This window comes from Psychrosphaera sp. 1_MG-2023 (assembly GCF_030548245.1).
GTDB classification, from domain to species: domain Bacteria; phylum Pseudomonadota; class Gammaproteobacteria; order Enterobacterales; family Alteromonadaceae; genus Psychrosphaera; species Psychrosphaera algicola.
The window spans coordinates 57,672-115,342 of sequence record NZ_JAUORW010000008.1; the positions used below are offsets into that span (position 1 = coordinate 57,672).

Below are 57,671 nucleotides of genomic sequence, written 5' to 3' on the forward strand. Positions count from 1 at the left end.
CAGTTGGTCAGCTTTATTTAGAAGGCGCTGAGCCTGCAGAAGCGGCTGATACAGGCCCAAAAACAGCGGAACAAGTTTACAACACATCTTGTACTGCTTGTCATGGTTCTGGCGTTATGGGTGCACCAAAAATGGGTGATGCTGGCGCTTGGGGTCCTCGCGTTGCACAAGGCTTAGAGGTATTAACAAAGCACGCACTTAACGGATTCAACGCAATGCCGCCTAAAGGTGGTTGTATGGCGTGTTCAGACGACGAAATTAAATCGGCGGTTGAATATATGGTAGACGGATCTAAGTAAGATCTTCGCCAAAAAAAGCGAGCAATTGAGTGTCCTCACAATGCTCGCTTTTTTATTCACAATTTTTGTGCCGCTACTCATATTCGACTGCGGATAACACTTTCAGCTTTGTTTTAGCCTATGTTGCTATTTTTTTAACATCGCTCTCAAATTTGCAATATTCGCTTTATTTTTCTCTTTTCTGTGTTCTTCAGAAACCTGCTGCCCTGACTTTTCCCAGCGTAAATCTTTTTGATCAAGCTCATCCAAAAAGCGAGATGGTTCGGTTGTGATCGTTTCACCGTATTGACGACGCTCTTTAGCGTAAGTTAAAAACAGTTGAGTTTGTGCTCTGGTGATACCAACATAAGCTAATCGACGTTCTTCCTCTATGTTTTCTTCGTCAATGCTCGATTGGTGAGGCAACAATCCCTCTTCCATCCCAACCATAAACACATACGGAAATTCGAGCCCCTTAGACGCGTGCATTGTCATCAACTGGACTTGGTTATCAGCTTCGTCTTCTTCGTTACGCTCCATCATGTCTCGTAGAGTCAGTTTTGTAACCACCTCTGCTAAAGATAATGGTTCATGTTCATCATCACCGTCCAACATCTGATTTACCCAGCTATAAAGCTCGCTGACATTTTTCATACGCATCTCTGCGGCTTTCGGGCTGGCACTGGTTTCAAACAACCAGTCTTCGTAATGAATCCCTTTTAACATGTCTTTAACGGCTTCTTTAGGCTCGCTTCGCAATACCTGATCGCTTAGCTCCACAATCCAACGGGTAAAATACTGAATAGCGGATTTAGCCGGTCCGGATATCATTCCCATAAAAGCATTATCAAATGCCGCTTCAAATAAACTGATATGTTTGTCATTGGCTAAATGACCAAGTTTTTGCAATGTTACAGGACCAATTTGACGTCGTGGCGTATTGATAATCCGTAAAAATGCATTATCGTCATCTTGATTCACCAATAAGCGTAAATACGCCATGATGTCTTTAATCTCTGGTCGAGAGAAAAACGATGTACCGCCGCTAATTTTGTATGGAATACGGTTAGACATAAGCAATTTTTCAAAGATACGAGACTGATGATTGCCTCGATATAAAATCGCATAGTCACCATAATGGGTTTTATTGGTAAATCGGTGAGCTATGATCTCAGCGATAACTCGCTCAGCTTCATGTTCTTCATTTTTAGTTTGGATAACCCGAATTGGATCACCATATTCTGCATGCGCTTTGAGCTTTTTATCAAATACATGTGGGTTTTTATCAATTAGCACATTTGCAGCATGCAAAATACATCCAACCGACCGATAATTCATTTCAAGTTTAATTAGCCGCAATGCCGGAAAATCTTTGCTAAGTAAAACTAAATTTTGTGGTCTCGCACCTCGCCAGGAGTATATCGATTGGTCATCGTCACCGACCACCGTAAACCGAGCATTGTCGCCGACAAGTAGCTTAACTAATTCATATTGGCTGGTATTGGTATCTTGATATTCGTCCACCAGCAAATAACGTATTTTCTTTTGCCACCGCTCTCGTACCTCATCATAATTTTTAAATAATAACGTAGGGATCAAAATTAGATCGTCAAAATCCAACGCGTTGTAGGCACGCATTTGTGATTGATAACGATGGTAAAGTTCAGCGTAAAGGGCATTTTCAGAGTCTGTTGCTTCATCAAGCGCCTGCTGTGGCAAAATTAAGTCATTTTTCCATGACGAAATCCGATTGATCAGTTGGTAAATGCTTTCTTTATCTTCTTTTAGCTCAGGTTCGGTCAGTTCCTTTAACAACGAGAAGCAATCTTGGTCATCAAATAAGGAAAAATTGGATTTGTAACCCAGAGTTTTTATTTCTTTTTTTATGATATCTAGGCCAAGCGTATGAAAGGTTGATATTTTTAAACCTTTGATCCGTGAACGATCCATCGACTGCTTAATTCGCTCGCGCATTTCCCGCGCCGCTTTGTTAGTAAATGTTACCGCTGCAATTTGATTTGCGGGTAACCCACAACGTTCAATTAGATGAGAAATTTTATTAATAATAACTCGAGTTTTACCGGAACCTGCACCGGCTAGCACAAGACAAGGTCCATCAACAAACGTGACGGCAGCTTCTTGTTCGGGGTTTAAACGCATGGAAATATCCTTGAACTTTGGGAGCCGAATATTACCAATAATTTGCCTTAGTTGGTACTTATACCAATCTGTAAAATTAATTGCGGCCTTGGCACTAGCCTTTTTATTATGAACTTATACAATAGCCAACTTAATGATTAAGGACCCGACTATGTTAGACGCAAAAAAAATTGAGCAAATCGCTGAGCAGATCACCAATGTAATTCCACCAGGCGTAAAAACATTAGCCGATAATGTCGAAGAAAAGATTAAAACGGTATTGCAGGCAAAGCTGAGTCAGCTTGACGTCGTTAGCCGCGAAGAGTTTGATGTGCAAACTCAAGTATTGGCTCGAACGCGTCAAAAATTGGATTTACTTGAAAAAGAATTTGAACAAATTAAACAACAATTTGCTGATACTCCGGCAGAGTAACCGTGAGTTAATTTTACGTCACGGCGCGGTTAATAAGAAAGTTAACTTAGACGTGACGTAGAGGACGGCCTAAATTACTCTCGATGCCAACACACCCTACCTTTTCCTTCAGATTTAGCGGCATACATAGCGTGATCTGCGTTTAGAATAACCATATCTAGTTGCTCTTTTGTTTCGGCACGGGCGACTCCAATACTTGCACCTATTGTGAGTTTTTGGTCTTCGAACATATAATCACGGCTGATTTCAGTGATAATTCGCTCACCTATGTTTTCGACCAATTCATCGCTGTCTACCAGTTCTAAGACCACAACAAATTCATCACCACCAATACGCGCAACTATGTCATAACCCCGCATTAACTTAGTCAGTCTATTGCTCACTTCAATCAACACGGCGTCGCCAGCTGCGTGACCATAATTGTCGTTGATGTGCTTAAAACCGTCCAAGTCGATAAATAACAAATAAATCGTAAACTTGCCCCGGGCCATTTTTGCCCCACACCGGGCTAAATATCCGTTTAAATACTGCCGGTTGGCTAAGTCAGTCAGATAATCGTGAGTTGCCTGATGCTCTAACTTATTACCCAACTCTTTATTTTTTATGATTTCCTGCTCTAGGTCTAAAACGTTTAACTCAAGCTCTTTTTGCAATTTTTTGCGTTCAGTCACTTCCATTTCGAGGTTTAACGTTTTTTGCTCTAGCGTTTCAGTTTTTATTTCAATCAAATTTTCAAGATTCGATTGGTACGCTTTCAGTGATTTGTTGGCGTAAAACAACTGCTCTTGATATGAAAAAACATTCAACGAATTTGAAATCACGTGGCTAATCATAACCAGCAACTCTATATCATGGTCCGAATACGTTATATCCGGGTCATAGGTTTGCAGAATTATCGCGCCTAATGAGTGTTCGTCTGCAACCAACGGAAAACTAAGCCATTGTTCTGGTATCTTAGACTCAACCTTAACTAAGGATTCAGCTTGAAGGTGCTCAATCATTTCTTTTGAATAGTTGCACACGATATTGCTTGTGAGCGCATAAAAAATTAGATTCGAATGAATATCATCGACTGTCAGGTGATCTAAGCTTTGTAGGTCGACTCTGTTTTCAGTATCCGCAACATAGGGAAATCGCAGATAACCGTCGTCACCTAACAGCACTACACAGAAATTTTCCGCATAAGTGATTTTCCGCAGAATAGCATGAACCCTTTCAAGAAGTTCTTTGGTGTTTTGGCATTTGGTAAGGCAGGCGACAATTTCACTGGTGTGTAAAATAAATTCGCGATCGTCTATGTGCATATCGCTATTACATTTTCCATAATTTAAATGCCTTTAATTAGGGCGCAGTATTTAGTTTAGTTCAGTATCTAATATAAATACAAAAGTCAGCTACTTTATCCAAGTCTAAATGTTTAACCCTATGATGAAAATAGCATTATGAAAAATAATAAATATTTTGAACCGCTAATACCACCAATAACGCAATAGAGAGTGATTTCCAAAATGCCATAGGGTTTCTTTCCAACAGGGGAGCTGCGTCTAAACGACTCAACATCTGTGAGTTAGGCGTTTTAATATCTTGTAAGAATTCAGACATCGCTTGATATCGATGCGTAATATTAGGTTGGGTTGCTTTTTGAAGCGCCAAATCAATCCAAACTGGAATGTCTTGTCGGTGTTTTTGAATACTACGGTATCGCCAAAAGTCCAAATTATTAACTTCATTCTTCTGTATAAATGGCTTTTTGTATGGCAACTCACCGGTCAACATTTCATAAACCATAATACCGAGTGAAAATATGTCTGAGCGATGAACTCCTTTTTGGCCTAACAAATACTCCGGAGCGATATAACCTACCGCACCGACCAGTTCATCATTGTTAAATGGCGATCGGATCTCCTCAAGCCCTGCAACTTGTACCGTGCCAAAGTCAATGATCTTAACTTTGTTATTGTCGTTTATGATGATGTTTTCAGGCTTGAGATCTCTATGTACCATACTGTGTCGCTGCAATACTCGAATTGCCGCCATAATCTCAGCAGTTATCTCTCGGACTAACGTCAAACTCGGTTGTGGATTGTCATACATCCACTGCCGCAGTGTTTTGCCTTTTGCGTATTCACAAACATGGTATAAAAAAGGGCTACTGCTCTGCATCTCATTTCGAGGGTAAATTTTCATTACTCCACGACTGTTAATACGACTGCCTATCCACTGTTCCCGAATAAAGCCCTCTAAATAATTTAAGTCGTCACTGTAATTTTCAGTTGGGAACTTTAAAACAAACTCATTATCGGTTGGTAAATGTTTTGCTAAATAGACGTGGCTTCGAGTACCGCTATGCAGAACCTGCTCTATTAAAAAATCGTCTAACTTTGCCCCTTTAGACAATACAGGCGGTATTTTTAATGCCGTTAGTTCACGGGAGACTTCATGGATATCTTGCGTGGGTAATTGCTTAATTTCGGCAATAAAACAACTTAGATTGTCGACACTCCCTTGGTTTTTAGCCAGCAAGCACATGTCTTGTGCTATTTGTTCTAAAGATAGTGTTGTTGTTGCGAGTAACGATTTCATCTGCACACTTGATAACGACTCATGTACGCCATCTGTAGTGAACACAAAACGGTCTCCAAGCTGCAATTCATGTTGGCAGAAATCCACTTCTAAATGGCTGTCCATGCCAAGCGCTCGTGTGAGAAAACTGTTGTCTTTGGAGGTGAATTGGGAATGATCTTTTGTTAAAAGTTGGATAGCGCCGTCACGATACAAATACACACGGCTATCACCAATATGAAATATATTCGCAGTGTTTGACTTAAAAATCACGCCGCTGAATGTCGTCACTAGCTGGTTTTGACGGTAGTCAGCTTGTTTACCGTGATGAAATAACCAAGAGTTCAGGGATGATAGAACTCGAGCGACGGATTCTTTTACCGTCCAGGAGTCGGGAGTTGAATAATAATCACTGATAAAGGTTGTGACACTAAGCTGGCTCGCTTCTTTTGCGTTGTCACTGCAACTGACACCATCGGCGATACAGACAACACTTCCCTTGTTCTTTCGAGTCGACATCTCAGGTTGCTGAGCCGCAAACGCGTCTTGGTTTTCAGATTTAACTCCTTTGTCAGAAAACCCGCCAAAAGCAACATCAAGCGCTTGAGTAGATGGCTTCTTAACATTTTCAACTGACACGTTTTTCCCCAATTAAAACGCGTTTCTCATATAATAAGAAACGCATTACTTAATTCAATTACATAGAGGTTAGTAAATATTTACTAACCAACCGAGATAAGTTCAACCGTACCATCTTCTTGTACTTCGGCAATGTGGCCCTGAGGCTCTTCCATTAATAATAAGGTGATTAAACCGACCAGTGCGGTACCGGCGATAACAAAGAAGAAAGTAGAGTAATCAACTAATGATAGTACAGTAAGATAAACCACTGCCCCTACGTTACCGTAAGCCCCTGTCATACCGGCAATCTGGCCAGTCATACGACGTTTAATCAATGGTACAGCGGCAAAGACCGCGCCCTCACCAGCCTGAACAAAAAACGAACATGCCATGGCAGCTATAACCGCAAGCGCTACGGGCCATGTGCTGTCGACAAGTCCCATAACAAAATAACCTACTGCTAATCCCGCAGTTAAAATAAGTAATACCGGTTTTCGACCAAAACGGTCAGACAACCAGCCTCCCCCAGGACGAGACATTAAATTCATAAAGGCATAAGCAGATGCGACCATTCCCGCCATCACTGGAGTCAATTCAAACGTTTCTGAGAAAAACAGCGGCAACATAGAGATCACGGCAAGCTCAGAACCAAAAGTAGCAAAGTAAAGTATATTTAATACCGCAACCTGCTTGAATTTATATCGATGAATTTCAGGCACTTCTTCTTTAAAAACTTGTTTATTCACTTTCCAAACTTTAGAACAATCAAATATATACAACGCAACAAGGCTTGCATATATGGCCATCTCTGCGAATTCTGAAATCATATTTACGCCATTTGGCGATAATTTCCATGCAAGTAATGCCAGCGCAGCGTACATTGGGATCTTCATCACTAAAAGCAGAAAGAAATCACCAGTTGACGTGATTTCCATCGCGCCAACATTTTTAGGACGATAGTAAGTTGCCCCTTTTGGCGTATCGGTAACATTGCGATAAAAAATAACAGAATATAGCAAGCTCATGAGTCCGGTAATCCCCATGGCATAACGCCAGCCATCTTCTCCACCAAACATAACTGCTACAGTAGGTAAGGTGAACGCCGCGGCCGCTGAGCCAAAGTTGCCCCAACCGCCATAAATCCCTTCAGCTGTCCCTAATTCATTATGCGGGAACCATTCTGAAACCAAACGAATACCAACAACAAACCCGGCTCCAATCAGCCCCAATGCAAAACGAGCAATCGCCGCTTGAGTAAAGGTGTCAGCTAGCGCAAAAGCAAAACACGGAATAGAACAAACAGCTAATAATCCGGAGTAGACGATTCGAGGGCCAAATTTGTCGGTTAACATTCCTATGATGACTCGGGCTGGGATTGTAAATGCCACATTTAATATCAGTAACGTTTTAATTTCAGACGTTGTTAATCCAAGCGACTCTTTAACCGCTTGTAACAATGGAGCAAAGTTAAACCAGACAACAAATGTAATAAAAAACGCAATCCAACTTAAATGTAAGACTTTCATTTTGCCGTCAAAATTAAATAAATTAAATTTTGGAGATTCTTGAGTTGTTGCCATTATCATTTCCACCAATGATTTTTAACCAAAAAAAAGGCCACGGGCAAACATCAACTTTATTGACATTTTCCAGTGGCCTCTTCGCCTAATCTCTTAACGCCGACAACCTAGTTGGCGATAGAGTATTAATATGTAACTGTTCGTTTTAAAACTGTTATTGAAAAGGATTGTTTGCACCTTTAATGCCAATGAACTTTTATTCTATAAAAACAGTTAGTTAAAATAAATTAACCCATGAGTTTAGACTATTTACTTCATTGTTTGCACAGTTTTGATCCACAGACGCACAATCAACGAGCATCTAAGAATTTGTTGTTTGCCTCGCTCTCAACTGTTCAATTAGGACGTCTCAACTTGACAGACAAGTCAATAATGTTCGGTATAACAAACCTTTAAACACATAACGAAATGTAATCCGATTTAATCAAATTTAATTGTTAATACCGAGCTCTGAACCATGTGTATTGGCAGTCCACATGCGTAAAAAAGCGCTGTTTTTTTTTCGATTAGTGGCGAACGCTAAAAAACTCTAGTTTTATCGATTGACCTAGACGGTAATTGTCGACGACAGAGGGGCATCAAATGCAACGAAAAAGCGCAACCGCTGTTATATAAGTCTATGTTTTAAAAAATAATTGGTACGTAATTAATGGGATACATTTTAAATTGATATTAGTTGCCTTAATGTTAGGAGTTGTCACAATTATTCGTTAAAATGCCGCACCAGCTTTCGACTGGATGGCGATGGCTGATTCGACACTTTTCAGCATTAACAATTTAAAATTGAAAAATAGGATTTCTAATGAAAAAACTGACTTTACTTCTCGCAACAGTTTTGGCTTCTAACGCATACGCTAACCAAGGTTCACTAGATGCAACAGTTGCATTCCAGGGTGATTATTCAGGTATCGCATTAAACTATGAAACCGCAGCACCAAATTACATTGAAAACACCAAAAATGGTTATTACGAAGGAACGTTAGTTTACCTATCTGGTGACGTTGGTGATACTTCATTTAGCCATACGTTAATCGGTCTTTCTTATGGTATTGGCGACAAGCTAAATAACCAATTTAATTGGTTTGCGCAATTAGGTTTGGGTTACGTAAACAATAATGTAGATTTCTCTATCATGGGCAATTCCAGTTCTGTTTCAGACTCTGGTATAGAGCTTCTAGGTAAATTAGGGATCAGTTCTTCACTGAACGACAAAATCGACTACAAAGCTTACGTAGCACTTGAAGACGATACCGTATTAGGTATCAATGCAATTTATAAACATTCTGAGAAACTTAAATTTATTGCAAAAATCGAGACGTTCTCAGATAGCCGTCTTGCCTTCGGTGTAAATTACCAATTTTAATTCTTAATTTACATCTGTTGTGGCAAAAACATAAGATTCAAAATTGTTCCATGCTAGATTTAAACAAACAACGGAATTAAACAAAGAACAGAATCAAAAAGGGCAATAATTATATTATTGCCCTTTTTATTTACAGTTTGTACCGCGCTTTAAATTGATGCGCACCGATCCACTTGTAACCCTGTAACTTTATCGCCTCCCGGTTATGGTTCGACTTCTTGATAATCAAAATAACCAAAGTCAGCAAAATTTTTCTGCCCTGATAAGTCTTGGCAAGCAAGTCCATAAAACGCACCGGTAAAGCAGGGGTGAAAATATTGCTCAGCATGCTCTACATAATCATCGGACAAAATACTACCGTCCAATACCGGACCGACTTTCCTCCATTTAACCTTTCCTTCATCATCAATACCATAATAAAACTGCAGGTGTGCGCCAAAATATTCAGCTTTAAGATGTACTTTTTCAAGATCTGAAACGTCAATAGGTTTGGTCAGTGGCTCGCTAATTTCATTATTATCTGCGCTGATTATCGCTAAGTATTTTTTGCCACTGTATTGGCCAAAATCATCGCCATAAATATGTAAATAATAGTGATGAGTGCTGTTGTAGTAACACGTAAGCCCAGCCATTTGTTGGAAATTTTCAGGGTTAAATTCAATACAAGTTGCAGCTGACGTACTATGTGCTTGGACTCGCCGGGCAATCATGCTTTGTTCAAAACAAGAGGCTAAAGAGTCTCGGCCGTATAATCGCAGAAACCCCGGTCGGTCGGTTTGATTAACCCAATCCGGTGTCATGGGCACACGTAGTGACTGAAAGTGAATGTCTATCTCATTTGAATCAAAATTAACTCTCGTATTTGATGGCGTAAATGCATGCTCAGGTAGCTCTGGCGCTTCAACAAACGCCCTTGCCTCATGCCCTCCGCAGGCCAAATAAAGCCAGCCATCGTCGCGCCATTCAACCTTTTCAATGGCACTTTCACGACCGGTAATACAACGCCCTAGAGTTGTTAAAGGGCGGCCAGTAAGAAACACTACATACCAGTCACCATTTTGGGTTTCGACTAAATCACCATGCCCGGTCTTTTGCAAATAGTTGTCTGGACTGTACTTAGCTGTAATAAGTGGATTTTCGGGATGAACCTCATATGGACCAGTAATCGTTTTTGACCGGCACAAGGTAATGCAATGTTCATAACTCGTGCCACCTTCAGCGGTCATCAAATAATAGTAACCATTGCGTTTATATAAGTGTGGCGCTTCTGTGCGACCGTGTTCAGTACCGTCAAAAATGTAGTGAATTTTACCCACAAGTTGATTTTTCTTGGTATCAAATTCTTGCAAGATTACGCCGCCAAAAAACTTGCCGTCGCGGTGATCCACTAGCATATTAACGTAATACGAACGGCCATAGTCATCATGAAACAACGAAGCGTCGAACCCACTAGAACTGAGAAAACAAGGTTCAGACCACGGCCCATTAATATCTGTGGCGGTTACTAAATAGTTAGGCGTGTCTTTCCAATTACCATTGAAGTTTTTAACATTGCTATAAACCAGATAAAACACGCCATTATGGTGAGTCAAACAAGGCGCCCAAACGCCACAAGAGTCTGGTACACCGCGCATATCAAGTTGTGAGACTCGGTCAAGTGGCCGGTTAATAAGTTGCCAATTAACTAAGTCTCTAGAATGATGAATTTGGCAACCGGGGAACCATTCAAATGTAGACGTGACAATGTAATAGTCATCATCTACGCGGACAATGCTTGGGTCTGGATTAAACCCTTTTAAGATTGGGTTTGAGATTAGTTTCGTCATACTTGTCCCTACTTACCTTCAAACTGGCTCGTTTGGACCCAGCGTGTTTCGTCGTTAATTCTCTCTAACCATCGCTGTTTTATTAATGCATTAGCCTGTACTCGGGTATCACCCCATTGGCCATTACTGCACCCGGGTTGTCCGGCAGCAATACCAGGTTTACAGACCCACATGCCCTGCGTTTCCCAATGCGCATTAATATACGCAGCCGCTTTAATCACGTCGCGATTCTCGTCAATAAAGTCAAAGTAAGGCTTAAACCAACCTTGCCAAATCTCTTCAGCCGTAACGTCTTCGGGTAAGTTTTCTTGGATCACACTTTTGGTTAAGCCGCCAATTCGATAACCTTGAGGCGCTGACTCAGCAATCATCACGGGCTTGTTATGTGTCCGCGCAAAATCAACTAGCTTTTGCTGAGCAATTACTGGCGTAGTCCTAGGTTGGTAATTCCACTGTTTTAAATCTCGGTAGAAAACCGATAGCCCAACCCAATCAACAACGTCATCGCCTGGGTACCAAGCGTCAAAATGATTTTCCCGAGTAATGTCATAAATATCAATGCCAAAGCTGTCAGACCACGCCGCTGTTTGCCAAACGGTCGTTATATTCAATGCGTTTTGTTGCACAATAACGGACGCTATTTTACGAAATGTTTTTTTGTAGTTCTCTGGGGTATAGCAATTCCATGGACCGTCAAATTCGTAACCTATTCGTAAGTAAATTTTGCGCGGTGCCAACGACTTAAAGTGTTTAATCATGTGGCTTATTGTTTTGTCGTACTTACCCTCTACAATATTTTGCTCATGGGAATTTTGCGATTCGGCTTTATTACAATGATCAAAGGATAACCCCACTGCAAGTGATGCATGCGGGTCAACTAATGCGAGTGATTCATTAAAGTTGGTATCGCCCGCTAACCAGTTATCGGTTTTATGGACCCCCATCAATGTTTTTTCAGGATCAGCGGCTTTTAGTTGGGTGTACAATGTTAACCCCTCTATATTGTCTTCAGGAACATCTTTTATGTAATCCGCTATCGACTCACTGTCCTGACCAATAAACATTAAGGTTTTATCCGCGCTTGGCACAAATTGGTAGTCTTGTGGCGGCTCTGAAACACTGGATTGATGATTTGAATGACGCTCTGGACTACAAGCCAATAACATCGAAACCGCATAAACCAAAGCAATCACGCTGCTTATTCGAAAAAGAACACCATTCATAAAACCACCTCACAATAATATTAGCTGCCACACTATGTTCTTAAAAACATCGATGCAATTGCGCTATCAATTAACGTAAATACGTTAACTAACTTAATAAAGCGCGACAGAGAAATGTACATAAAATTCGAGGTATATAGGGCCACACTAAAGGCAAGAAGCAAACGTGTTATCGACAGGTCATCAAGTTAGCCCAACCACTACAGTTGAGCTAACTCAAAAGTTTTAGCTTGATGATAGGCTCTTATCTAAAGCGACTTGGATCGATGTTGGAACTTGAATTTTTGCTCTTCAATTAAATCCCCCGAACCATCACGCGGGGTTGTGAAAAAGTTAACATTTAACGTGTCGTTATTATTGTCTAACTGAATCGATGCAAATCCCCATATAAAACCTTTACCCCAAATGATGTCCATTTCTGGGTAAGCACGCTCTTGGAACGCAGCTAACGTTGAATGCTGCCCCCGCATTTTTGACGCAGCGCCACTTATAATCAAAGGTAGTTTTGGTCGTTTGGCATTTTGATACTTAGAACAGTCATCTGTTAATAACTCTAAATCATGCTCATGTCCTGCGATATAAGCGTCTGCGTATTCACATAAACTTGGTAACAGTAACTTACGTAATACATGCCCTTCATCGTATTTTGACCCACCGTAAGACCACAAAATATGATGTCCGTAAACAATTTTCCATTTTGCTGTCGACTCTTTGAGTCCCTTCTCTAGCCAAGATAACTGTTCAACATCTTCATTATTTTTTGGCCCCTCGTGCACTTCTATGCCTTCTAGCTTGGCAACACCGAGTTCGAGGGCTTGGGCTAATGGCATTTCGCTGCCGTCGTCATTTAATGGCACTTCATAATACGTCTGACCGGCCAGTAACATATTTGTATCAAGCACAAAAAATTCGACTTCATTACCTGGCGTGCCTTGTGTATAACGATAATACCCTTTGTCACCCATGTGGAATTTGTCTTGTTTTGCCATCCATTTTGTTTGTAACGCGACACCTTTACGCGACGACTTCCAGTCATGATTACCCAGTGATGAATACACTTTTAGATCAGGCACTTGTTCAAACAACGGCACTAATGGTTTTAGGATGAGATCATTCATTCGCTGTTGATCGTCTTTACCATCATTTGCGTCGGCACCATCTGGATAGATATTGTCGCCCAATTGAATGCCAAAATCACAACGATTGGTTTTACAATAATTAGCCATCGCTTTGCCCACAGGCAAGGCGCCACCCCGCTCAGTAGCAATATCAGTCCCTGGATAAATATAAATTGGGGCGTGATCAAAATCTGCTAAAGGGCGTTTTTCCTCCAACCAATCTTCGATTTCCGAGACGATAAATTGTTGTCGGTTTTTCGGGTTAGATATGTGTTTTTGTTTTGGATAATCAACATGATACCCGCCGTCACCAAACGCCAAAAAATGAATGTCTTGATCATTACTTTTTACCGCTTGGGTTGAAGAGGGAGCCGTCGTACTGTCAGTTGCACATCCATTTAGAAATAATCCAAATAGGGTTATCGATAAAATATGTTTCGCGGCTGCTATTGCGTTCTTTTTTGTATTCAATCGTGGTTTTGTAGTCATATTTCTTTTTGCTCTTTTTTGCTCTTTTTAATCAATAGTGCAACATCCCTGTTGCACTATGAGTCACTCAAAATCTATTAAAGGCCGTTATATGTAAAGCCTATTTCAAAAGAGCGGCCGTACTCTTCATACTGATAATTGTAGTTACGTGTACCGTGGTATAAGTAGTAAGATTCGTCCGTTAAATTAACCGCATTAAAATAAACGATACTATTGTCGTCGACATAATATTTGGCGCTGAACTCAAGCTGTTGATGTTCGTCTTCAAATACTCTACGGTCAGCATCTTCAAATAAAAATGCTTCACTCTTATAACTTGCTGTTAAACGTGTACTAAACTTGTCTGTTTCATACGCCACTGATACATTTGCAATCGTATCTGATTGACTCGGTAAGTCGTCACTCGCATCGGTTAATGTGGTATTAGCTGACAACAACCAGCCTGAATCAAACCCTTTGGTATAGGCCAATTCTAAACCCGTTAATTTCGCACTTCCGCCATTGACTGACTGTACAACTTCGTCAAATCCAGACCAACTGCCATTGTCTTGCACTTCTTGCTTAACAATAAAGTTGTCTATGTTTTTATGAAAAAGCCCAGCAGAGATAACCCCTAACTGACCTGGGTAGTACTCAACTGAAAAATCAAAGTTGCTTGCTTCATACGCTTCAAGATTCGGATTGCCCACTTCGGCAATTACTTCTGACTCGCCGTCTTCGGTTTCAACTTCAATCAACTGAAATGCCGCAGAATCACTAAAATTTGGACGACTAATGGTATTGGTATACGCAAATCGCATTAGCAAATTATCACTTAGGTCGTACCTAACATTTACGCTAGGCAAAAAGTGGTCATAGTCTTTTTCGACGTTCCAACCGTTTACAATTAGCGTTTCCGTGTCTTCATCGTCATTCACATCTAAGCGAACAACATTTCCGTTTGTCGCAAATTGAGTAGATTCAAAACGCACCCCGGCGATTATCTGCCAATTTTGATAATTCATATCAAACATCGCGTATAAGGCGTTGATAGTTTCCTCTGACGTATAACTTTCGCCTTTACTGGCAACATTTGACTCGTTTTCATTAAGCTCAAGTACGCTGCGGTTTTGCGCCATGAATTGCTGTAACTCAGCTCGGCTTAATCCCGGTCCAAAGTCACCTAATCCCCATGAAGGCGTAGCTGTCTCAAAATCTGCGGCGGTAATATCATCAAAACCACCATCATATATAGATACTTTCATGTCGTTAGTTTTCTCACGACCACGATGTTTTAAACCAAATTGGGCCGTGCCGTTCATGTTTAGAAATGAAATTGGGTGACTCATATCAAATTTGAATGACAACTCTGAATCTTCGGCCTTATTGTCGTTCGCTTCAATTTCGTCCATTTCAAACGCCGACATATCAATGCCGCTATTTGGTGCTTGGAAGGTTGGAATTGGTCCTGAGGTTAAATAGCTTAAATCCAACTCTTCACCGGCAAAAGTAACGTCCATTCGGCTTGGTTCTTCTTCTGTCGAAACGGAATAACCAACATTGTATTCCAAGTGCCATGTATCTATTTGTTGCTCGCCGCCAAGTACAGTCGATAGGATAGTTTGAACTTCATAACGGTCTTTTGTATCCCGATCCATTTCAGCGTCAACCACAGACATCGAATTCGCCGTGTTGGAGTTGAGCTTACCATCGCTAAATTTGTATTCGTTGCGAAGTCTAAATTCATCATCTGAAAATTCGCTATACAAGGTTCTTAAATAAAACTGGCTTGTTGCGCTAGCGATAAAATCTAAATTTAGGGCAACGCCTAATCGCTCGCGGGTGATTTCGTAATATCTCTGTTCTATTTCTTCTGCGCCAAATACTTCAACATCGTCACCTGTAAGCGCGTCTTCAATTTCCATATCTTCTAACCAACCACCGTCAGTTTCGACATTATGAGAACCAAATTTGCGTTCCAACCAGCTTACCGCCGCAGCAACGCCAAGTTGTTGGCCTTTGTCTAAATGAATGATGTCGGTGAAACTTCCAGATAACTTCGGACTCACTTCTTCTGTTAAATCACTATAACGCGCCTGTGCTGTTACTGAGAACGTTCGGCCGTTACGGTCAAAAGCGCTTAAACTTTTAACTTCAATTGAACCACCAATTGCATCGGCATCCATATCAGGAGTAACCGTTTTACTGACTTCTAAACCTTCAATCAGCTCGCTTGGGATAACGTCCATTGCCACACTTCGCACACCGGCTTCCGGTGCAGGGATGTTAGCGCCGTTAATAGTTACGTTATTTAGATTAGGATCGATACCGCGGATCCCCACAAATCGGCCTTCCCCCTGGTCCCGTTGAATAAACATGCCCGGTAGTCGTTGCAATGCTTCCGCGGCATTTTGATCGGCAAATTGACCAATAGACTCTGATGAAACAACAGACTTAAGGTTCTTAGAGTTTTTTTGTCTGTTTAGAGCATCCATTTGGCTTGAACGCTGAGCGTAGGCAACAACTTCTTCAAGCTCATCGCTTTCACCAAGTGTAATAACTAAAGGTTTAGCGACTTGATTTTCGACAATGACAGTCTGCTTTACTGAATTAAAACCAATGTAGGTAATATCAAGAGTGTATATGCCATCTTCGACGCCAGATAACTTAAATGCGCCATTACGCTGTGTCACCGTTTTTAAGTTAAGTGATTTAATTTCGACTAACGCGCCTTCAAATTTTACGTTTTGATCCGCTGACATCAAAACCCCTGTAATGTCGGCTGCGACCGACTGACCCGCACAGATCAGAGCCGCACAGCTCAAAGAAATAGCGTGTTTTTTAAACTTCTTACGAAGAAAGTGAGTTGTCATTACTTTGCCTTTTATTGTTAGATTTTTCATTGCAGTCTTGCTGTTGTTTGTTAGTAGTTGTTTGTTATTAGTCATTTGCAGGGCGGCACTGTATTGATGAAAAATGACAGAAATATGATGGCAAAGATTTTTAACTCGTTGATGGACTCCTATTGTCACAAAAATATTCGTTTTCTCTGGTTAATGAGCGAAATTAACCCCGCTCGCGCCCTTGTTTAAAAGGCCATACAGCCAAATCAAAAATGTTTAGTCATATTTCTGCAAACTCCCTGAGCTAAAATGACCCTGTTTATAAAAACCGAGTTAATTAGACTTTGTAAAAACATAACTGGTTAGAAAAATGAATTTCAATTTATTAGGACAACATCATCGGCTGATCATATTTACTTTCTGTATGATTATTTGCACCTTCGTTACCACCTTCAGTCTTGGCCAATTAAAAGACGTTGCCACTTACGACTTTGCTGATTTATTAGGTGAAGGTGGTATCGCAGCAGTCACGTTAATGTGGATCACGGTCATACTGATGAGCCGCCCTGCTGGACAGCTAACTAATTATTTAGTGGTGGGTTTGGTCTTTATGCACATTTCTGTGCTGGCGGATTTTCTCGATGAGTTTTTATTTTACCCTCCTGAGCAATTGTGGATCACCGCATACGAATCCGTTCCTGCGCCAATAGGCATGTTATTAACAACGTATGGCTTATATCAGTGGCATAAAGAACAAGTAAGCATTAACCAACAATTAAAAAAACGTGAACAAAGTTTTAGAGAACATCAATCAATAGACTTTATAACTGGGCTTTATAATGGCCAGTTTATGAAAGCTCAAATAGAGCGAATGATTGAACGAACCAGCGCAAAAAAAACCAATATTAACTCTCAATTGCTGATGTTAGATATCGACCAATTTGATGACTTTGTGCAATTTAACGGAGACCCAGCAGCTGACCGAGTATTGCGCGAATTGTCAGAGCTTTTTTTGATGAACCTGCGGCCAACCGACTTATTATGTCGTTATGCTGGCGATAGATTTATCGCACTGTTGCCCAATCTCACCTCGTCGCAACTCGGTTCTGTGATCCACCAGTTAGAACAAGCAATTGCAAGTTATTCGATTAAGCCAACCTCTTCTGTGGCTGCAACGTATTTGAGCTTTTCTTATAGTCATTGTTCAACCAAAGAATTTGAGTCTGCCCAAAGCGCATTTGAACTGCTAAATAACCGAATGGTTCAGCAGAAACATGACAGAACTAGGGTTGCCTAATCATGTTGGTAAGTTGGCCCACCGACAAAGTTTTGCACACCCATATTTGGGTTTCAACGCTAGTTGAATTGTCGATGAGTCGTGGGGCGACGATAGAGCAATTGTTAAAAGGAACTGGCATATTTGCTCAAGACCTGACACAGCTCAACCATAATGTTAGCGTTCAACAATTTCATATCCTCATTAATAACTGTCAAAAATATACGCGGAGTCAGGATCTCAGTTTTATGTTGGGACGCCGACTGTTATCCGTAAACAACTCTGAATTTGCCACGTTACTACTCAATTGCCGCACCCTGACTGGGCTGTTTAGAATTTTAATACTCTATCAAGCAATGATATTTCCTCTGGCTTTTATCCATATAAGGCGTGCCGATAACAAACACTATATTTTACTAAACACGAGTTATAACGATGAAAACCAACAGTTTATTTATGAGGTATTTTGCTCACTCATCTACCATTGCTGTAAAACAATGAGCGCAGCACAACCTATTGTTCAGTTTCAATTTGAGCACAGTCGCCCGCGTAACATCTATCAATATGAAGAAAACCTAGGCCATCGCTTGCAGTTTAACGCTCACCATAATGCCATCGTGTTTCAATCTGCCGAGCTAAACGTCCTTAACAAACAGGCCAGCAAACTCGCAAGACAGCGATTATTGGTCATTTGTCGCCAAACACAACAATGCGATTCAAATACCGGCATTAAACAATTTTTACATATGGCGATTAACCGTGGCCACATTGTTAATTTTGAACAAGCCGCAAAACGCTTAGATATGAGTCCCGCCACCTTAAAACGACGGTTAAGCACGGCGAAGTTACGTTTTCAACACATTCACGACAACGTAAATAAACAACAAGCTGTATTCGAACTTGTAATCTGCAACAATAATAACGAAACCGTCGCAAAACATTTAAATTATAGTGACGTAACTAACTTTCGACGCGCATTTAAACGTTGGACCGGTTACACCCCGAAGGAAATTAAAGGCACCTAGATAAGATCATTTGGGTTCTAGGCAACTCAAATGGGAATACGATTTTAGTGGGCTTTCAAAAACGGTAGCCCTCATAGTGCTAAATAAATCTAACTACGCGCCTTAGCCTTGTGCTTAATGACTTCATTAAAACTTAAGCTTAGCTAGATATAGTGTTACTTTACCTTTTAACGAGTTAACTCCTTTTAGTAAAAATGGCAGAGCAGTAAGGCCCTTAAATGATTGATTTAGCAAAATTTGACGCAATAATATTTGATATGGATGGCACTTTAGTTGATTCAATGGGATCACATTTAGAGGCTTGGCATAAAGTCTGTGACAAATTTGGATATGACTTTGATCTAGATTACATGCATGGATTAGGTGGCGTTCCGACTAAACAAACCGTGCATATTTTAAATGAAAAATTTGGCTTAAATCATGATTCACTTGTCGTCGCTAAATACAAACGTGACGTTTGGAACGCAATGGATCATTCTCCAACGCTTATAGCCTCCACCGCCGCAGTGTTCCATCACTATTTAGACTCGAAAAAAATCGCTGTAGGGACTGGTGCAGAACGCTCCCACGCTGAAGAACTTTTAGCAAAACATGGATTACTTGAACATTTAGGTGCACTCGTTACGGCTAACGATGTTACCAACGGTAAGCCACATCCAGAAACCTTTCTTACGGCAGCAAAACTTATCGGTGTACCACCGGAAAAGTGTGTTGTATTTGAAGACACTATCATTGGTAAACAGGCTGCCACAGCTGCTGGCATGGCTTGTATATTAGTCGAAAACGGCAAGATAATGTAATCACCTAAAATACAAATTTGCCGACTGCTAAGTAGCGATTATCGATTTAACTAATCGAGTGACATCGCTGCTAGAATTTATCTAATAGCGACTGTTGATAGTCTTCAACGGAAACTTTGAGATTGAGCGATTCGATTTTGTCCTGCAGTTCATTTGATTTTTTAGTTAGTGAATTTATGGTTATTGTATTGTCATCTAACGTGTAAAGTTGCTCGCAGGCCTTGTAATAAAAGTTCATCACTGTGATGGCATCAACATTGTTCTCAGCAACCGCTGCGTCAATTTTTCTGCTTTTTCGGTAGATATAATTAATTTGTTGTTTAAGCTTCCAAACATAGTACACCTCACGCATATACGCATGTTGATTAACTTTCTTGAGGGCCGTACCTATGAGCATCATAGCAACCGCTACCCCCATTACATTTAGCCAAAAATGGCTGCCTTCTCGGTCGGTGAAAAAATAGATAGCCGATTGCGAAATAAGTAATGACAAGACGGCCAAACTCACAACGCAAATCGCGATGACGACATTAAGGTGTTTACGGTAAGTTTGTTTGTCTATCGTTAGCAGTTTCATTTGTTACACACTTTTTTGAAAGTTAATCTGGATAGGTAATGGCGGCATTGTACGCAAACCTTTGGGGTCACGTCTAATTGTAAAAGGCGTAAGGCGTCACATTCTTATAAGCTCTATGTTTAGAGCCCTAGAAAACGAATAAAATCAGGCAACATGACAACGCGCTGATTAAAAATCGATTATTGTAAATACGCGAAAAACAAGTTTCTTGAATATGAGCTAAATATTTATTACTGTGCGCAATAATCGTTTTTCCCTGCTGCTTTATCGACTCTTTTTAATCGACTCTAATAGGATAGGTTCCAAATGAAATTAATCTCCATGCGCATATTGCATCGTTATTTAGGCTTTTTTTTAGCGGGAATTATGACCATCTATGCACTCAGTGGGATTGTGCTAATTTATAGAGATACCCATGTCTTTAAAATATCGAGTGCTGTGGAACAATCACTTGCGACAAATCTTGACCAATCGGGATTAGGCCAGTCCTTAAAAATCAAACGATTTAAAGCAGACTCTGAAGACGAGCAATTTATTTATTTCCAAGATGGGTCATATAATAAAACGACTGGCGACGTAAGCTACACCCGTTACCAACTGCCAGTTGTGTTAGATAAGTTGACTCACTTGCACAAAGCTACAACAAATTCACCGGTGTATTGGTTAAATATTTTCTTTGGTGCGTCGTTATTGTTTTTTTCGGTATCTTCATTTTGGATGTTTATCCCAAAAAGTAAGACATTTAAAACCGGTGTAAAATTCAGTATTGCTGGGGCGGTACTGGCTGCTATCTTAGTCGCCATAAGCTAATGCTCTGATACGACAAAACTAACGGCAATAGTGTCGTTAGTTTTGACCCGCTAAATCCTCTAAATGGCTTATTTGTGCCATAACTCATTAATAAGCTCTCTGACAAATCCTAAAAGCTGCATCAAGAATATAAGTAAAAATGGCAGGGCTCCAATGATCGCCACACTTCTGTTTAACGACTCATTGTTTTGCACCAACAACACATAGGCGCACAACCCTAAGGCAAATGACCAACCGTATAGACTCCAAGATGGTCTTTCGCTTGCCCCACATAATTGTCGTATGACTAAAACCGCTGAATCAGCGGATGTGGCGACAAAAATGAGTAGCAATAGCAAACTTGCCCAAACAAGAACGAAACCTTGCCAACCGAGTTGCTCAAAAAACACAAATAGACCTTGGGTATAGTCCGTTTTTATCGCCTCTAAAATACCACTTTGATGACTAGTATCCCACGCGATTGCAGAGCCCGAAAAAACGCTAAACCACAAAATGGTCACCAACGTCGGTACCAACACAACGCCTAAAATATACTGCCATACCGGACGACCTTGGCTTATTTTTGCCAAAAACACACCGACAAAAGGCCCCCATGCTAACCACCAAAAATAGTAATTGTAGGTCCAACCATTCGCCCAATTAGGATCATTCAACTGACTAGAGAATTGCCAAGTGCCACTTGTGATCAACTGAATGTAATCCCACGTGCCACTAACAGCAGTATCAATAATGGGTTGAATTGGTACAAACATGAGCAACCACACAATCAGAGAAAACGCGATAAACATGTTTAGTTTACTGAGGGTTTGGATCCCCTTTTTAAGTCCTAACTTGGCCGATAACGTGTATAAAATCACGATTAAACTGATGATGATAAAACCCGATAACAACGCTGAACTTATGCCAAGTTTTAGTTCTAATCCTTTGCGTAATAACAACGTCGAGTTTGCAATCGTGCCAACCACACCAAAAAATATAGCAAAAACCGCCACCAGCTTAACGCTAAAGCCTAGTCTGCCCTGCCAACGTTCATTAAATAGACCTTTGCTTGCACTCAAGACCGGTCCTGTAATGTCTCCAGACTTATCGCTATTGAGGCTAAGCCCTCCTAAAACCAGTCCAAATACGGCGTATAATGCCCATGCATGTGATCCCCAATTAACTAAGGTCAATGCCAATCCGCTAGACTGCGGGTTTGGATAAAGACTGTGTTTTAATGGTGAGGCAATGGTATGCAGTGCGGGTTCAGCAACGCCCCAAAATATCAATCCAGATCCCATACCGGCGGCAAATAACATCGACAACCAACCGAACAGACTAAATTCCACTCGGGCGTACTCGCCACCGATTTTGCGCCGACCAAGAGGACTGATGGCGATGGCGATAACCGTAAACAGCAAGATGTTAACGAGGATAAAAAAAGGAGATCCTAAATAACGCAGAAGTTCTGAGATTACCGGTTGCAGTTGGTCGGTTAGTAATTGAGGAAATAGGAATGCGACAACAGATAAGCTGACACAGACAAACAACGCAATTTGTTCTAGTTTTGTTGTTTTACTTTCAACCAACTTAATTGTCCACCAAGGTTAGTTTCGACTCAATAAATAGTCGGCAAAATAATTATTTTGGTCAGTAAACTTTTGGGTTATCTCAAAGTCGGTTTTAGCCAATATTTTAGAGAGAATGTCATCATTGTACTTACGTGAAATTTCTGTATGAATTTTTTCCCCTTCCTTGAAATGATACGTCTTTCCTGTAGCTTCAATTTCAACGGACTGTTTGCGGGCACTCAACAAATAGCTTTTAGCAATGCCTTCGTCTATACAATATTCAGGGGCGTGAACAAACTCATCAGGGTCAAAACTGGCGCCGAGTTCAGCATTCATTCGATGCAATAGATTAATGTTAAACTCGCTTGTTATGCCCTTTTTGTCATTATAAGCAGGCAATACAATATCCGCAGATTTAATCAGGTCAGTTCCTAACAATAGTTTGTCGCCTTTACTTAAATTCGCCCCAAGTTGATATAAAAAGTCGCTGGCAACTGCGTCTGTCATATTGCCAATATTCGAGCCAAGAAACAGCACAACTTTCGGGTGATGACTGTCTTTAATGGAGCCTAACATCTCAAAGTAATCCCCGTGTTTTGGAATAACCGAAACGTCTGGCAAGCTTTGTTCTAGTGATGTTTGGAGTTGATCTAACGAATTTTTGGAGATATCTACGGGCAGATAGTCAAACTGATAACCTTCCGTACTTAACGCTTCAAGTAATTTACTGGTTTTAGTTCCATCACCAGCGCCGAGTTCAATTAACTCAAAATAGGTATTTTTATCCGCTTGAAATGACTCTATTAATGCGGCTGTTTGGGTGCTAAAAATCTCCATTTCACAACGGGTTAAGTAATACTCTGGCATGTTCATTATTTCAACAAAAAGTGCATCGCCATTCTTGTCATAAAAATATTTAGAAGGAAGGGTTTTCTCGGGTTTACTCAACCCAATGTCGACGCTCTTTGCAAATTGCTCAATCATATTGTGTTGTATCCTTAACAGTCCATTTTAGGTGGACCTATTTAACTAACCGCAGGCCAGAAAACTGCCATTGAAAATGCGGTGCAAAAAAGTTTCGATAAGTGGCGCGTGAATGATTTTCCGATGTCGCCACAGATGCACCGCGCAATACCATTTGGTTAATCATAAATTTACCGTTGTATTCACCAACCGCTCCGTCGCTAATGTTAAAGCCTGGGTATGGTAGGTAAGCCGATGAAGTCCACTCCCAGCGCTGTCCCCATTCAAATTGGGTTGAGGCCACTTCCCATTCAAACTCGGTCGGCAAACGCATCTTTTTCCAATGCGCGTATGCGTTCGCTTCGTAATAAGAAATGTGCGACAAAACAGCCTGCTTGTTAACTCGCTTTAATCCTGCCAACGTATAGTAATGCCATTCACCATCAATATTTTTCCAATAAAGTGGCGCAGTAATATTATGGCTATTTAACCAGCTCCAGCCATCATCCAACCAATAACTAAATGTGCGGTAACCGCCACTTTCAATAAACTCAATATAGTCGCCATTTGTTACCAATGATGAAGCGATTTCAAAATTTTGCAGGTACACTTTGTGGCGTCCACGTTCGTTGTCAAAACAAAAGTCGTCGCCAGCATAACCCACTTCATAAACGCCTTCTTTCACACTGAGCCAGTGTTTTTCCTCTGACGTCCCCGCATTGCAACTATCCACCAAATTAAAGTCAGGTTGATATACAGGCGCAATTGGGTTTAACGAGAGAGTGTATTTTAGGTCGGTCAATAATAATTCTTGATGTTGCTGCTCGTGGTGAATACCTAGCGTGATAAGTGCTTTGACAGACTCGGAGACTTCTTTACTAAGTAAACGCTGGATTTGTTCATCCACATAATGTCGGTATTGGTATACCTGATCTACTGTTGGGCGTGTCATCAACCCACGTTGAGCACGCACCGCTTTTTCTCCAACACTTTGATAATAACTATTAAACAAAAAACCAAAATGAGCGTCAAAAACCGCATAGCCGTCCAAAAATTTGGTTAGGATCATCTCTTCAAAAAACCACGTTGTGTGGGCCAAATGCCACTTAGGCGGGCTCGTAAAATCAACAGCCTGCGGAATGTAATCTTCGATGTTTAAAGGTGCACAAAGGGACTCGGTATATTTCCGTGTTTGTTGAAATAAAGCTAATAACATGCAGCTACACCTTAAATTCATTTAGCATTTTGGGCATTTTTCAACCGAGTAAAATACGTCAACCAGCTTTCATGCTCTCGACCTGCGGCGGTTAAATAGTCGCTAACGTTATCAGATTTACCTTCTCGGATCCCCTGATAAATACCTGCAATCACAGTACCAATAAATTCGCCAAGTGCGGCAATGCGTTCCTTTTTGTATTCTTCTACGGACACAGCAGAATAGGTTAAATCTGTCCCAAACCCCATATTAAGGTATTCAGCGAGTTGATACTGGGTGATCACCTCACCGTGTAAATTGTAGGTTTGGCCATTATGCTTATCTTCCATTAGCATTTTGGCATAAGCATAAGCCAATTCCGCTCTTGAGGTATAACCGCACCGACCGTCACCGGCGCAATTAGATATCCGTCCCTCTTTTTTATAAGTTTCTATATATTCGATGTCAGGCTCGATATAAATGCCGTTTCGCCCAATAACCCATTGTAGTCCACTTTCACTGACATCTTTTTCCGTTTGGCGGTTACTTTGAACCACCGGCGAAAAACTGGTGTTTTGTTCCGCACCTTGAATACTGGTGTACACTATCTTTTTCACACCTGCGTTTCTTGCCGCCTGTATGACATTTTGATGCTGCCCAATTCGTTTATCGGGCGCATCCATACCAGATACCAGTAATAAGCTATCAACCGACTGCAATGACTGTTCTAATTGATACCTGTCATTATAATCGCCCGGACGTACTTCAATTCCCAAATGCTTCGCTTTTTCAGGTGTCCGAGCCAATGCAATCACATTACTTTGGGGGACCATATCAGCTAATGCTTTCACTATGTGTGAGCCTAATTGCCCACTTGCTGCTGTAATTGCTATTTTCAATTTAACGACCTCTGAATTAAAACGGTTCTAATTTGCAACCTGACTTCATTGTATAAGCCAAACGTTACGTTTATTTGTCCTCTTTTCTACCCACAAAAGTGTTTAGCAAAAAGATTGAAATACAAACCTCGACGTTAATTGGCCCCTTAGTTAAACGGACCAAGGCTAAATACCCCCGATACGAAATAAATAACTGCTAATCAGTCATGGCGAACAATGATTTTAGGGTCTATTGACGGATCGAGTCTAAGCTCGATTGGTCGATAAACGTGTATTTTTCCCTTTATTATGACGTCCTTACCAATCTCTATAGTTGGTACGCGGGTTTCAAATTTAGATAAAATAAACCCGGTTTTTTCAATAATAATATCGCCATCGACCTTTGCTTCATCGGCCAAAACTACATCACCAGTGACGGTGATAATGTTGCCACCAATCACAGATTTGGTTGCAATTCTAATTTCACCATTTACGGTTTTTACATCTCCAGTTACTAAGACCTGCTTACCTGTAATTATATTTCCGTTGGTGGTTTCTAATGACAATGCACGGCTAAAATCACCAATGGCTATATTGCCATTTACAATCTCAACGGCTTTTACCTCAGCGTTTTGGCCAATACTAATATTGCCATTATAAGCACTTAAATCCCCTGCAATGTTATTATCCCTTACATCAATATTTCCCGCAGATGTATGGGAATCAGAGCCGTCTTGGGCAATTCTGTTCCCGATAACACAGCCAGTGAGTGTCATAAATAACGTCGATATCGTTAGATACATACCCATTATTTTAATGAGCTTAAGCTTATGATTTAGTGTTGTTTTCATTTTTCTCGCTTATTTTCTCGCTTAGTAGTTTTATAAAAACCATGATAATCAGCTATTCTGTTTGAGTTATTGGTTTTATTCAAATGTTTATAAAGTTAGTCCCATCAACATAATAACGATTTGACGCCTAACGAGTCAGAGAAAAGCGACTGACGGTACACTCATGTTTAATGGTTCTAATAACAATCGGCATAAGCCATCATTTTAACGCCACAAAAAAACCGTAAGTGCTAAGGATAGAAGATGAAAAATATCGCAATGTACCTGCTCGTACTGTGCAGCGTCGGGGCAAAGGCAAACACGTTTGAAGCCGACATCGTTTCAGCGCTATTAGAGCGTACAACTCACAATGTGACTTATGATGGTGCGTATATATCTATCCCTTACCCAAATGGCGATGTACCTGACAATATTGGCGTATGCACCGATGTTGTTATTCGTGCATATCGCACTTTAGGTGTGGATTTACAAAAGCTTGTTCATGAGGATATGGTTGCCAATTTCAATTTGTATCCATCGAAACGAATTTGGGGACTGACACGGACCGACAAAAATATTGATCACCGACGTGTCCCTAACCTGCAACAGTTTTTCACTCGCCACGGAACAGTACTAAAGGTATCAAACGACAGTAAAGACTATAAAACAGGTGACATAGTCACTTGGATATTACCGGGTAATTTACCCCATATTGGTATTGTTATTGACCGTATATCCGAGCAATCGGGCAACCCGTTGATTGTCCATAATATCGGCCGAGGTCCAAAAGTAGACGACATGTTATTTGACTATAAAATTACTGGCCACTATCGCTATGTGCCTGCAAGCTGATCCGCTAAATTGTGATAATGCACGCTACGTATGTGTAGCAACTTTGTAAATCACGGCTTCCTTTTTGGGCTCGTATGTATCTCGACGAAGTGGTTTCAACTTCACCGTCATTAAGCCCATTTGCTAACGATACAATTCCAGTTGTTTCATAGCTTGGCCAATTTCCTCAATCACATCTTTATATTTCTGCGACTGAATTGACTTGTATCTATCGTTAAACTCTTCGGCTGAAATACCTTCTGGCCGGTGGTTTATGTCTAATATAAACATATCTTCTGTATAAACATTGGCCAATTTGAGGCAGGCTGATTTTGTATCAGTCATTGGGTCAGTCAGAAACTCTGCAAACGTTAAGCCCGCTTTGTCAGCAACAATGTCTGCAAAGCTAAAGCCGGTGCCTCCTGCGTTACTATCAATTAACTCTTTTATTTCGCCAATACTAAATGCGGTTTGTGTGCCACTGTTTAATTGTAAAAAAGCGGAATAGAGAAAATGCAATGCAAGATCTTCGCGGTTTCTCAATGTGGCCGACATACCTCGGCCAATTTTTCCGGGTATTCCTACGAGTCGACCAAATTTAGGGTTACCGTAACGGATCACTAGTGCCCAAATTGCAGCTTGAACATGGCGGTTTCGAACATCAGTTGGGCTGTTACGTGTTTGCTCTTTAACATGTGAAAAGGCGCTTCTAATTGGCTCCATTAACGACTTTGAATCATAATTTTGTAACGATAAATGCTCAATATAATTAGTGACTAGAGCTTTATCTAAATTTGAAGTACCACTTACTAGGTTCTGGGCTTCATTAAAACTCGCCTGAAGTGCCGGTTTAATAATATTGGCGTCCAAGTTTTTCACAACTAACTTGTTTCGTTCAAAACTTAAATTGGTTATAAAATGCTGCCATAAGTCATAACTATGTTTGCCTACAAATTTGTTAAGGCCATACTTTATTATTGGTTTGAGGGAATCTCCAGGAAGTGTCACAGAACCTATTTTACAGGAGTCGATATCGGCTCCTTCATAACCGTTGGTCAACATACATATGACATTTACATAACGTTTAAAACCACGTTTTTCCAATTTGACTGTGGCAACTAAAGTTAATCCCAATGACGTTAATCGTGACTCGATATCAATATTAGGCACAGAATAGCTTGCGACATTTAACGCAGCTGTCAGTTCGTCATTCGATAACGAAAACTCTTGAACCGCTTGTTTCGACGCGATACTACGATGAAATTGTTTAGTGACATTCTGAGCAATTTTAGCGTCATCTGCAGTGACGGACTTAATCTCTGGCACTAATCGCTGCTTGTCTGTTGCCAAAAATGGCAAGCTCGCCATACCGACTAATAAAATTACGATAAAAATGCCAATCCACTTCACACTAACTTCCTTTTAAATTTTTATTAATAATAGCCATTAGGGCATCAACTCGTTCTTCGTAACTGTCAAATTTGTCATTTATATCGACTTTTTCTAAATATAACTTTGCCAAAGTCCAATTTTTTTCTGCTACATATAACTGCCCAAGTCGATAATACGTCAGCTCGTCAATATTTGAATCAACTAATTCCGACGCTCGCGGTATCAACTCTAAAAAAATCGCTATCGCTTTGCTGTTTTGCTCTAATTTCTGAAATGTTCGGCCATAGTTGTAATTAGCAATGATATTAACATTAATTAATCCGGCTTTACGCGAATGTTCCATGGCAACAAGGTATTGAGTTTGCGCTTTAACCAAGTCCCCAGTGAGGAGATATAAATTGCCTAAGTTAATCGCGACTTTAGCAATTATATTGGCATTTTTATGATCACTAAACTTTCGTTCCAACTGCTTTAAAAGCCTAATACCTTCAGTGTATTGGCCTAGATAAATATGCAAATTAGCATAATCGATTAACGTGTTTGGGTCGTCACCTGTTTTTAACAACGCTTGGAAAATTAATTGTGCTTTTGCTAAGTGAGCTTTACGTTCAGGGTCATCCTTTTGACCTATTTTTAACTTTGCCGAATAAATATGAATTTTAAGTTCTACCACTTTTGGCAGCCTAGATGCGTTGATCAGTTTGCCCATCTCTATGTCTAACTGTTGGTATTTACCTAAATAATAGAGTGAATCAAGTTGGTACATCTTAAGCTTATAAAACTCAATTTTACTTTTGGGTTGTTCCGCTAGTTTTTGCTCAACCAGTCTTAAACAATTGGAATAATCATTAACACAGAACTCATCTAATTGCGCTTGGGCCAAACTAGGGGTTACGAAAAAAATGATTGGAATTATCTCCAACACCAATATTTTTAACCGTCTAATAAAAGTCATCTTATGTTGGCTAACCTTGTACTTCATGACTAAAACAGACCGTATCACCAACACTGATACAGCAATCATTTTCCAAAGATTTACTTTTGATTAATACGCCATTGTGTCCGAAATAGGCACCTTTATCGGCAATATTTTCCATCGAAAACAGCGTTTTCAACGGTTGCTTAGAATTGCTTATTTCACCGGAGCTCTGATCAATTGACGTCATTTTACAACGTTCGCAGGGTTTACATAAATGCAGAGTACCAGCCTCTCCCATTTGCATATACTTAAATTGATGTTCAACAAATGCTGTTGTTCCAGCAATAACAACATTTGCTCTAAATCGAGACATAGGAACAGCCGACTCTGACTGCGCCACCAATTTTGTATTGAGTTCATCTAAAGAAGCAGATGTAGCCACTAAAAACGGATAACCGTCGGCAAAATAAGTTTGATGAATATCACCGTTGGTGTGTTTATTACTGACAGCTCGTTGGCTTTCGGGATTTAATCTTACGAGTCGCAACGCCTGCCCACGAAACCGACCTAAAATAGAAGTTAACCACGATCCAATTTTATCGCCTTCATCTAGAACGACACATTCACTTTGCCAAACTTTTGCGTTAAATGAGGTCGCCTCAAGCTCATCTGAGCCCGCATAAAGCAAAGGTATGTGGCACTCTCCAAATTGGTCATGACTTAAGACCAAATGGCTGTCCGTCAACGTGGTTGAGATAGTTGCCATCGCAGGGATATTTCGCTGCGACATAAACAACCCGTCTTCATTCACTATCATCCAAAAGCGGTCCCACTTTAACCCTAGGGGCGTCACCACAGATTGGCTCAATGAAATGCCCTTTAAGGACTTCACGGGATAGATATTAATTTCTTCGATAGTACCAGTCTGACGAGCTAACAATTTAATGACCTCTGGATATGCCAAAACTTTAGTGCAGTCAACAAACTACAACTAACGGTTTTAATGTCTTTAAACATCTATTTATTAAAAGACTTTTTGGGCGCTAAACGCCTTTACAGTTTGAATGTGGCTAATTTTTTCTCAAATTTTTGAAATGAATCTGCACTGCCAAATTGAATATCATATTTGCCATGAAACATCATCGTTAACGTTACATCGTTTAGAGACAGATAACAGTTGTAGCCGTCAAAATCGGACCACGCCTCTAGTCCTTCATAGTGGAACTTATCTTCTTTTTTTTCACCATCCGACATAACTTTGTCGAAAATCATCAAACAACGTTTTAAATCAATACTATTTTTCATCGCAATTACTCAAATAGATAAAAATATACTAATCCACCATATAGATGCTGCTTAGATTTTACCAATGGAGAATCAACATATTTTGCGCCGCTAATATCGGCATATGCAAAAAAACTACTGACAATATGTCGCTTTAATTGCCAACGAACACCGCCGTTTACTCGAAAGCCCGCGAAGCCACCTGGGGCGACAAACGCATCTCGTTCATCTGTCATATATTCTGGACTCACACCATAAAATTCATTGGCATAATCCTCAGACACAAACTCATAACCTAACTTTAATCGCGTGTTAACTTTACCGCCAAAAAACGTTTGGCTTAACCCTTTTCGCATTAAGATTGAAGGACTAGACGTTAATTTCAAATTAGTGAATTTGATAGTTCTGGCTTGACGAATATTCATATCGAGAAAAATGGCATCGGGGCTTGAGTCATCGCCCACAAGGTAATATTTAAGACTTGGACCAAACTCAAAAATGGCATTAATGTCTGGCATGCCTTTCCGTGCTTCAGCATCATCACTGTCGACAGGAATCGCACCGGACAAACTGACAGACAACAACCATTTTTCGCTATCAAACAATCTCGCGACAATACCGCCTTGGCCAATTTTTAAATTTGGACTGCGATAGTTGATATACGGGATTGGTAAAATAGCAGAACGGGTTTCTTTAGCACCAATATAAACAGGTACATTGACCGCAGTTGCAACACCAACACCAAACGTCCAGCCGCTTGGTTGACTTTCTTTTGGCATATCTAGGTCGCAATCGAGTAACAATTCAATTTGGCAGCCACCAGCGTCATCGGCAAGTGCACTAAAAGAGAGTAAAAAAGACAGAATAATTAAGGCAAATAATTTCATTTGCTAAAAATAACCAAATGTTGTGCGCTAAACAACTGAAATTACCGTTGCTGACAAAAATAAACTAGTATTAACGGAGAAACCGAAGTTAAAATTCAGGCAGTACTTATTGTTCCTAATCTCAATGTCAATTTCGACCCTAATGGACTATAACTGATTACAATGAAACTCTTTTTTAGAATATGCACCCTAACAGTTAGCCTCTTTGCGTTTTGGCTGATTTACCAAAAAGACCTAGGCATATCCAATGGCATCATCAATTATGTTGCGGCATGGCCAAATGGCGACAAAGTAGGTCATTTTTTTCTGTTTGGTTTTTTATCTTTTTGCGCTGTTTTGGCTACTAACTTTAAAAAAGCGTCGAACAGCCGATATGTCCCGATATATTTAGCTAGCTTGGTCGTTTGCATCATTGTTATATTAGAAGAATGTAGCCACTTACTATTTAAAACCCGAACGTTTGAAATAGCTGATATTATGGCCAATATCTTAGGTATCATGACATTTAGTTATATTGCCTATGGCATCGACAGTGTTTATAAATTAAGTGTTATGGAACAACAGGCTGAGAGCAATCAATGAAATATTCGTATAGACAAACACAACACAGGGAATATGTAGGCGATGACAAGGGTGATCTATATTTAAATCACTTAAAATATTTTGAATTTCATCATTATCCCGGAGAGAGGTTACATAGCTTTTGGGCTATCGCAATTGTACTTATATTACTTTTTAAAATTGATGATTTATTTTCTATAAATGTATTTTATGGTTTGCTGGGCATTTATGTAATGTACATTGCGATATTTACAAAATACTTATTGACCAAAAAAATATGCAGATATAAAGGCTATTTCCTTTACCCTAATGCTATGATCCGTTTTTTTAAAAAACGTAAAAAATCTACTAATTCAGTGATTTAAACCTCAACATACTTGGCGTTGCTAAAAAGTTTTTTCGCTCTTAAGGCTACTTCATCTACCGTCGATTTAGGTAACCACAAGTCAAACGCAATGCCACTTGCGGTGAATAATGTTACGCAACGAGCCGCACGTTGAATTTTAACAACATCTGACTTAACCAATGCTCGGCCATTTAGCTTGAAGATCCGAGCTAGGGGCAAGTCCCGACAAAAAACCGTTGGGCCAGCTTCAACTAATACCCTTTTAGCCCCATTGATTGTCGCCGAACGATTGAGTCCGATAAACAAAAACAACATGCCCCAAAGCCCAAAAAACACTGGATAATCAATCATTCCGTTTCGCTTCTTTGTTCATTTTGAATTGCCCACATTGTTGCGTAATGACCACCTAAGTTTAATAACTCATGGTGTGTTCCTTGTTCAACAATTTTTCCTTTTACCATAACCAAAATATTATCCGAATCTACGATGGTCGACAACCTATGTGCAACAACTAAAGACGAATGTCCTTTAGCTATCGACTTCAGAGCGGTCAAAATAGCTTGCTCAGAACCAGAATCAAGTGATGATGTTGCTTCATCAAAAACCAAAATCGGCGGCCGCTTCAAAATAGTACGAGCTATCGCTACACGTTGTTTTTCACCACCGGATAACTTAAGCCCTCGCTCACCGACCATGGTTTTTTCTTGGTCAGGTAAAGAAACGATAAAGGATTTGAGATGAGCTAATTCTATCGCGCGCCAAACATCTTCCTCTGAGGCTTGCGGGTCGCCGTATTTTATATTTTCGAAAATTGTATCGTTAAACAGCACAGTGTCTTGTGGCACCACACCAATATTTTTTCTCAACGAGTGCTGACTCACGCCGTCAATTGGTTGTTCATCTATTAGGATTTGACCACTGCTAACATCATAAAATCGAAACAGTAATTTTGCTAATGTAGACTTACCCGCCCCACTTTCACCAACAACTGCGACTTTTTGCCCAGGTAATATTGTGAAATTAATGCCGTCCAGGATTTGGCGTTTTTTATTATAATGAAACTTTACATCTTTGAATTCTATTTTTGCCGTGGTGACCACCAATTCGGTTGCAGCTATGCTGTCTTGCACTTTGGGCTGCTTTCGTAGCAAAGCGAACATATTTTCAATATTGGCCAAAGATCCTTTAATTTCGCGATAAACAAACCCCAAAAAGTTAAGCGGCATAAACAATTGCATCATAAAAGCATTAATCAGCACAAAGTCACCTAGTGTCATTTCCTTTGCAACTACGCCTTCTGCGGCTAGTACCAACATCGCCGTCATCGATATAGCAACAACTAATGCTTGTCCCGAATTTAAAGCAAATAACGTGAGCCGGTTTTTACGGCGCGCGGTTTCCCATTTGGCTAAATCTTCGTCGTAACGTGAAGCTTCATAATCTTCGTTATTAAAGTACTTCACGGTTTCGTAATTCAGTAAACTGTCTATAGCTCGCGAATTACTGCTCGAATCTGCTTTGTTGGCTTCACGCACATATTTGGTTCGCCATTCCGTCGCAACTGCGGTGTACGCAACATAAGCCACAATTGACAATAATGTTATCGCCGCAAACTCAATACCGTAGTTAGTGAAGAAGATAATGACGACAAACATAATTTCGAGCAAAATTGGAACGATATTAAACACCATAAAGCGCATCAGAAAACTGATACCAGTAGTTCCACGTTCCATGTCTCTAGACAAACCACCGGTTTGACGATTCAAATGAAAGTCTAAATCTAACTCATGGAGGTGATTAAATAATTTCAACCCCACTCTTCGCATCGCACGCTCGGTTACTCGACCAAATAATGTATCGCGAATTTCGCCTAGTAAAACAGTAGAAAACCGAACCGCACCATAGGCAATCACTAACGCCAATGGCACACTGACTATTGCCACTAAACCGTCGTTCATTTTGTCTAAGTCATCAACCACATGTTTAAGAATAAACGGTAGGCCGACACTTGCGACTTTAGCCAAGACCAAACACCCTAAAGCCAAAAAGACACGGACCTTATGCTCAAGGATATAAGGAATTAATGCGGTTAGGGAGCGCCAGTTAAAGTCAACTGGATCATCGGGCATAGAACGGGAATGTCTCACAATGCGCCTTTTCTTAAGGGGTGATTTGTTTAATATGGAGATAACGAACAGTTACTTCAATTATCCATTTGAGATCAGTTTATATCTGTTTGTAATTTAAACCAATTGAAACAATACTAATACCAGTATGCATAATTAAATATTTTATAGGCGTTAGAAAATAACACTATCGCGGTTGGTAGTATTTGTCCGTTTTAATCATGCAGACTATCTCAAACTTCATTCATATAATAATTAAAGATGTTATGCTCATGTAGCGTCACTATCGTTTTTTAATATTGTTTTACTAACCAAAAGAGTTGGCCCATGCGCTGTATTTTAATTTCCCTAATGCTTTGTCTTAGTTTCAGTTTTTCTAGTTTTGGGCAATCGTCAATCGCCTCTGATATCTTATCGATGCAAGAGCGCGCGCAATTTATTGATGACATGACAGAACAACGTGTTACTCAACTGCTACCAGCAATGATGACTAAATCTGGGTTAGATGCGTGGTTATTAATAAGCCGTGAATACAATGAAGATCCGGTGCTAAAGACGATGTTACCAGCAACCTGGATTTCAGCACGACGAACCACTATTTTACTCTTTTTATTGACGCCAAACGGCACAGTAGACGCCTATGCGATTGCGCCTTATAAAGTGGGTTCGGTGTTTAAACAAGGTTGGAATAAAAAACGTCAATCCAGTCAGTGGGAAGCCCTTAGCGAACTGCTTGAGCGTTACCAGCCTAAAAATATTGGTTTAAACTACTCAACAAATTGGGCCCACGCCGATGGCTTAGTGTTAACGGATTATAAAACGTTAAAAACGAATCTTCCCGCCAAATGGCGTAACAAAATGGTGTCAGCAGAAGCCCTTGCGGTTTCTTGGTTGGAGCAACGAATCGCGCCCGAAGTCGCTATGTATAAAGACATAGTGCGTATTGCTCACGCGATCATTGCCGAAGGTTTTTCGAATCAAGTTATCACTCCTGGCGTAACTTCAACAACCGACTTGCAATGGTGGTTTAGAGAACGCGTTCGCGAACTGAAATTACAGGTCTGGTTTCACCCAAGTATCTCAGTGCAACGCAATGAACAACCAGCCTTGGATAGCGACACCGCATTTTCTGAAGGTCATGAACAAAATATCATTCAATATGGTGACTTATTACATATTGATTTTGGCATTACTTATTTAAGGCTTAATACCGACACGCAACAACATGCCTATGTTTTGAAACCTGGTGAAACCGCGGCACCTCAATATTTAACTGCCGCTTTTACCACAGGTAATAAACTACAAGACATTTTCACTGACTTATTTAAAGCGGGTAAAACCGGTAACCAAGTGTTAAAACAAGCCCGAAGCGCCGCAATAGAAGCCGGCTTAAAACCAACCATTTATACCCACCCGATTGGCTATCACGGCCATGCCGCAGGGACAACATTAGGTATGTGGGACGCACAAACTGGCGTGCCTGGCGATGGTGATTACCCGTTACATCACAATACGGCTTATTCGATAGAACTAAACAATGCGGTTTTCATCGATGCGTGGAACAAAGAGATCCGCATTATGTTGGAAGAAGACGCGATGTTTGATGAGTCTGGCGTTTGGTACTTAGATGGCCGTCAAACGGAGCTGATTTTAATTGGCGAAACCCCTGCGAAATAAGGGTTTGTTGATCTACATTCGGTAATCAAACAATTACCTCCAAGCTTTTTGCCAACCTAGGTTGGCAATTTGTCAATCTCATGTGACAATAATCATCTAATTTTTGATAACCGTAGTTAAAAACCTTTGTCAAACCACGTCCCATTATTATCATCAAAGCATTTAACTTGCATTCGTCAAGATAGAGTTCTATTTGAAGACCTCAATTTTGAGCTTAGTGCTGGGGATATCATTCAGGTTGAAGGGCCAAATGGCGTGGGCAAAACGAGTTTATTAAAAATACTCGCGGGACTGTCTTTTGCCAACGAAGGCGACGTACTTTACCGTGGCAAAAACATCCAGCAACAAGCCGAAGAATACCGGCAGAACCTGCTTTACCTTGGCCACCAACCTGGTGTTAAGGGTGAGCTCACCGCGGAAGAAAACCTGGAGTTTAGCTTAGCTCTACATGGTCAAACCGTTGCTAATACAGAACAAACGCTTAGTGAAGTTGATTTAGCTGGGTTTGAAGATGTTTACGCGTCGCAGCTAAGCGCCGGCCAGCATAGACGTATTGCGCTTGGTCGCCTTTGGCAGTCGACCCAAAAAATATGGATTTTAGACGAACCGTTTACGGCTATCGATAAATCGGGCGTTAGCAAGTTAGAGAAGTTGTTTTTAAGTCATATCCAACAAGGCGGGGCGATTATTCTCACCACGCATCAAGATTTTAACTTAATTGCATCACATGTGACAAAGTTAACGTTGCAGTATCGGTTTGATTAGGGATGACAATGAATTCTAAACCTGCGATGTCGTATTTCACGGTATTGACACTTATCATCAAGCGCGAACTTACTTTGGCTTACCGCCATAAAGATGACGTATTAAACCCGATCCTCTTTTTTATTATCGTCGTCACACTATTTCCACTTGGTATTGGGCCGGCAACCAATACCTTAGCGACAATTGCACCAGGGGTCATTTGGGTCGCTGCATTACTCGCAACCTTATTGTCACTCGATAGAATATTTAAATCTGACTTTAACGACGGTTCATTAGAGCAAATGTTACTCAGCCCCCACCCCACATACATTATTGTTTTGGGAAAAGTGGCGGCTCATTGGCTTATCACTGGGTTGCCCTTAATTTTTATCGCGCCAGTTTTAGCCGTGTCTTTACATTTAGATGACAATGCATACAACGCAATGATGTTAACGCTATTATTGGGCACACCGGTATTGAGTTTTATTGGTGCAATCGGTGCTGCGCTGACGGTGCGCCTTAAAAATGGTGGCGTTATTCTTAGTTTGCTTGTTTTGCCGTTGTTTATTCCAGTATTAATATTTGCGACAAGTACCATAAATACTGCGGCAATGAATTTACCTTATCAAGGCCAACTTGCTATCATAGCAGCCTTATTAGTCGGCGCGGTTACCCTCGCCCCATTTGCAATTAGTTCAGCATTAAAAGTGAGTACAAATTAATGTGGAAGTGGTTACACCCTTACGCCAATCCTGAAACAAGTTATCATTTGGTTGGTAAACTTATCCCATGGTTCGCTGTAGTCTCAGGTGCTTTATTAACAATAGGGCTATTTTGGGGCTTGTTATTTGCGCCACCAGACTACCAACAAGGTGATAGTTTTAGAATTTTCTATCTGCATGTTCCTGCCGCCAGTCTGTCGATGGGGATCTACCTAGGGATGGCCATAGCCGCGTTTTGTGGATTAGTCTGGCAATTACGTTTGGCTGGCGCAGCTGTTGCCGCTATGGCACCTGTAGGGGCTGTATTTACCGCAATCGCACTGATAAGTGGCGCCGCCTGGGGTAAACCTATGTGGGGAACATGGTGGATTTGGGATGCCCGACTGACTTCAGAACTTATTCTATTATTTCTCTATCTCGGCGTTATGGCGTTAAATAGTGCATTTGACGATAAAATTGCCGCGGGCAAATCTGCAGGCATCTTGGCATTAGTTGGAGTCATCAACCTCCCGATTATTAAATATTCGGTAGAATGGTGGAATACACTTCACCAAGGTGCAACCGTCAGCAAATTAGGTAAACCCTCTATGACATTAGATATGTTTTACCCATTTGTATTTTGCTTTCTAGGTTTTGCATTTTTAAGTGCTGTGATTATTTGTATCCGCTTTCAATCACAAATATTGCAACACAATGTCACTCGCCCTTGGGTAAAAAAGCTCGTTACTGTTGAGGAGAACAAACATGCAGTTTGATAGTTTTTCAGCTTTTCTCGATATGGGTGGATATGGCTTTTTTGTTTGGTTATCTTATGGCTCAGCTTTTCTGTTATTTGCCATTTTGTTGTGGTCTAGTTTATCTGGCCATAAACACACAAAACAACAAATTATTAAAAAACTAAATCGCGACGAAAAATTACGTCAACGTGCGCAACAATCGTCTGCAGGAGTAGAACCGTAACATGAACCCTCGTCGTAAAAAAAGACTCGCTATAATATCGACCATTGTTCTCGGCCTTGGTGCTGTAACAGGCTTGGTATTGTACGCATTAAGTCAAAATATTGATTTGTTTTATACCCCATCTGAAATCCACTATGGTAAAAAAGAAACCGGTGTAAAACCAACCGTAGGTCAACGCCTTGATATCGGCGGAATAGTTATTCCAGGCAGTGTCATTCGAAATGCAGACACACTGGAAGTGAGCTTTGATTTAGGTGACATGAAAACGCCAACGGTCTTTACCGAACAAGATCCTAAAGTGACAGTGCAATACACAGGTATTCTTCCTGATCTATTTCGAGAAGGGCAAGGTATTGTTGCACAGGGCATGTTAACCGATGGGTTTATCATAAAAGCCACTGAAGTATTGGCTAAACATGATGAAGAATACATGCCAAAAGAAATTGCCGATAGTGCCAAGAAAAAACATAAAAACGTCGATTACGGCGGTAACTAATACTGAACAATAAATACCAATATAATTGATAACGACGTTCAGGTGAGCGTCGTTAAATTTGCAGGTAGCGTTAGAATACAATCAAAGAAACTAAAATTTTTATATGGACGTAAAATATGAGCAACCCCGATTTCAGCGATTATTCATTGGATGAACTATTAGACGCTCAATGCCACATTGATGCTGAAAAATTTCCAGACCGAGTCAAACAAATCCAAACAGCCATTGCCGCAATTTTGCGCCAGAAGACGGGGCAGCAAATCCTCCTCAGTGGTACACATTCACTATAATCGCAATGGGTATAACAATGTTGCTTTGGCACTTGCTCGAAATTGTTACTATGTTGTTTAGTGCTAAAAACCGGGCATTTCATGATTTTATTGCAGGCACCGTCGTTGTTCGCATTCAGCATTAATTATTGGTACCTTAGGTTTTGTGTTTACACCGAAAAGGAAAGCTAAACAATGAAAGTTGACGATATTCGCGTATTTATTCCAAGTAAAGATTATCAAGTTTCCCAAACGTTTTACCAGGCGATGGGGTTCAAAATGGAGTTTGTTACTGACGACCTGTCGCTTTTCACCAATGGCGATTGCACCTTTTTCCTAACCCGCTTATATAACAAAGAATTTGCTACAAACTTAATGTTCCAACTTGCTGTTTTAGACATCGATGAGTCGTTTGAGACAATCTCAGCTTTGCAAAGTAACTGTTTAAAAGAGGGGATCGAACTAGACATTAAATACGAACCCATTAAAACAGAGCATTGGGGGAAGGTAGTCTATTTATGGGGGCCATCAGGTGAACTTTGGCACGTCACTCAATTTGCTTTATAATCTGGCTTACATTTGTCGATGATCGGGAAGATTAATTGCTTTAGAAAAATATCCATTCTTCATTTAGGCATATGAGTTTATGCGCGTAACTGGCGAACTAAAAAGAGGCTCAATTTTCTAATATTAAATACCGAAATATTCAAATTTCACCAACGTAATATTAATCCTTTAACATACAAGTTTTAAACTGAATTATTAGCCCTATTATCGGCAGGTAGTCGAAAAAAGTCTTTAATTCTAATATACTCGTTTACGATCGTTAAGTAGCAATACACTCGATTTTAACTCGTTCTTCAACACTCTAGGTTCACGTGAGACAAATCTCTAAACCAGATCATTGCCAGCGTGTTCAGACAAACAAGGACCTTAATAATGATTGATATTTTAGCGACCTTTATCATATTTTTTGCCGTCATTGACCCAATAGGAACCATACCGGTATTTATAGCAGTAACTGAAAAATATGATGCTAAAACCAAACGACGTATTGCCCTACTTGCAGCGGTTTGTTCCACCTGCATCCTGATATTTTTTGTCGTTCTTGGTGAACTCCTACTCAAAGCATTGGCAATACCACTACCCGCTTTTCAGATCTCCGGCGGCATCGTTCTATTTCTCTTTGCACTGAATATGATTTTTGGCGACAGTAAACCAGAAGAAGAGCTCAAACTTATAAAGAAAGATTACCGACAAACAGCCATCTTTCCAATTGCAGTGCCTTCAATCGCGAGCCCAGGTGCAATGTTAGCGGCAGTTCTACTTACTGAGAATTCGCTCTTTAGCATTTGGGAACAGGCGCAAACGGTAGTTGTAATGATTTCTGTAATCCTCTTAGTCTACATTATGATGCTACTTGCGGGTTGGATTAACAAAGTGATTGGTAGCAGCGGAGCAAGCGTTGTAAGTCGTGTTATGGGTCTCATTCTCTCGGCCGTAGCAACAACAAATATACTGGCTGGCTTTAACGAATTTTACAATATTACACCTATGTAACTTGGGTCCAATTACTTTAGTCGATAGCGCCATAGGAAAAAGTTAAGTCCAATGGCGCCACCAGTAAGTCTACAGCGACTTAAATTGCAATATTTTCTGTCGATAATTCATTAAAGTTAGCCAACAGCTTGTATGGTATTTTTAAATCGAACTGGTAATAACAAAAAACACAAATTTAATATTTAATTTATGTTTTATCGTTAGAAAAATCTTGAGTTTTATTAAAAATAAATCACATTGCGTTTGATATTGTCTCAACTAAAAAAACGTCAATATAATGCCCACATCACAAAAAAATTACATTACTCATATAAAACAACATCTTGAGAAAAAACCTAGCAACGACAACTTCATAAATAGTTAATTTTTAAGCAAAAAACGCCTTCAAAAACAGACCAATAATAAAACCAATTTGATAACCAAGGTGGCAATCTTGGCCTTACCAAATTAAATTAAATTAAATTACCAATTTGAAGAATTGCCAAAAGCTGTTATAAAGATACAATATCGCCAACAATTCATTATCAATTCTTGCTTGTTAGCATTACGTAATTAAGAGGTTTAGCATGGGTAGCCGCAGGTTATTTTGGGAAATAGTAGAACAAATTGAACGTCGTATAGATGCGGGTGACTACCCTCCTGGAAGCCGATTGCCCCCAGAACGTGTCCTTGCTGAACAATTTGACGTTAGTCGTCCGACAATTAGAGAAGCAATAATCGCACTCGAAGTCCGAGGACGTGTTGAAGTTAAAACAAGCTCTGGTGTTTACGTTTTAGACTCGAACAAAAAGCAGCAACCAGAAATTGAAGTGAGTGCTTTCGAATTAACTCAGGCCCGAGCTTTAGTTGAAGGTGAAGCTGCTGCATTAGCAGCGACGACTATTACTGAAGAAGAACTCGACAAACTGGAAGAGACTTTACTCGCAATGGAAAGCGGTATAAACGCCGACCAAGCGGATAAAGAATTCCACCGTATCATTTCTAAAGCCACTCGAAACAAAGCTATTTTGATGGCTGTTGAAAAGTTTTGGTCGCTACGAGAGAGTCGTGAAAATATCATCCAAGCATATGCTGGTGTTTGTAGCTCAAGTGCAGAAGCGCGCATGAATGAACATAGAAATATTTTTAACGGTTTAAAAAACCGCAATGCAGAAAAAGCGCGAGCAGCAATGCATGAACATTTTAATCGACTCATTAATGCACTTTTTGAAGCTAGTGAAGCCCAAGCATTGGAAGAGATTAAACGTAAAAGTAGTGAAACTCGTGGATTGTACTCGCTCAATCACTTAGTTCAGTAACACTTTACCATATGACAATTACCCACCTCTAAGTTGTCATATGATTTAGTATTACACATAGATGCCCTAAGGCAGTCTCTTATACCCAAATCCCTGCTAAGAAATTAGCAGGGATTTTTTTGAACCATTTTCTTAATCCATGAGCAGGTCTCCAGGCGATTTGGCAAGTTACTCTCGTTTTATGCCTAATGAAAAATATAGTAACGCCCGTAAATGCTGAAGCAAGGATTAAGCTTTCCGCAACGAGCGCGACACAACATAACCTGCTACTTTCCTTGGAAAGTACCACTGATATCATTTATCGCCATTGATCTATTCGAACGGAATTAGGCTTCATTAACCAAGGTTACCGACATCGTGGTTTGCTTGCACATAGTATCGTTTTGTTTGCCCTAGAAGTATCTGAAGTCGTTGGGCTTATTGAACAGTGGCGATGGACAAAGATACAAAACGCACCGACTGTGCGTCTGTTAAAGTGTAATGACAAGGATGGTTAAGTTACTAACCATCCTTGAAGATGACGTGTTAGCCAAAGCTCTTGAGTCAAGCTTGTGATCAAGAGACAGCGCTTAGGTTGTTTTTGGTGCATAAATAAAACTACGCATCAGCATAATCAAAAACGTAATCAAAAACGCACAGCAACATTGATTAGGAAAATAACAATCCAGCATTAATGTCGACACAGTTACCCGTCATATAAGACGATTCGTCTGATGCCAAGAATGACACTAATTTAGCAACTTCTTCTGACGTACCTTCTCGTTTAAGTGCAGTTGCACCTGCTACGTTCGTACGGACTTCACTCTTAGTGAAGGTATCGTGAAATCCTGTACTAATCATTCCAGGACACACACCATTCACTCTAATGTCAGGGCCTAACTCTTTAGCTAAACCACGCGTAAATGTCATTACAGCGCCCTTAGATGTCGCATAGGCAACCGCTCCAGGTCCACCACCATCACGCCCTGCTTGTGAAGCAAATGTAACGATTGAACTACCAGCTTTCATATGAGGAACGCATGCTCTTGTCATCTTAAATAATGACGTTAGATTTACATTCATCACGTTATGCCAATGCTCATCTGTCATCTCGCTAATTTTGACGCGACCAACTAAGCCACCTGACACATGTACTAAGCAGTCAATGCCACCGAGTTGGTTTACTGCAGCATCTATCGTTTTATCTACATCGGCTTGAACGGTTAGATCAGCCTGAATAGCAACGGCTTTTTGCCCCAACGCTTCTATTTCAGCAACAGCTGAAAGCGCAGTTTCGCTACTCGAATGATAAGTTAATACAATATTTGCACCTTTTTTGGCTAAATCGATAGCACACGCACGACCAATATCACGGCCACCACCGGCTACAATTGCAACCTTTCCCTTCATAGACATATGATTCTCCAGAGGATCCAATAAATGAAATAGATGATTGCAACTAAGTAAATACAGGCCGCACTCCCGATTTAACTAAGTTGACCCGATCGAATGTAAACCACACGACAATGAATTGTCAACCAATTAATTGACCAATGGTTAACCATTTTGATTAATTCTTATCCAAAATTCCAATATCGAGTTGCTAAAAGCTTCGTTAGAAAATTTACCAAAGCAAATACAAAAGGACACCTCGCTGACCAATCAGTACATGCCACTCCTTAAATCGGCGACATGACTTTTTAACGAAACAGGAGCATATGGTATTCCTCAATAAATTATTTCAGTTTTCTAATTTTTTATTTTATGCAGTTATTTCGGACATTTACGTCAAAAAGTAAACAACAGTTGTACCAAATAGATTAGTTGCTTAGAATTCAGTTAACCTTAGGTTAATCAGAGCACCACATGAGTTCAGTGTTATTTTGGCTTTTAGTCATCGTTGTTGTTTATTCTTTATATGTCGTCCGAAAGAAACAAAAAACAATACACGCGTTAAAAACCAAGCAACTTTCGTTAAATCATTCAGTCCGTCAATTGCAAAATCGCTATAAAGAGTTGGTCGCGTCGCTACCACAACAGTATGAATTGGAACTTGAAACAGAACACAAACGTCGATTGATTGCCGTGGGCAATAACTACTTTGTGTTTCAAGCGGTAAACTCGTTAAACTTAGAGCGTTTGTCTGACTTAGTCGATACATTTTCCAATGTATTTTCTCAGTTTGAAGATATCAATTGGTACCCTAAAGAGCAGCTTCCAGCCTTAATATCAAAGCTCTGTGAAGCCTTGCCTAGCGATACCCGTAGCTTCAATAGCCAGTTTTATCTCGAACAAGCGCCAAGACTATTTTTTGATTTTTCTGAGGAAATTAACGAATTAATTATTAAAAATGAAGCACAGTCAGAACAAGACATAATAGAATCCGAAGAAGATGAGCAAAGTAATACTTACCAGTATTCTTCTGAAACAGAACAAGACATGTCTAACAACTCCTAAATACAAAACAAGCCGGCCAAAAGCGTGTCCGCCTATGGTTGTGAAAATACTGAACAAACATGGAATATCGGGATTTATTGAGCTAAAGTAGTTGATCCCTTTTGCCATATAAATAAAGGTAAATAAAATAATATGGTCCCTAAGCGATTTATTACTGCTCAAGAATTATTAGAAGATTCCTTTCGTCTTGCCCATCAAGTTTATGAATCTGGATTTAAACCTGACTTTATTATTGGGATCTGGCGTGGCGGAGCACCAATTGGCATCGCCGTTCAAGAATACTTCGATTTTAGAAAAGTCGAAACAGATCACATTGCGGTGCGCACATCTTCATATTACGGTATTGGCCAGCAATCCAAAGAAATTAAAGTTCATGGTTTACATTATTTGATTGAAAATGCGAATGCGGACAACTCGTTACTTATTGTAGATGATGTTTTCGACTCAGGACGAAGCATTGATGCGCTGATCACACAAATTAAAAGTTTATCACGACTTAATACACCAAAAGACATTCGAATAGCGTGTCCGTGGTTTAAGCCAAAAAACTGTCAGGTAGACATAGTTCCCGACTATTACGTTCAACAAAGTGATGAGTGGTTAGTGTTTCCACACGAGTTATCAGGGTTGACGGCTGAAGAGTTAGCGGAAGGTAAAACAGATCTAAAAAATATTATAGATCTGTTTAAATAGATTAAAAAAATACGGGGTTGATGCATTCAACCCCGTAATTAAATTCAATAAAAACACAATTAACGATTTTAACAAATAGCTGTAAATCACTAATCAACAAATGCAATTTTAGCAATAAATAATACCGTCAGAATCCAAACGCTTAGACTGACTTCATCTCTTTTGCCACACAATAGCTTAGTAAATGCATATGTTATAAACGCCAAACTTATCCCATGCGCAATAGAAAATGTTAGCGGTGTAAAAAGCAATACTACAGTCACCGGCGCAGCTTCCGTAATGTCACTCCAATCAACATTTTGCAAATTAAATAGCATTAATATCGCCACATAAAACAAAGCCCCCGAGGTCGCATATACTGGGATCATACCCGCCAAAGGGGCAAAGAAAATACTCAGTAAAAATAGCACACCAACGCAAACCGCAGTTAACCCCGTGCGACCACCTTCGGACACTCCAGCTGCACTTTCTATATAACTTGTCGTTGTTGATGTACCTAACGCAGCCCCCGCTAACGTTGCGACAGAATCACTCGATAATGCTTTTCCAAGGCGAGGGATATTGCCAACTTCGTCAATTAATTTGGCTTTTTGCGTAACTGCAATCAATGTTCCTGACGTATCAAATAAATCAACAAACAAGAAAGCAAAAACAACACTTAACATAGAAAGTTCCAACGCGGCGCTTAAATCCATTTGTAAAAATGTAGGGGCTAACGAAGGTGGCATCGACATGATACCAGCGTACTCAATATCACCAAATCCTATACCGATTAACGTCATGGCTAATATCGCAAATAATACACCACCTTTAACACCTCTTGCAGTTAAAGCGGCAATCACAAAAAAGCCAATCACACTCATTAAAGGGGTGAATTCAGAAAGGTTACCTAGGCTAACAAATGTAGCTGGATGAGCGACAATAATGCCCGAATTTTTAAGTGCTATTAACGCCAAAAATGAGCCAATCCCCGTTGCAATACCGAGTTTTAGTACTCTGGGGATCGCGTTAATGATCCATTCCCTAACCTTAAAAAGGCTCAATAAAAGGAAGATAATCCCCGATAGAAATACCGCACCTAAAGCGGCTTGCCATGTATGCCCCATACCAAGCACAACACCATAAGTGAAAAAAGCGTTTAACCCCATTCCAGGCGCAAGCGCGATGGGATAGTTCGCAACAAACCCCATAATAAAGCAACCAATCGCTGCCGCGATACAAGTAGCGACAAATACGGCCCCTTTATCCATCCCAGCCTCGGCTAAAATACTTGGATTTACAAAAATAATATAAGCCATAGTGACGAACGTCGTTAAACCCGCGACAATTTCGGTTTTCACGTTCGTATTATTGGCTTTTAAATGGAACAGTTTTTCCAACATATCTAAACCTTCTTCAATTTTTGAGCAATATTTTTAAAATAGCGCTATATTTTGTACCATGCACTGCGAAAGATTAATAGAATCAATCTTTTATTTTACCTAAAGAGAACAAGAACATGAAAACAATACTGCTAAGCCTTATGACCTTCATCTTATTTTCAGCGCCTAGTATGGCAAAAACAAAATGGTCTGACTTTAGTTTAAGCTATTTAAAAGGCAGTGATTACGAACTGGGTGACAATAAACGTGAAGTGATTTCGTTTGAATACGCAAACGGAAGTACTTGGGGTGATACCTTTATGTTTTTTGATCGGCTAATATCTGACAACGGCGATGTTGAAACCTACGGTGAATATAACTCACGATTTCATGTAAAAAAATTCAATGGCTTTATTAAAAACGTTTACGTTGCAGGCACTTTAGAAATGGGCCCCGGCAATAACTATTTATTTGGCGTTGGCACCGATCTAGATGTACCCTACTTTAAGTTTGTCCAGCTAAATCTGTTTCACCGTAACAATGCCTTTGGTGGCAACAATTACCAGGCGACTTTCGTTTGGAGTGCTCCAATTGGACCTCTGACATATACCGGCTTTATCGACTACGCAACTGAATATGATTCTTATGAGGCGTCAATGAATTTTACCTCGCAGCTAGGTTACGATTTTGCACCAGCGTTAAATATGAAAAACAAATTTATCGTCGGCATTGAGTACGTTTATTGGGACAACAAATTTGGCATCGACTCCATCGACGAACGCAATGCAAACCTATTAATCAAATATCACTTTTAATAAATTCAAAATCCTTACTGCATCTAAACCTGTGCTGATTATTACGGGGCAGTTGTGGTAAATATGAAATAGTAAGCTCATTTAAAAAGTACGGCCACATTTATCAAAAAATAGAGCCGTGCATTATTTACCGAATTTATTTATATCTCTTAGAAATTATTCCCAAAAATCTGTTAACTTGCTCGTAACTAATTAACATCACCTGGCGACGTTGTTTATTGCCAGGGTGTGACTCAAGGTTTGACACTTAAAAATGAATTCAAATGGAAAGAATGGCGCTATATTAGCCGTTATGGCTTATTCTATGTGGGGCTTAGCACCGGTATTTTTCAAACTGTTAGACCACATTTCGCCGCTTGAAATATTGCTACACCGCATTCTATGGTCCGTGGTTGTTTTGGCTATTATAATTTCAGTTAAAAATAACTGGCGAGCTGTTATCGCTGTGTTTAAAGACAAAAAAAATATCCTACTGTTAATGTTAAGTAGTTGCTTTTTAGCGTTAAATTGGTGGTTGTTTATCTGGGCCATAAATTCTGGGCGCATTTTAGACGCAAGTCTAGGCTATTACATTAACCCGATATTAAACGTCGCATTGGGCATGGTGTTTTTGTCTGAACGCCTAAGCCGCCTTCAATATCTGGCAGTGGCATTCGCTTTTACCGGCGTCTTAATTCAAGTTGTGACTTATGGTTCTTTTCCAATTGTCGCGTTTGGTCTCGCCTCGTCATTTGCAATGTATGGCCTTATTCGAAAAACCATCAAAGTTGACGCGGTGACCGGCATTTTTTGGGAATCCGCACTGTTAATTGTACCGGCCATTATCTATTGGCTAGTTTCAGAGCCTACAGTGACGACAAATATGTTTAACAACCCACTTAATTTAAATCTGTTATTTATAGCGACTGGGCTTGTAACAACAGCACCATTACTCTGTTTTGTCGGCGCTGCACGTCGTTTAAACTATTCCACTATCGGATTTTTCCAATACATTGGACCAAGCATCATGTTCCTTTTTGCCATATTTGTTTATCAGGAAAATATGAGTGACGCTAAATGGCAGACATTTGCATTTATCTGGACAGCGTTAATTTTCTATTCTTACTCAAGTTACCGAACCTACTCAAATAACAGGATAAAAACTCACTAGTTGCTTAGCCTAGTCATCTGCATGACCAACAAGTAACTGCTGTGTTAATTATTACTTAGATTATTGCAGACATAAAAAAACCTCGATTAACGAGGTTTTTTTTACGATTCAACACATAATACTAATCCGCTAACAAGCGATTTAAATTTGTGGGCCCGCTGCCACTAACGCTTTGCCTTCGTCATTATCAGTAAACTGAACAAAGTTTTTCACAAACTTAGCGGCTAAGTCATCTGCTTTAACTTGCCATTCATCCGCTTTTGGATATGTATCACGCGGATCCAAAATACCAGAGTTCACGCCAGGTAATTCAGTAGGAACTTCTAAGTTAAAGATAGGTACAAATTTAGTTGGAGCAGCTTCAATTGACCCATCTAAAATTGAATCGATAATCGCACGTGTATCTTTAATCGAAATACGTTTACCTGAACCATTCCATCCAGTATTGACCAAGTAAGCTTCAGCACCCGCGGCATTCATACGCTCAACCAAAACCTCAGCATACTGAGTAGGGTGTAAGGTCAAAAACGCTTTACCAAAACATGATGAGAAGGTTGGAACAGGTTCCGTGATACCACGTTCAGTACCAGCTAACTTAGCAGTAAATCCAGAAAGGAAATGATACTTCGTTTGTTCTTTAGTTAACTTAGAAACCGGAGGCAATACACCAAAGGCATCCGCCGTTAAAAAGATAACTTTTTGCGCATGGCCAGCTTTAGAAACCGGCTTAACGATATTCTCGATATGGTATATAGGGTACGAAACTCGAGTATTTTGAGTTACAGAGCCATCAGAAAAATCAATTTTACCATTATCATCTACTGTGACATTTTCAAGTAACGCATCACGGCAAATTGCATTATAAATATCGGGTTCGCTTTCTTTATCTAAGTCGATAGTTTTGGCATAACAACCACCTTCAAAGTTAAAGACACCGTCTTCATCCCAACCGTGTTCGTCATCACCAATGAGTTGGCGTTTAGGATCGGTTGATAAGGTTGTTTTACCCGTACCAGATAGTCCGAAGAAAATAGCAACATCGCCTTCTTCCCCAACGTTAGCTGAACAGTGCATTGAAGCCATACCTTTTAGCGGTAAATAGTAGTTCATCATTGCGAACAACCCTTTCTTCATTTCACCGCCGTACCAAGTACCGCCAATTATTTGCATTTTTTCTGAAAGGTTGAATACCGTAAAGACTTCAGAATTTAATCCGTGTTTTTGCCAATCTGCATTGCCTGTTTTAGAACCGTTCATTACAACAAAATCCGGCTCGCCGAAATTTTCAAGTTCTTCGTCAGTTGGGCGAATAAACATGTTTTTAACAAAGTGAGCTTGCCATGCAACTTCCACTATAAAACGTACTTTAAGTCGTACTTTTTCATTTGCACCACAAAAAGTATCAACAACATACAGTCGGTTACCAGATAGCTGATCTGTGACACATTTTTTTAAGTCTTGCCAAACGTCATTTGAAATAGGCTTATTATCGTTTGGAGCAGACTTAGAGTTCCACCATACTGTGTCGCGAGTGACATCATCTTCGACGATATATTTATCTTTTGGCGAACGACCGGTAAATACACCCGTACTTACATTAACGGCACCTAATTCGGTAACCACGCCTTTCTCAAATCCTTCTAGCTCAGGGTTTGTTTCATCTGCGAATAATCTATCGTAAGAAGGATTATGGATAACTTCTGAAACGTTTGTTATGCCGTACTGCGATAAGTCGATATTTATAGCCATTATATTCACCTGAACACTTTAGATTTAACAATTTGGTTTTTAACTCGCATTCTCACGTTTCGAGTTGTTGCGAAAAAATACATTGCCCAAAAGTACGCTTCGTTTACTCCAGTTTCGTAATCAACCTGGAAAGCTGCGCTTAAAAACTTACGTGTTTTTATTGAACGAAAACAAGTCTATCGTAATTCCTGAAAGTTTTGTAGCCCATACTGAAAGTTTTCTTTAGAACTTTCAGTTTTGTTTGGGTAATTATGAGGCATAAGCGGAAAACGCATCAGAGCGGTTATTTTAAAAAATAGAACAGAGATTTATTTGTATATATTTCATATAGATAAACAAAAACCGGAGCATGGGAGCTCCGGTTTTTATATTGTGACTGGATATTTATTCACCGACAAAAAAATGAATATAATATCGAATTAGGTTCGTATTGGCAGAGAAACTGTCGCGGCCAACCCAGGATTTACATTATGTAGCTTAACCTTTCCATCATGCATATCGACAATCTTTTTGATAATAGCCAACCCTAATCCACTGCCTTCGCCACCTCGAGCTAAGTCACCTTGAGTAAATGGTTCGAACAAACGCTCTAGATCATTTTCATCTATACCAGGGCCTGTATCGCTTACTCGAAAATGCACTTTACGATTTTGTTGGTCGTAATGACTGCAAATAGTTATGTCACCCTCAGAGTATCGGATGGCGTTTTCAATCAAATTTGCAATTACCCTTTTTAAGGCAATCGGTCGTACTTTCACTTGTGGTAATTCAGGGTCAAATACAAGATTAAAGTTACGACCTCTATTATTATTTTCAGAATCGGCCACATCTTGCAGTAACTGGTTTATATCTACCGCTTCTAATTCTTCCAATTTGTGATGTCGGATAAATTCCATGAACTGATCAATAATCGCATTCATATCTTCGATGTCATTGACGATCCCGTCTTTTAAAAATTCATCCGTGCCACTCATCATTTCAGTCGCTAATCGAATACGGGTTAGCGGCGTTCTTAAATCATGTGATACACCGGCCATCAGTAAGTTACGGTCTTTCTCCAGTTGTTGGATACCCGCCGACATTTGATTAAACGCCTGAGTTACCGCAATAATTTCTTCTGAACCGCGCTCACGTAGGGTTTCTGGAAACTCTCCTTTCCCCACTTCGATTGCCGCATTTTGCAGTGCTTTTAATGGCCGATTAAGCTGCCTCGCAAAGACCCAACCACCAGCCACACTCAACACACCTATTGCCACTAAATAGATAACCAAAGGTGAAAAACTCTTTTGTTGAAAACCATCAAGCGGAATTTTAACCCAGTAGTTTGGCGCTTGAGGTGGTTTTACCCAAAAGAAACTCAGTTCGCCGTGAGATATACGTACTTCCGCTTCACCACCCAATTTCTTAGACATCTGTTCCGAAAAATAAGGGTAATGTGCCGCTTCATCTAATCCATTCCAACGTGCATCTTCCTCCTTCATGACCTGAATTTTGGTCGCCTGGATAAAGTCTTTAGACAGCTGAGTTGGCACACGATAGCCATTTTCTTCGCCTAAAAATAACACTTTCACCTGACTCGCCATCAGATTATTGATCTGTTGGTAAGCCGGTTCGAACAAATAAAATACGACGCTAAGATAGGAAACAATTTGATTGATCAACAACAGCGAACCAATTAAAAATACTGTTTGCCCAAACGCACTACGTGGTAACACCTTCATATGCACACCTAAAGAACAACGTTAATAAAACAATTAACCTTTACCATCTGGGATAAATACATAACCAATTCCCCAGACCGTTTGTATATAACGCGGTTTAGTGTGATCTTCTTCAATCATTTTACGTAATCGACTCACCTGCACGTCGATACTTCGCTCAAGTGCAGAATAATCTCTGCCACGTGCCATGTTCATCAACTTGTCCCGTGACAATGGCTCTCTTGCGTGGCTAATTAAAGCTTTTAAAACAGCAAACTCGCCACTCGTTAACGGCATTACTTCATCACCGTGATGCATTTCACGGGTCGCTAAGTTTAATTTAAAATCACCAAATTCAACTTCTTCCTCCTCAAGCGTTGGTGCGCCCGGTAGCTCTTTTGTTTTACGACGCAAAATTGCTTTAATACGGGCCAATAGCTCGCGGGGATTAAACGGTTTGGGTAAGTAGTCGTCAGCGCCTAATTCAAGACCGATTATTCTGTCTACTTCATCACCTTTAGCCGTTAGCATAACAATTGGAATTTCGTTGCCTATTTGACGCAATCGGCGACAGATAGACAAACCATCTTCACCAGGTAACATTAAATCGAGTACCAACAGGTGAAAGTTTTCGCGTTCGAGTAATCGGTCCATTTGATCCGAGTTACCTGCACTGCGAACGATATAACCCTGTTCCGTCAAATAACGCTCTAACAAACTGCGTAAACGCATGTCGTCATCTACAACCAAAATTTTCGTGGTTTCTTGTTCCATTTTTAGGTTCCAAATTTGCCTGTCTGTTTACACTCAATTGTTGAGTGTGTTGATCTTTGGTGTCAATTTTCAATTTAGCCCATAGGGTAAATTGGCTAAACGGCCAGTTGAAAGTACATGGAGTTCGGCTAATGTTTACAACAAAGATCAAAACACTATAAAGAATATAAGGCATTTTTTAGGTGGAAGACAGTAAAGGGATGTTACAAAGTTTGTCTTCGTAAATTTTCCAAGTGATTCGGTCACTTTTTGAATCACCCCAAGCATTCAAACCACACGACCATTTAGTTTCGCATTGCTAAATTATATCAACCTGAAAATTGGTGCGTCCCCGCGCAGCGCAATATATTTGCTGAAAAAGAGGGATCACCATTGATTTCTTTTTGCAGTCACGACATATTGTGCAGCCAAACATTAAACGAACTTATGCGAGCAAATGAAGACAAATCTAGTCACCCGTGAAGGTTATTTAAAGCTACAAGCTGAACTTGACCATTTATGGCGCACAGAACGACCAGAAGTTACCAGAAAGGTCGCCTGGGCTGCGAGCTTAGGTGACCGCTCCGAGAACGCCGATTATAAAGAAAACAAAAGACTTCTGAGACAAATCGACCGTCGTATAAGGTATTTGCGCAAATGCCTCGAAGAGCTAAAGGTTATCGATTATTCGCCAGAACAAGAAGGCAAAGCCTTTTTTGGGGCATTGGTTCAAATCGAAAACGAACAACAAGAAACCCTTACTTTTCGTATTGTCGGCCCCGATGAAATTTACGGTCGAATGGACTACATTTCCATCGACTCGCCAATGGCAAAGGCAATCTTAAAATGCGAAGTAGATGATGAGTTTTTTGTGCAAACCCCAAGCGGAAAAAAAACCTGGTTTGTTAACTCTATTAGCTACCCCGCAAAACCTAAATAAATGCTTTTAGCACTAAATTTTTAGTTACCGTTTAAAAAGAGCAAATGAACCACCATAAAAGGAGATCATTTTGCTGAATTCAAACCTTGGAAGTGAACTATGTCAGCCAATCAAATAATTCAAATCATCGCAAGCGAGTTAACTGCGCGCCCTGAGCAAGTTTTAGCGGCAGTTAAACTGTTAGACGAAGGTTCTACTGTGCCATTTATCGCACGTTACCGTAAAGAAGCCACAGGCGGCTTAGACGATACCCAATTAAGAAACCTAGATACCCGACTTAGCTATCTGCGAGAACTCGAAGAACGCCGCGCTGTCATTTTAAAGTCGATTACCGAGCAAGATAAATTATCACCGGAGTTGGAAAAAGCCTTATTAAGTGCAGACAACAAGACCCGACTTGAAGATTTATATTTACCCTATAAACCTAAACGCCGTACTAAAGGTGAAATTGCCAAAGAACAAGGTTTAGAACCGCTTGCAGACAAGCTTTATAACGACCCTTCATTAGACCCAGAAGCAGAAGCGAGTCACTTTATCACTAATGATGTCGCTGATACCAAAGCGGCATTAGATGGTGCTAAATATATTTTGATGGAACGCTTTGCTGAGAACGCCGATCTGCTGAATAAAATTCGTCGTCACTTAAAACAAAATGCGTATCTAGAAGCTAAAGTCATTGCCGGTAAAGAAACCGAAGGGGCAAAGTTCAGAGACTATTTTGAACATTCAGAGCTCGCTGTTAAAACGCCATCTCACCGTCTTCTAGCCATGTTACGTGGGCGCAACGAAGGGGTTTTACAACTTACCTTGAATGCCGATCCTGGCTACGAAACACCGGTAAGAGAATCTCAATGCGAAACCATTATTGCGCAGCACTTTGACTTAACATTCAATCAAAAAGCCGCCGACAAGTGGCTAAAATCGGTTGTTCAATGGACGTGGAAAATAAAAATATCCATGTCGATGGAAAACGAACTTTTAACCGAACTTAGGGAAAAAGCAGAACACGAAGCTATTCGCGTATTTGCTAAAAACTTACACGACTTATTAATGGCCGCCCCTGCGGGTGCAAAAACCACGATTGGCATCGACCCTGGTTTTCGTACCGGCTGTAAAATTGCCGTCATTGATAAAACAGGTAAATTGCTCGACACTGCTACGATTTACCCACATGAACCACAAAACCATTGGGAAAAGTCAAAGCGGACCATTGAACATTTAGCCCGTACTCACAAAGCTGAACTTATTGCCGTCGGCAACGGTACAGCATCTCGTGAAACGGACAAGCTAGCCGCCGATGTAATTACTGCGGCACCTGAACTTAAACTGACTAAAATTATGGTCAGTGAAGCTGGCGCGTCAGTTTATTCAGCAAGTGAATTTGCAGCAAATGAGTTTCCAGACTTAGACGTTTCTATTCGTGGTGCAGTTTCTATTGCTCGCAGACTACAAGACCCGCTAGCGGAGTTAGTGAAAATCGATCCTAAGTCAATTGGTGTTGGCCAATATCAACACGACGTAAGTCAAAGTGCCTTATCTAAAAGCCTAGATACTGTTGTTGAAGACTGTGTAAATGCCGTTGGTGTTGATTTAAATACGGCGTCAATCCCACTGTTGACTAAAGTTTCTGGCCTGAACAAAACCCTCGCGTCAAACATTGTTAAATTACGAGATCAAATAGGTGGCTTTAAAAACCGTACAGAACTTAAGAAAGTAGAACGTTTAGGACCAAAAGCGTTTGAACAATGCGCTGGTTTTTTAAAAATTGCTAACGGCACAAATCCGCTAGATGCGTCATCGGTTCACCCTGAAGCTTACCCGGTGGTCACACGGATCATCGATCAAAATAGCAAAGCGGTAAATGATGTTTTAAACAACGCAGAGTTTTTAAAACGCCTTGAGCCTAAACAATACATTGATGAAAATTTTGGTTTACCGACCGTTGAAGACATCATAAAAGAGCTAGAAAAACCAGGCCGTGATCCCCGTCCTGAGTTTAAAACGGCAACATTTAAAGAGGGTGTAGAGTCATTAAATGACCTAAAACCGAATATGACCCTTGAGGGCGTGGTGACTAACGTCACAAACTTTGGTGCATTTGTTGACATAGGTGTGCATCAAGACGGATTAGTTCATATTTCGTCATTGACTGACAAGTTTGTTGCTGACCCTTCCGAAGTCGTGAAAGCGGGTGACATAGTAAAAGTTAAAGTCATGGAAGTTGACGTTCAGCGAAAACGCATTAGTTTATCAATGCGGCTCGATGAACAAGCTAGCGCAAAACCGTCACAAGTTAAAAACAATGCGCCGAGTCGAGCGCCGAACAAAAAAGACAATCAACGACCACAGAAGTCTTCTGGTGGTGGCAATAAAAATGCAGGCAACGCTGCGATGGGCAATGCATTTGCCGATGCCTTTGCCAAATTGAAAAAATAGCCAGACCTTAATAATAGTCACCTTGTCTCTAACGTTATGTTAGGGACAAGTGGCTAACTTAATTTTTCAACAAAACACCACCAACTAATGCCCCGAAGTAAAACCCAATTATGACCATCTGTTGGATGCGTTTATAAGCTCCCGTACGACTAGCTAAACGTTCGTTGCTGACTTTGAAAAGAACGTCATCTCTCATAATAAAAGGTCTGCAATTAAATCTTCGTTTTCACCACCTTTCACTATCGCTAAATGAGTTACTCATTGTGCAAAGTGCTACAACGTAATAGAAACCAATCAAACCAGATAATCTTTATAAATAACATGCAATAACAAAAAATTTGCACTAATCTAAAAAAAACAATTATTGGAGCAACGCCCTATGTTTTCTATCCCATTTGAATTAGACCGCACAATAGTTATCAATAAGCCCGTTGCGAGCGTATTTGATGTCCTGGGTGATTTTAATGACTGGGACAAATGGTCGCCGTGGATAATTCAAGAGCCCACATGCCCAATTAAGGTTGAAGGAAACAAAGGGGAATTAGGTCACAAGCAATCATGGAATGGCGAACGTATTGGCTCTGGAACTATAGAAATTATCAATAAAGAAGCGGATAAGAGTATCGAATTTGATCTGCATTTTATTTCACCATGGAAAAGCCATTCTAAAACCCAATTTCAATTTGAAACCATTACTGATGGCGAAGGTAATGACGCGACAAAAGTTACATGGGCCATGCAAGGTACACTGCCTTTCTTTATGTTTTTTATGAAAAAAATGATGTCGGTTTATGTTGGTGGCGATTATGAACGTGGTCTAAAAATGGCCAAAGAGTTTATTGAAACCGGCGTTGTTACATCCAAAGTCGACATCACCGGTGTAGTGCATAAAGATGGTTTTTATTATGCAGGCTGCGCCTGTACATTTGCCGCTAACAAGGTAAGTGAAGCCGTTGGTCCAGCTTTTGAAAAACTCCATGCTATGGACATACCACAACCCGACTTTGTAGCCACTATCGTCAACGAATTTGATTTAGTCAAAAACCAAGGCGATATGATAGCTGCCTTTGGCTATAAACAACGGCCAGACTTTACGCTGCCGCAAGGTATGGTAGAAGGTGAACAACCGCCACATAAAGCCTGTGAAGTGATCCATACTGGCAGTTATTACCATATTCCAAATGGCTGGGTTACTTTGATCAACTATA

53 protein-coding genes and 1 pseudogene (2 of these 54 cut by a window edge) are annotated in these 57,671 nt (G+C 40.3%); 28 read left to right on the forward strand and 26 right to left on the reverse strand.

Annotated features, from left to right (window positions below; all coding sequences use genetic code 11):
- Positions 1-299: the 3' portion of a cytochrome c5 family protein gene (locus Q4575_RS09275; RefSeq protein ID WP_215962491.1), read on the forward strand. 97 nt of this gene lie to the left of the window's left edge; only the last 299 of its 396 coding nucleotides appear in the window; the start codon falls outside the window, past its left edge; it ends in the stop codon at positions 297-299.
- Between the two features lie 126 nt (positions 300-425).
- Here the strand turns inward: Q4575_RS09275 and rep are convergent, their stop codons facing one another.
- On the reverse strand, positions 426-2,438 hold the full coding sequence (gene rep / locus Q4575_RS09280; protein ID WP_215962492.1) for a DNA helicase Rep: 2,013 nt from the start codon (positions 2,436-2,438) through the stop codon (positions 426-428).
- A gap of 151 nt (positions 2,439-2,589) precedes the next feature.
- Between rep and Q4575_RS09285 the strand changes: the two genes are divergently transcribed.
- Positions 2,590-2,850, forward strand: coding sequence for an accessory factor UbiK family protein (locus Q4575_RS09285; protein ID WP_303522552.1), 261 nt, complete (start codon positions 2,590-2,592; stop codon positions 2,848-2,850).
- A gap of 74 nt (positions 2,851-2,924) precedes the next feature.
- Here Q4575_RS09285 and Q4575_RS09290 read toward each other — a convergent pair whose 3' ends face one another.
- The 3 genes from Q4575_RS09290 to Q4575_RS09300 all read right to left on the reverse strand — a co-directional run bounded on the left by Q4575_RS09290 (position 2,925) and on the right by Q4575_RS09300 (position 7,613).
- Positions 2,925-4,154 (reverse strand): sensor domain-containing diguanylate cyclase, encoded by a 1,230-nt coding sequence (locus Q4575_RS09290; protein ID WP_303522554.1) that lies wholly within the window; start codon positions 4,152-4,154, stop codon positions 2,925-2,927.
- Positions 4,155-4,290: 136 nt separating this feature from the next.
- Positions 4,291-6,051: a bifunctional protein-serine/threonine kinase/phosphatase gene (locus Q4575_RS09295; RefSeq protein WP_303522556.1), complete on the reverse strand. Its 1,761-nt coding sequence runs from the start codon at positions 6,049-6,051 to the stop codon at positions 4,291-4,293.
- Between the two features lie 83 nt (positions 6,052-6,134).
- Positions 6,135-7,613 (reverse strand): NarK family nitrate/nitrite MFS transporter, encoded by a 1,479-nt coding sequence (locus Q4575_RS09300; RefSeq protein ID WP_215962495.1) that lies wholly within the window; start codon positions 7,611-7,613, stop codon positions 6,135-6,137.
- 802 nt (positions 7,614-8,415) lie between these two features.
- Between Q4575_RS09300 and Q4575_RS09305 the strand changes: the two genes are divergently transcribed.
- Positions 8,416-8,976 carry a hypothetical protein gene (locus Q4575_RS09305; RefSeq protein ID WP_215962496.1) on the forward strand — a complete coding sequence of 187 codons (561 nt, stop codon included), beginning with the start codon at positions 8,416-8,418 and terminating at the stop codon, positions 8,974-8,976.
- Positions 8,977-9,179: 203 nt separating this feature from the next.
- On the opposite strand, the gene Q4575_RS09310 is transcribed toward Q4575_RS09305, so the two are convergent.
- The 4 genes from Q4575_RS09310 to Q4575_RS09325 all read right to left on the reverse strand — a co-directional run bounded on the left by Q4575_RS09310 (position 9,180) and on the right by Q4575_RS09325 (position 16,514).
- Positions 9,180-10,802, reverse strand: coding sequence for a glycoside hydrolase family 43 protein (locus Q4575_RS09310; RefSeq protein WP_303522559.1), 1,623 nt, complete (start codon positions 10,800-10,802; stop codon positions 9,180-9,182).
- An 8-nt stretch (positions 10,803-10,810) separates the two neighbouring features.
- On the reverse strand, positions 10,811-12,025 hold the full coding sequence (locus tag Q4575_RS09315; protein WP_303522561.1) for a glycosyl hydrolase: 1,215 nt from the start codon (positions 12,023-12,025) through the stop codon (positions 10,811-10,813).
- 248 nt (positions 12,026-12,273) lie between these two features.
- The gene (locus Q4575_RS09320; protein ID WP_215962499.1) at positions 12,274-13,632 is read right to left on the reverse strand and encodes a metallophosphoesterase; all 1,359 of its coding nucleotides are present in this window, start codon (positions 13,630-13,632) and stop codon (positions 12,274-12,276) included.
- A gap of 77 nt (positions 13,633-13,709) precedes the next feature.
- Positions 13,710-16,514, reverse strand: a complete 2,805-nt coding sequence (locus Q4575_RS09325; protein WP_303522563.1) for a TonB-dependent receptor — start codon at positions 16,512-16,514, stop codon at positions 13,710-13,712.
- Between the two features lie 310 nt (positions 16,515-16,824).
- Here Q4575_RS09325 and Q4575_RS09330 point away from each other — a divergent pair, with 310 nt between their 5' ends.
- The 3 genes from Q4575_RS09330 to Q4575_RS09340 all read left to right on the forward strand — a co-directional run bounded on the left by Q4575_RS09330 (position 16,825) and on the right by Q4575_RS09340 (position 19,555).
- Positions 16,825-17,751 carry a diguanylate cyclase gene (locus tag Q4575_RS09330; RefSeq protein ID WP_215962500.1) on the forward strand — a complete coding sequence of 309 codons (927 nt, stop codon included), beginning with the start codon at positions 16,825-16,827 and terminating at the stop codon, positions 17,749-17,751.
- Between the two features lie 2 nt (positions 17,752-17,753).
- The gene (locus tag Q4575_RS09335; RefSeq protein WP_272181615.1) at positions 17,754-18,755 is read left to right on the forward strand and encodes an AraC family transcriptional regulator ligand-binding domain-containing protein; all 1,002 of its coding nucleotides are present in this window, start codon (positions 17,754-17,756) and stop codon (positions 18,753-18,755) included.
- A 218-nt stretch (positions 18,756-18,973) separates the two neighbouring features.
- Complete coding sequence (locus Q4575_RS09340) at positions 18,974-19,555, forward strand: HAD family phosphatase (protein WP_303522567.1); 582 nt, start codon at positions 18,974-18,976, stop codon at positions 19,553-19,555.
- Positions 19,556-19,625: 70 nt separating this feature from the next.
- Here Q4575_RS09340 and Q4575_RS09345 read toward each other — a convergent pair whose 3' ends face one another.
- Positions 19,626-20,132 (reverse strand): DUF3087 family protein, encoded by a 507-nt coding sequence (locus Q4575_RS09345; protein WP_303522569.1) that lies wholly within the window; start codon positions 20,130-20,132, stop codon positions 19,626-19,628.
- A 306-nt stretch (positions 20,133-20,438) separates the two neighbouring features.
- Between Q4575_RS09345 and Q4575_RS09350 the strand changes: the two genes are divergently transcribed.
- A complete protein-coding gene (locus Q4575_RS09350; protein WP_303522571.1) occupies positions 20,439-20,942 on the forward strand; it encodes a PepSY domain-containing protein in 504 nt (167 codons plus the stop codon).
- Positions 20,943-21,010: 68 nt separating this feature from the next.
- On the opposite strand, the gene Q4575_RS09355 is transcribed toward Q4575_RS09350, so the two are convergent.
- The 5 genes from Q4575_RS09355 to Q4575_RS09375 form a co-directional block, all read right to left on the reverse strand.
- The gene (locus tag Q4575_RS09355; protein WP_303522573.1) at positions 21,011-22,510 is read right to left on the reverse strand and encodes a BCCT family transporter; all 1,500 of its coding nucleotides are present in this window, start codon (positions 22,508-22,510) and stop codon (positions 21,011-21,013) included.
- A gap of 18 nt (positions 22,511-22,528) precedes the next feature.
- Positions 22,529-23,476, reverse strand: coding sequence for an L-histidine N(alpha)-methyltransferase (locus tag Q4575_RS09360; RefSeq protein WP_272181612.1), 948 nt, complete (start codon positions 23,474-23,476; stop codon positions 22,529-22,531).
- Between the two features lie 37 nt (positions 23,477-23,513).
- Entirely contained in the window at positions 23,514-24,671 is a 1,158-nt protein-coding gene (gene egtB, locus Q4575_RS09365) for an ergothioneine biosynthesis protein EgtB (RefSeq protein ID WP_303522575.1), read from the reverse strand.
- 17 nt (positions 24,672-24,688) lie between these two features.
- A complete protein-coding gene (locus Q4575_RS09370) occupies positions 24,689-25,549 on the reverse strand; it encodes an SDR family oxidoreductase (RefSeq protein ID WP_272181610.1) in 861 nt (286 codons plus the stop codon).
- 200 nt (positions 25,550-25,749) lie between these two features.
- Positions 25,750-26,379: a hypothetical protein gene (locus Q4575_RS09375; protein ID WP_303522578.1), complete on the reverse strand. Its 630-nt coding sequence runs from the start codon at positions 26,377-26,379 to the stop codon at positions 25,750-25,752.
- Positions 26,380-26,622: 243 nt separating this feature from the next.
- Here Q4575_RS09375 and Q4575_RS09380 point away from each other — a divergent pair, with 243 nt between their 5' ends.
- Positions 26,623-27,210 carry a DUF1287 domain-containing protein gene (locus Q4575_RS09380; protein ID WP_303522580.1) on the forward strand — a complete coding sequence of 196 codons (588 nt, stop codon included), beginning with the start codon at positions 26,623-26,625 and terminating at the stop codon, positions 27,208-27,210.
- A 123-nt stretch (positions 27,211-27,333) separates the two neighbouring features.
- On the opposite strand, the gene Q4575_RS09385 is transcribed toward Q4575_RS09380, so the two are convergent.
- The 5 genes from Q4575_RS09385 to Q4575_RS09405 form a co-directional block, all read right to left on the reverse strand.
- Entirely contained in the window at positions 27,334-28,599 is a 1,266-nt protein-coding gene (locus Q4575_RS09385) for a hypothetical protein (protein ID WP_303522582.1), read from the reverse strand.
- 1 nt (position 28,600) lies between these two features.
- Positions 28,601-29,536 (reverse strand): lipopolysaccharide assembly protein LapB, encoded by a 936-nt coding sequence (locus tag Q4575_RS09390; protein WP_215962511.1) that lies wholly within the window; start codon positions 29,534-29,536, stop codon positions 28,601-28,603.
- A gap of 10 nt (positions 29,537-29,546) precedes the next feature.
- Complete coding sequence (locus Q4575_RS09395; protein ID WP_303522584.1) at positions 29,547-30,440, reverse strand: MOSC domain-containing protein; 894 nt, start codon at positions 30,438-30,440, stop codon at positions 29,547-29,549.
- A gap of 113 nt (positions 30,441-30,553) precedes the next feature.
- Positions 30,554-30,805, reverse strand: coding sequence for a DUF3081 family protein (locus Q4575_RS09400; protein ID WP_215962513.1), 252 nt, complete (start codon positions 30,803-30,805; stop codon positions 30,554-30,556).
- A gap of 5 nt (positions 30,806-30,810) precedes the next feature.
- Positions 30,811-31,671, reverse strand: a complete 861-nt coding sequence (locus tag Q4575_RS09405) for a MipA/OmpV family protein (RefSeq protein WP_215962514.1) — start codon at positions 31,669-31,671, stop codon at positions 30,811-30,813.
- A 162-nt stretch (positions 31,672-31,833) separates the two neighbouring features.
- Between Q4575_RS09405 and Q4575_RS09410 the strand changes: the two genes are divergently transcribed.
- Together Q4575_RS09410 and Q4575_RS09415 are read left to right on the forward strand one after the other, a co-directional pair.
- Positions 31,834-32,253 (forward strand): VanZ family protein, encoded by a 420-nt coding sequence (locus tag Q4575_RS09410; protein ID WP_303522587.1) that lies wholly within the window; start codon positions 31,834-31,836, stop codon positions 32,251-32,253.
- Positions 32,250-32,597, forward strand: a complete 348-nt coding sequence (locus Q4575_RS09415) for a hypothetical protein (RefSeq protein WP_215962516.1) — start codon at positions 32,250-32,252, stop codon at positions 32,595-32,597. Before Q4575_RS09410 ends, Q4575_RS09415 begins: the two co-directional genes overlap by 4 nt.
- On the opposite strand, the gene Q4575_RS09420 is transcribed toward Q4575_RS09415, so the two are convergent.
- The gene (locus Q4575_RS09420) at positions 32,594-32,929 is read right to left on the reverse strand and encodes a hypothetical protein (RefSeq protein WP_215962517.1); all 336 of its coding nucleotides are present in this window, start codon (positions 32,927-32,929) and stop codon (positions 32,594-32,596) included. The two genes, Q4575_RS09415 and Q4575_RS09420, sit on opposite strands and share 4 nt — an antisense overlap.
- Positions 32,926-34,707 carry an ABC transporter ATP-binding protein/permease gene (locus Q4575_RS09425; protein ID WP_215962632.1) on the reverse strand — a complete coding sequence of 594 codons (1,782 nt, stop codon included), beginning with the start codon at positions 34,705-34,707 and terminating at the stop codon, positions 32,926-32,928. The genes Q4575_RS09420 and Q4575_RS09425 overlap by 4 nt, the downstream gene beginning before the upstream one ends.
- Positions 34,708-35,055: 348 nt before the next feature.
- Here Q4575_RS09425 and Q4575_RS09430 point away from each other — a divergent pair, with 348 nt between their 5' ends.
- The 11 genes and pseudogenes from Q4575_RS09430 to Q4575_RS09480 all read left to right on the forward strand — a co-directional run.
- Positions 35,056-36,381, forward strand: a complete 1,326-nt coding sequence (locus tag Q4575_RS09430; RefSeq protein ID WP_303522739.1) for a M24 family metallopeptidase — start codon at positions 35,056-35,058, stop codon at positions 36,379-36,381.
- Positions 36,382-36,507: 126 nt separating this feature from the next.
- Positions 36,508-37,146 carry a cytochrome c biogenesis heme-transporting ATPase CcmA gene (gene ccmA / locus Q4575_RS09435; protein ID WP_303522590.1) on the forward strand — a complete coding sequence of 213 codons (639 nt, stop codon included), beginning with the start codon at positions 36,508-36,510 and terminating at the stop codon, positions 37,144-37,146.
- Positions 37,147-37,154: 8 nt separating this feature from the next.
- Entirely contained in the window at positions 37,155-37,847 is a 693-nt protein-coding gene (ccmB, locus tag Q4575_RS09440) for a heme exporter protein CcmB (protein WP_303522593.1), read from the forward strand.
- Positions 37,847-38,602 (forward strand): heme ABC transporter permease, encoded by a 756-nt coding sequence (locus Q4575_RS09445; RefSeq protein WP_215962520.1) that lies wholly within the window; start codon positions 37,847-37,849, stop codon positions 38,600-38,602. The genes ccmB and Q4575_RS09445 overlap by 1 nt, the downstream gene beginning before the upstream one ends.
- The gene (gene ccmD, locus Q4575_RS09450; RefSeq protein ID WP_215962521.1) at positions 38,592-38,807 is read left to right on the forward strand and encodes a heme exporter protein CcmD; all 216 of its coding nucleotides are present in this window, start codon (positions 38,592-38,594) and stop codon (positions 38,805-38,807) included. The genes Q4575_RS09445 and ccmD overlap by 11 nt, the downstream gene beginning before the upstream one ends.
- A gap of 1 nt (position 38,808) precedes the next feature.
- Complete coding sequence (ccmE, locus tag Q4575_RS09455) at positions 38,809-39,303, forward strand: cytochrome c maturation protein CcmE (RefSeq protein WP_303522596.1); 495 nt, start codon at positions 38,809-38,811, stop codon at positions 39,301-39,303.
- A gap of 116 nt (positions 39,304-39,419) precedes the next feature.
- On the forward strand, positions 39,420-39,593 hold the full coding sequence (locus tag Q4575_RS09460; RefSeq protein WP_303522598.1) for a hypothetical protein: 174 nt from the start codon (positions 39,420-39,422) through the stop codon (positions 39,591-39,593).
- A gap of 174 nt (positions 39,594-39,767) precedes the next feature.
- Positions 39,768-40,139: a lactoylglutathione lyase gene (locus Q4575_RS09465; protein WP_303522600.1), complete on the forward strand. Its 372-nt coding sequence runs from the start codon at positions 39,768-39,770 to the stop codon at positions 40,137-40,139.
- Between the two features lie 372 nt (positions 40,140-40,511).
- A complete protein-coding gene (locus tag Q4575_RS09470; RefSeq protein WP_215962524.1) occupies positions 40,512-41,132 on the forward strand; it encodes a MarC family protein in 621 nt (206 codons plus the stop codon).
- 566 nt (positions 41,133-41,698) lie between these two features.
- Positions 41,699-42,430, forward strand: a complete 732-nt coding sequence (locus Q4575_RS09475) for a FadR/GntR family transcriptional regulator (protein WP_215962525.1) — start codon at positions 41,699-41,701, stop codon at positions 42,428-42,430.
- Between the two features lie 248 nt (positions 42,431-42,678).
- Positions 42,679-42,873 (forward strand): annotated as a pseudogene (locus Q4575_RS09480) (IS4 family transposase); the annotation flags it as partial.
- A gap of 205 nt (positions 42,874-43,078) precedes the next feature.
- On the opposite strand, the gene Q4575_RS09485 reads toward Q4575_RS09480, so the two are convergent.
- A complete protein-coding gene (locus Q4575_RS09485; RefSeq protein ID WP_215962526.1) occupies positions 43,079-43,825 on the reverse strand; it encodes an SDR family NAD(P)-dependent oxidoreductase in 747 nt (248 codons plus the stop codon).
- Positions 43,826-44,275: 450 nt separating this feature from the next.
- Here Q4575_RS09485 and Q4575_RS09490 point away from each other — a divergent pair, with 450 nt between their 5' ends.
- Positions 44,276-44,866 (forward strand): hypothetical protein, encoded by a 591-nt coding sequence (locus Q4575_RS09490; protein WP_303522604.1) that lies wholly within the window; start codon positions 44,276-44,278, stop codon positions 44,864-44,866.
- Between the two features lie 132 nt (positions 44,867-44,998).
- Entirely contained in the window at positions 44,999-45,559 is a 561-nt protein-coding gene (locus Q4575_RS09495; protein ID WP_215962528.1) for a phosphoribosyltransferase, read from the forward strand.
- An 89-nt stretch (positions 45,560-45,648) separates the two neighbouring features.
- Here the strand turns inward: Q4575_RS09495 and Q4575_RS09500 are convergent, their stop codons facing one another.
- A complete protein-coding gene (locus Q4575_RS09500; RefSeq protein ID WP_303522605.1) occupies positions 45,649-46,941 on the reverse strand; it encodes an NCS2 family permease in 1,293 nt (430 codons plus the stop codon).
- 116 nt (positions 46,942-47,057) lie between these two features.
- Between Q4575_RS09500 and Q4575_RS09505 the strand changes: the two genes are divergently transcribed.
- Positions 47,058-47,735: a nucleoside-binding protein gene (locus Q4575_RS09505; RefSeq protein WP_215962530.1), complete on the forward strand. Its 678-nt coding sequence runs from the start codon at positions 47,058-47,060 to the stop codon at positions 47,733-47,735.
- A 253-nt stretch (positions 47,736-47,988) separates the two neighbouring features.
- The gene (gene rarD / locus Q4575_RS09510) at positions 47,989-48,885 is read left to right on the forward strand and encodes an EamA family transporter RarD (RefSeq protein WP_303522607.1); all 897 of its coding nucleotides are present in this window, start codon (positions 47,989-47,991) and stop codon (positions 48,883-48,885) included.
- A 141-nt stretch (positions 48,886-49,026) separates the two neighbouring features.
- Here the strand turns inward: rarD and pckA are convergent, their stop codons facing one another.
- From pckA to ompR, 3 genes are all read right to left on the reverse strand, one after another.
- Complete coding sequence (pckA, locus tag Q4575_RS09515) at positions 49,027-50,634, reverse strand: phosphoenolpyruvate carboxykinase (ATP) (protein ID WP_215962532.1); 1,608 nt, start codon at positions 50,632-50,634, stop codon at positions 49,027-49,029.
- A 419-nt stretch (positions 50,635-51,053) separates the two neighbouring features.
- Positions 51,054-52,355, reverse strand: a complete 1,302-nt coding sequence (gene envZ / locus Q4575_RS09520) for a two-component system sensor histidine kinase EnvZ (RefSeq protein WP_215962533.1) — start codon at positions 52,353-52,355, stop codon at positions 51,054-51,056.
- A 33-nt stretch (positions 52,356-52,388) separates the two neighbouring features.
- A complete protein-coding gene (ompR, locus tag Q4575_RS09525) occupies positions 52,389-53,108 on the reverse strand; it encodes a two-component system response regulator OmpR (RefSeq protein ID WP_215962534.1) in 720 nt (239 codons plus the stop codon).
- Between the two features lie 436 nt (positions 53,109-53,544).
- Between ompR and greB the strand changes: the two genes are divergently transcribed.
- The 3 genes from greB to Q4575_RS09540 all read left to right on the forward strand — a co-directional run.
- Positions 53,545-54,027 carry a transcription elongation factor GreB gene (greB, locus tag Q4575_RS09530; protein ID WP_215962535.1) on the forward strand — a complete coding sequence of 161 codons (483 nt, stop codon included), beginning with the start codon at positions 53,545-53,547 and terminating at the stop codon, positions 54,025-54,027.
- 99 nt (positions 54,028-54,126) lie between these two features.
- Complete coding sequence (locus tag Q4575_RS09535) at positions 54,127-56,463, forward strand: Tex family protein (RefSeq protein WP_215962536.1); 2,337 nt, start codon at positions 54,127-54,129, stop codon at positions 56,461-56,463.
- Between the two features lie 379 nt (positions 56,464-56,842).
- Positions 56,843-57,671, forward strand: partial view of an SRPBCC family protein gene (locus Q4575_RS09540; RefSeq protein WP_215962537.1) — the 5' portion only. It continues 119 nt past the right edge of the window; 829 of the gene's 948 nt are visible here — the first part of the coding sequence; it begins with the start codon at positions 56,843-56,845; its stop codon lies off the right edge, out of view.

What these genes read in the sequence shown, in the direction of transcription:
- Q4575_RS09400 (WP_215962513.1), bottom strand. Translation starts at nt 30,805, where the DNA reads ATGAAAAATAGTATTGATTTAAAACGTTGTTTGATGATTTTCGACAAA.
- rarD (WP_303522607.1), top strand. Translation starts at nt 47,989, where the DNA reads ATGAATTCAAATGGAAAGAATGGCGCTATATTAGCCGTTATGGCTTAT.
- egtB (WP_303522575.1), bottom strand. Translation starts at nt 24,671, where the DNA reads ATGTTATTAGCTTTATTTCAACAAACACGGAAATATACCGAGTCCCTT.
- Q4575_RS09495 (WP_215962528.1), top strand. Translation starts at nt 44,999, where the DNA reads ATGGTCCCTAAGCGATTTATTACTGCTCAAGAATTATTAGAAGATTCC.
- Q4575_RS09500 (WP_303522605.1), bottom strand. Translation starts at nt 46,941, where the DNA reads ATGTTGGAAAAACTGTTCCATTTAAAAGCCAATAATACGAACGTGAAA.
- Q4575_RS09310 (WP_303522559.1), bottom strand. Translation starts at nt 10,802, where the DNA reads ATGACGAAACTAATCTCAAACCCAATCTTAAAAGGGTTTAATCCAGAC.
- Q4575_RS09345 (WP_303522569.1), bottom strand. Translation starts at nt 20,132, where the DNA reads ATGAAACTGCTAACGATAGACAAACAAACTTACCGTAAACACCTTAAT.
- pckA (WP_215962532.1), bottom strand. Translation starts at nt 50,634, where the DNA reads ATGGCTATAAATATCGACTTATCGCAGTACGGCATAACAAACGTTTCA.
- ompR (WP_215962534.1), bottom strand. Translation starts at nt 53,108, where the DNA reads ATGGAACAAGAAACCACGAAAATTTTGGTTGTAGATGACGACATGCGT.
- greB (WP_215962535.1), top strand. Translation starts at nt 53,545, where the DNA reads ATGAAGACAAATCTAGTCACCCGTGAAGGTTATTTAAAGCTACAAGCT.
- Q4575_RS09290 (WP_303522554.1), bottom strand. Translation starts at nt 4,154, where the DNA reads ATGCACATAGACGATCGCGAATTTATTTTACACACCAGTGAAATTGTC.
- Q4575_RS09300 (WP_215962495.1), bottom strand. Translation starts at nt 7,613, where the DNA reads ATGGCAACAACTCAAGAATCTCCAAAATTTAATTTATTTAATTTTGAC.
- Q4575_RS09505 (WP_215962530.1), top strand. Translation starts at nt 47,058, where the DNA reads ATGAAAACAATACTGCTAAGCCTTATGACCTTCATCTTATTTTCAGCG.
- rep (WP_215962492.1), bottom strand. Translation starts at nt 2,438, where the DNA reads ATGCGTTTAAACCCCGAACAAGAAGCTGCCGTCACGTTTGTTGATGGA.
- Q4575_RS09375 (WP_303522578.1), bottom strand. Translation starts at nt 26,379, where the DNA reads ATGAAAACAACACTAAATCATAAGCTTAAGCTCATTAAAATAATGGGT.
- Q4575_RS09535 (WP_215962536.1), top strand. Translation starts at nt 54,127, where the DNA reads ATGTCAGCCAATCAAATAATTCAAATCATCGCAAGCGAGTTAACTGCG.
- Q4575_RS09420 (WP_215962517.1), bottom strand. Translation starts at nt 32,929, where the DNA reads ATGATTGATTATCCAGTGTTTTTTGGGCTTTGGGGCATGTTGTTTTTG.
- Q4575_RS09380 (WP_303522580.1), top strand. Translation starts at nt 26,623, where the DNA reads ATGAAAAATATCGCAATGTACCTGCTCGTACTGTGCAGCGTCGGGGCA.
- Q4575_RS09350 (WP_303522571.1), top strand. Translation starts at nt 20,439, where the DNA reads ATGAAATTAATCTCCATGCGCATATTGCATCGTTATTTAGGCTTTTTT.
- Q4575_RS09445 (WP_215962520.1), top strand. Translation starts at nt 37,847, where the DNA reads ATGTGGAAGTGGTTACACCCTTACGCCAATCCTGAAACAAGTTATCAT.
- Q4575_RS09410 (WP_303522587.1), top strand. Translation starts at nt 31,834, where the DNA reads ATGAAACTCTTTTTTAGAATATGCACCCTAACAGTTAGCCTCTTTGCG.
- Q4575_RS09405 (WP_215962514.1), bottom strand. Translation starts at nt 31,671, where the DNA reads ATGAAATTATTTGCCTTAATTATTCTGTCTTTTTTACTCTCTTTTAGT.
- Q4575_RS09475 (WP_215962525.1), top strand. Translation starts at nt 41,699, where the DNA reads ATGGGTAGCCGCAGGTTATTTTGGGAAATAGTAGAACAAATTGAACGT.
- envZ (WP_215962533.1), bottom strand. Translation starts at nt 52,355, where the DNA reads ATGAAGGTGTTACCACGTAGTGCGTTTGGGCAAACAGTATTTTTAATT.
- Q4575_RS09460 (WP_303522598.1), top strand. Translation starts at nt 39,420, where the DNA reads ATGAGCAACCCCGATTTCAGCGATTATTCATTGGATGAACTATTAGAC.
- ccmE (WP_303522596.1), top strand. Translation starts at nt 38,809, where the DNA reads ATGAACCCTCGTCGTAAAAAAAGACTCGCTATAATATCGACCATTGTT.
- Q4575_RS09485 (WP_215962526.1), bottom strand. Translation starts at nt 43,825, where the DNA reads ATGTCTATGAAGGGAAAGGTTGCAATTGTAGCCGGTGGTGGCCGTGAT.
- Q4575_RS09325 (WP_303522563.1), bottom strand. Translation starts at nt 16,514, where the DNA reads ATGAAAAATCTAACAATAAAAGGCAAAGTAATGACAACTCACTTTCTT.
- Q4575_RS09320 (WP_215962499.1), bottom strand. Translation starts at nt 13,632, where the DNA reads ATGACTACAAAACCACGATTGAATACAAAAAAGAACGCAATAGCAGCC.
- Q4575_RS09415 (WP_215962516.1), top strand. Translation starts at nt 32,250, where the DNA reads ATGAAATATTCGTATAGACAAACACAACACAGGGAATATGTAGGCGAT.
- ccmD (WP_215962521.1), top strand. Translation starts at nt 38,592, where the DNA reads ATGCAGTTTGATAGTTTTTCAGCTTTTCTCGATATGGGTGGATATGGC.
- Q4575_RS09470 (WP_215962524.1), top strand. Translation starts at nt 40,512, where the DNA reads ATGATTGATATTTTAGCGACCTTTATCATATTTTTTGCCGTCATTGAC.
- Q4575_RS09315 (WP_303522561.1), bottom strand. Translation starts at nt 12,025, where the DNA reads ATGAATGGTGTTCTTTTTCGAATAAGCAGCGTGATTGCTTTGGTTTAT.
- Q4575_RS09490 (WP_303522604.1), top strand. Translation starts at nt 44,276, where the DNA reads ATGAGTTCAGTGTTATTTTGGCTTTTAGTCATCGTTGTTGTTTATTCT.
- Q4575_RS09425 (WP_215962632.1), bottom strand. Translation starts at nt 34,707, where the DNA reads ATGCCCGATGATCCAGTTGACTTTAACTGGCGCTCCCTAACCGCATTA.
- Q4575_RS09285 (WP_303522552.1), top strand. Translation starts at nt 2,590, where the DNA reads ATGTTAGACGCAAAAAAAATTGAGCAAATCGCTGAGCAGATCACCAAT.
- Q4575_RS09330 (WP_215962500.1), top strand. Translation starts at nt 16,825, where the DNA reads ATGAATTTCAATTTATTAGGACAACATCATCGGCTGATCATATTTACT.
- Q4575_RS09390 (WP_215962511.1), bottom strand. Translation starts at nt 29,536, where the DNA reads ATGACTTTTATTAGACGGTTAAAAATATTGGTGTTGGAGATAATTCCA.
- Q4575_RS09335 (WP_272181615.1), top strand. Translation starts at nt 17,754, where the DNA reads ATGTTGGTAAGTTGGCCCACCGACAAAGTTTTGCACACCCATATTTGG.
- Q4575_RS09305 (WP_215962496.1), top strand. Translation starts at nt 8,416, where the DNA reads ATGAAAAAACTGACTTTACTTCTCGCAACAGTTTTGGCTTCTAACGCA.
- Q4575_RS09340 (WP_303522567.1), top strand. Translation starts at nt 18,974, where the DNA reads ATGATTGATTTAGCAAAATTTGACGCAATAATATTTGATATGGATGGC.
- ccmB (WP_303522593.1), top strand. Translation starts at nt 37,155, where the DNA reads ATGAATTCTAAACCTGCGATGTCGTATTTCACGGTATTGACACTTATC.
- Q4575_RS09465 (WP_303522600.1), top strand. Translation starts at nt 39,768, where the DNA reads ATGAAAGTTGACGATATTCGCGTATTTATTCCAAGTAAAGATTATCAA.
- Q4575_RS09360 (WP_272181612.1), bottom strand. Translation starts at nt 23,476, where the DNA reads ATGATTGAGCAATTTGCAAAGAGCGTCGACATTGGGTTGAGTAAACCC.
- Q4575_RS09430 (WP_303522739.1), top strand. Translation starts at nt 35,056, where the DNA reads ATGCTTTGTCTTAGTTTCAGTTTTTCTAGTTTTGGGCAATCGTCAATC.